We start from the raw sequence: 57,671 nt of genomic DNA on the forward strand, positions 1-57,671 counted from the left end.
TCTGGACGAAATAGCTGGCATCGACCAGCGAAGCATGCGTGCCGGTGTCGAGCCAGGCAAAGCCGCGGCCGAGCACCTCGACATAGAGGTCGCCGCGCGCGAGATAGGCGTTGTTGACGTCGGTGATCTCGATTTCGCCGCGCGCCGATGGCCTGACCTTGGCCGCGATGTCGACGACGTCGTTGTCGTAGAAATAGAGCCCGGTGACGGCGACGTTGGACTTCGGTTGTTTCGGCTTCTCCTCGATCGAGAGTGCACGGCCGGTATGGTCGAGCTCAATCACGCCATACTGCTCGGGCGTCTTGACGACATAGCCGAACACCGTCGCGCCCGTCTTGCGTCCCGAGGCCGCCGACAGCATCTCCGGCAGGCCGTGCCCGTAGAAGATGTTGTCGCCCAGTATCAATGCGACGGGGTCGGTGCCGATAAATTCGCGGCCAACGATGAAGGCGTCTGCGAGTCCGCGCGGTGTTTCCTGCGTGGCATAGGAGAAACGCACGCCGATCTCGCTGCCGTCGCCGAGCAGCCGCTGAAATAGCGGCTTGTCCTGCGGCGTCGAGATGATCAGGATGTCGCGGATGCCGCCCAGCATCAGCGTCGACAGCGGATAATAGATCATCGGCTTGTCGAAGACGGGCAAGAGCTGCTTTGAGACCACCGTCGTCGCCGGGTAGAGGCGCGACCCCGTCCCGCCGGCGAGGATAATGCCCTTCATGATCAATCTCGATTTAATAAAAGCGGGTTATAAATAATCCGATTTCATTATAAAAATAAAGCTGCATATAATATTAATATTTATTGCCATGATAATGTGGCTGTATTATTTTGCGGGTGCCCTCAAGACCGAGAGTCCCGCCACGCCAGACGCGGCATTGCGGGCGTTCAGGTGTGTCCCGATCGAACTTGTGATGTCGCGCCATCGACCGCTGGAGAAGCGAGCCGACCAGTGGAGCGCGGCTGCGCGTGCACACCATCGTACCAATCCGCACGAGCGAGTTCTTGGCCAGGGTGAGGTGACCGGGAAATTCGCAGCCGGACCCGGCGTGTTTGCCTGGTGATTTCGGAGTTGATATGCCACGCATGAAAGTGGCGCTGGACCAGGAACTCGAAGCGCTGACCATTAACCAGATTTCAACCGGGTCCCGGATCGGTAAGACACGTGGGTTGCGCTATGATGGCCAGGGCCAATCTCGCCGGCTTGATCACTGCTTTTGTTGTCTTGTGCGCATGCAATACCCAGGCGCACGCGATCTCCGTCGAGGTTGCGCGGGCCTGCGACGCGCTGGTGGCCAAGACGTTTCCTCCGCGCCAGATCGGCAACCCGGCCTCCGGCAGCGCCAAGGGGACGGCCAGGGATCAGCGGGAATTCTTCAATAAGTGCGTCGCGAACGGCGGCAAGATGGATGCCGAGCCGGCCAAGGACGCGAAGTAACTCAGCGCCTCGGGCAGGGCGAATAGAAGGCGCCGTTCGCAGCGTTGACGCGTTCGACGCATTGATTGGGATCCGTCACCTGTCCCGAGACGGAAAAGTCATATCCGATCCCCTTGACGACCAGGACGTATCGGCCGGGTGACAGCACCAGACTATCGTTTTCCGGCTGTATCAGCAGCATCTTGGGCTGGTCTTCGACGGGACCGATCTTGAACGGAAAGGATGCGCTGCGAATAACCCAGGAGTCGCCGCCCGGCGTCATCTTCGCCTTGCCGGTGCTGTCGACGCCCATCGTGCGCGAGACTTTGGCGACGACGCGAACTTCGACCGGACCGGCGGAATCCGGGCCCAGCTCCGGCCTGAACGTGATGAATTTGACATCTCCGCTCGGGACGCTGGTCTGGGGCGGCGTCGGAATCGCAGCCGAAATGGCGACCCGGCGATCCGGGACCTTGCCCGGCAGCACTTTCAACTCCTGCAACTGTCCGTCGCTCAAGACAAAAACGCCGAATGTGCTGGGAAGCGGAAACCTGGGCTCAGCTGTGAGGGCAGGGGGAGCGACCGGTGCGTCAGCCACCGCCTGCGGACGCTCGATCGGTGCGCCTTCGCGCGGCGCGGGAAGGGCGCTCGGTGCCGGCGGGGGCGGCGGGCGCAGAAGCGCGGTGATGCCGGGTCGCGCCGATGGCCAAGAGAAGACGGCCGCGCCAACGATCGCGAGAACGAGGAATACCGCTGCCAGCCGGATGAAGACGCCTGTTCGTCTTGATTGGTTGAAAGGGGAAGGCAGCGCAATCGCGCGCAGTGATCTTGCTGCGCGCGCCAGGAACGGTGGAGCGGGCGCGCTTGAGGGCGCGGCTTGCGGGAATTCTGGCTTGGCCGCGCCTGGGCCGGCGGGCAATGCAGACGGTACGATGTCCTGGCTTTGCTCGGCGAAGATGCGTTCAACCTCGCGGATCGCGCTTTCGAGCACCTCCATGGTCTGCCGCGAATGTCTGACGTCGCCATGTCCGAATTGTTCGAGCAGCCTGATGCGGGCCAGTTCATAGACCAGCTCGCGCATTTGCGTCGGATCAGTGGAGACTGACTGCACCCGTGCGGAGAGGATGCGAATGAACTGCGCCCTCATCGCCGAATTTTGTGAAGTGTCAGACGGGTCGCCGGAAGCAGTCATTGCAATCGATCAAACATCTTTCCCCTGCCTAGCAGCAAGAGCGCGGGCATCAAAGTCCGATGCATGATCTGTGGATGCCGCCACCCATGGCCCGCGGACCGGTGTACATATGGCGCTTGCTTTTGCCCGAAAACCTGCAACATTCTGGGAAGTCATTGTTTAGTCGGTACTTGAAATGCGGGGCGTCCTGCCAATTCTGGTTCTTTCAGCAGCTTTGATGCAGCCCGCATTGGCGCAAGGTGTCAAGGATCCACCGAACTATCCAATGTCGGCTTCTCAGCGTGCGCAGAAGGCGCAGGCCGTCCAGAGCGCGTCACGGCCTACGACGATTCGCAACGTTGCAACCGGCAGCCTGCCCGCGGGCATGGCCGTGCAGCGGGTGTATCGGGACGGCAAACTTGTCGCACTCCCGCGATATTAGCTTCGGGAACCGCAGGCGGGCTTAGGCGTTTCTCGTCGCTCAGGAGACAAGGCGATGAAGGGCGTAGTGTTGTTTGCGGCTATCCTGACTATCCCATGCGCCGCCGCAGCGCAGGGGGTCAGAGATCCGTCGACCCCAAGTTCGAACCAAGTATTCACGGTGAATCCGCCGGCGCAGCCCTCGCGTCCGACCGCGACGCCCAATGTACCGACGCAGATACCTTCTCCTCCGCTTGGGGTACGGCGTGCGATTCCTTCTCGAAGCGGCGTGCGGGGGAGCGGCAGCCGATATTAAAACGTGCACCGATCTCCCAGTCCCGCGGTGGCAGCAAGATGAGCGGATTGAAGGCGGCGGCCACCCTTGTTCTTGTGCTCGGCATTCTTGATTGCGCAAGCCTCTCCCAGGCTCAGGAAGATGCAGCGGCCAGCGCCACGGACGATGGTCCGCTGCAGCCAGAGATATCCCGCAACGCGTGGCGGCAGAGGATCGAGGACGCGAAAAGAAGGGCGAGGGAAGTCGCGCGAGAGCGGAGGGAGCACCCCGAGCTCTACATGCCGATTCCCGAAGATCCCGATCTCGTCGCCACCGAGCGCGTCCTCAGCGACGAAAGCTTGCAGACCGGCGACGTCGTCTCAACCAACAAGGGGTTGTTTGTCTTCCGCGGCCGTATCGACCAGCCGCGGCGCCAGGAAGATTTTGTCCCTTTGTCCAGCCGGTGAACCCGGCTGCAGGAAGCCGTCGATAGCTAGACAATAGCTTCGATGAGGAAAGGTCCCTTTACCTTCATCGCTGACTTGAACGCGGCGCCGAAGCTTCTGCAGGTGTCTACTCGGACGGCCTCCACGCCCATGCCTCGAGCAAGATGGACCCAGTCCAACGACGGATTGTGCAAGTCGAGCATCGAGAATGCTCTGGCGCCTTCTTCCGCCCCAACCTTCTCCAGCTCTTCGTGGAGCACGGCATAGGACTGATTGGCGTAGATGATCGTGGTCACATCGAGCCTCTCCCGCGCCTGCGTCCACAGCGCTTGCAGCGTGTACATGGCACTGCCGTCTCCTTGCAGCGAGATGACCTTCCGATCGGGACACGCGACGGCCGCCCCGGTGGCGACGGGGATGCCGTCCCCGATAGAACCTCCCGTCAGTTGCAGGTAGTCGCAGGGGGCCGCGGTGTCGAGGAGTCCGTAGTATGGGAAGCCAGCGGTCAGGCTCTCGTCGCTGATGATCGCATGATCCGGCATGAAGCGGCCGACGATGCGCATGACCGCCTCGTTCGAAAGCGCGCGCTCGTCCTCCGGCGCATCGGGGATTTGATAGCGTGCGACAACCGGAGCTGCCTTCGCGCCGAGGACCTCTGCGAGCGCTTCGAGCGCCGCCGGTCCGTCCTCGTGCGGCTGAGCCAATACAAGCGGGCTGCAGCCCGGCGGCGTCAACTCGCTCGGCAGGCCGGGGTAAGCGAAGAAGGCCACGGGCGCCTGGGTGCCGACCAGAATCAGCGTTTCGATCCCGGAGAGGAATTCGATCGCTGGCAGCGGGCGGTACGGCAACCGCTCGACGATCACGCGGCCCGCGCCGCGCTCGATGCGCGGAGCGAAGGTGTCGCAGATGAGGCGGGCGCCTGTTGCTGCGGCGATACGTCCGGCTGCCTGTAATCCTCGGCCGCGCAAGGATTCGCCGCGGAGCAGAAAGGCCGTTTTGCCTTTGCGCAGCGCGGCGACCGACTGCAGGATGGCGGCATGACTGACTGGCGCCGGACCATTCACCGGGAGTGCCGGGTAGGGGCGTTCGGCAGCGTTCCAGGCGGTGTCCGCAGGCAAGATCAGGCTCGCAATCTGACCCGGCGCCGCGCGCGCCGCTTGAACGGCGCGCGCCACATCTGCCGCGACGTCGCGCGCGTTCCGGGATGCATGGACCCAGTGTGAAACCGTCCGAGCGGTAGTTTCGACATCCGAGGTCAACGGCGCATCGAACCGCTGGTGGCTCGTCGCGTGATTGCCGATGATGTTGACGACAGGCGTACCGGCCTTTCTGGCATTGTGCAGGTTGGCGAGGCCGTTACCGAGTCCCGGGCCCAGATGCAGCAAGGTTGCCGCGGGCTTGCCGGCCATGCGGGCATACCCATCCGCAGCCCCCGTCACGACGCCCTCGAACAAACCCAGGATTGGGCGCATGCCCGGTGCGCGGTCCAGGGCACTGACGAAGTGCATTTCCGACGTGCCCGGGTTTGCGAAACACACATCCACCCCGTTGCTGACGAGGGTGTGCACAAGGCTTTCTGCGCCATTCATTGGCGCCTGCTGCGCCGGTGTCGTGGCTTTGGAGAAACCCTCCATCTGTTCGAATGCGTTCACTTGTACCTCGCATGGCCATTGGGACGTGCGGGCACATTATCTCTAACTGTTGAGTGAATCTGAGCGATCTTATGAATTGATCTGAAATATTTGAGTGCTTAACTCTACAGTCGATCAATTTGGTGGTGAATTATGCCTCAGCTTGACGGGTTCGATCGAAAAATTCTGGATGCTCTGCAGGAGAATGGCAGGATAACCACGCAGGAACTCGCCGAACGTGTGGGGTTGTCCGCAACTCCTTGCGCGCGTCGGATCAAGCGCATGGAAGACGACGGCGTGATCGATCGTTACGTCACGCTTCTCAACCCCGAGCGTTTGGGTCTTGGCCTGACCGTATTCGTCAATGTCCGCTTGAACACGCAGTCCGCGGGGGCGTTCGACGCGTTCGAAGAAGCGGTCAGGAAACTGCCCGAGGTTGTCGGTTGCTATTTGCTGGCCGGCAACTACGACTACCTTATTCAGGTTCGCGTTGCCGACGTCGAAGCTTTCAGGAGCTTCATTCGTGATCGACTCGTGACCATCGAGGGTATTGGGGAAACTCAATCGAATGTCGTTCTTGAGGAGACGAAACACACGACGGCGCTTCCACTAAATCTCTGAGCAGTTACCCCGCGCCAAGCCGGCCAGGAGTTACGGCAACGTTATAGGAAAGTGGTAGGCGTCTGGAACGCTGAGGTGAGTTGCGCAAGAAGCGAACCAAGCGAGGTGCTTGACGCCGGGCTGCACAACTCGCACATCCAGGCGAACCGTCCAACGAACGCCATCAATGCCCGCGATTTTGTACTGAAAATCGATCAGATAGTCATGGCCTCACGTCCGAGCATCCGCATCGCCCGAAAAGCCCGCTCCAAAGCCGAGGCGGATTTTGCCACGTGGCTTATGATGGCCAAGCTCGGCAGCTTCGATGACTTGCCTCCAAATGCGCAGGCGTTCCTGCTTGATTATCGAGCCAGGCTTGAGCGGATGAGCGAGGCCGAGTCGAAAGGGGTGGCAGTTCGCGAGATCTACGTCAGCTATTATCGCGAGATGGGAGGCCTTGGCGCGGCGCCAGAACTGGAAGCCCTCGCTACGTCAGTGGATAACGGCAACGTGCAGTCTCAGAGACCGCGTAAGCCTCCGCCCGCTCGGCTGGCCGCGACCTCTTCCGACAGGCCGGCCATCCGAAAGTCCATGCCGGCCCTGCTGATTTTCGCAACCATGGTGGCTCTGATCGCCGCCTACAAGTTGCTGATGAATTGAGCGGTCGACGAGGTGGTCATCAACTGTCCCACCGACGAAGGAGCCAATCCAGTCCGTTCGTCACGACAGGGATTGCCCGACGCCGGTCGGGCGGCCAAGCCGGGACACTTCGACTGGCGTGATTTCTCCATCGAGCCACTTCTGCTCTCGCGCCAGAGCCCTCCAAGCATCTTCCATGCGCTTGAAGTGAGCTTTCGCCTGTTTGTCGGTTGTCCGCTTTGCAAGCTTGGAACAGGTCACCGCGTTATCCAACAGATGCTGCGATTGCTTCATGGAAAGTCCTCCTGTGTCAGAAAAATGTAAGCGATCGACAAGGCCGTTCAACGAAACTTCCGTGACCATTTCGTCACGCTCATGAACACCTGTTCATCGTCAAATTGACGCGTCTTGGTAAGGGACGAGCAGCGTGTCGCTTTCGCTCCACTTGTGTCGACCTCAAGCGGATCGACCGACGCGCAACTTGACATGCAGTAAAATTACTGCATATTGATTTGCGTGGATGACGACCAGCTAGACAATGTCTTCAAGGCGCTCGGCGATCCGCTGCGCCGCCGCATCCTGGATCGCTTGGCGAAGCGTCCCGGGCAGTCCTTGTTTGAGATCTGCGCTTCGTCGGTTGCAGAGGATGGCACAAGCCTGTCGCGACAAACGATCTCGCAGCACCTCGACATGCTGGAGAGGGCTGGGCTGGTCCGGACGCATTGGAGCGGGCGCACCAAAATGCATACTTTCGACAATGCACCTCTGCGGAAGGCAGCCGATGCCTGGCTCAACAAGCACCTGAGAAAAGGGAGTGCGACATGAGGATCTATGTGATGAGCGTTCTCGTTGACGATCAGGCCAAAGCCTTGAGTTTCTACACGGAGAAGCTCGGGTTCATCGTCAAGCACGATATCCCACTTGGCGCTCATCGTTGGTTGACTGTTGTGTCGAAGGAGGCCCCGGAAGGAACCGAACTCCTCCTCGAGCCGAGTGAGCACCCTGCCGCCGGGCCATACAAATCATCGCTTGTGAACGATGGAATTCCTGCAGCGTCCTTCAAAGTGGACGATCTCGACGGCGAATTCGAGAGATTGCGCAACCTTGGTGTCGATTTCACAGTAGAGCCGATGGATGCAGGCACTGTCAGAATGGCTGTCTTTGATGATACATGCGGCAATCTCATTCAGCTCGTCGAGATGATCGAAGGAAGGTGAAAGCTCCGGTATCAACCGCGCTGCCTCGCACGTCCGCTACGGGGCACAACTGGCCGTCGAGGCAAGCGCTTAGCGATGGGGAATGGCGCGGACCATGGCCCGGCCACATGTTGCTCGACGGCCTTTGCCTGCATGGCCTGGAGCGGCGTCTCAGAGTTTGACGTAGCTCCAACCCTGCTCCTGCAGCTCCATGACGCGGACGACGCCGGATTTCACGATCGTCGCCTGTGGAATGAGGTTGATATCCTTGTTCTCCGCCTTACGCATGTTCTCTCGCGTATTGCCGCAGGCCCTGAAGGAGATTTCCGGGTTGCTCATCGCGAGCGTCTCGATGCGCGCCTTCACCGGAGAGGTGTCATCGCGCAGCATGTGAAGGCCAGGGCCAAAAGTGACAACTTCGATCGACACGTCTTCACCGACATCGCGGTAGTATTGCGCGACGTTGGTCGCATTGTTGAGCGCAAGATTCATCATCGCGGGTTCGTTGGAATTGACCTGCAGGAGCAATTGATGCGGCTTCCCGGCGGCGATCTCAGCCGGTTTTGTCACCAGCACCAGTTTCTGCTTGCTCGCCTGGTCCTGCTTGCTCGTCTGATCGTCCTTCTGCTTGCTCGCCTGCTTCTGCCTGCTCGGCTGCTTCTGCTTGGTTACCCGGTACTGCTTACTCGCTTGCGGCCTCACCTGATCGTCCATCTGAGCTTGCGCAGTCGGCGCAATCAGGAGCGACATCGCTAAGCTGGCAATGGCGGCTATTGCCAGATTTCCAATTCTGACCATCTTGCTTCTCCCTGTCCCATGACCATCAGTCTCCCGGTCTGGCGACGGCATGTGGCCATTTGCACGCCGCCGCCAGTTTTTCGCGCACGGTCTTCAATCCACCGAGCAGGAAATGCCCCTCCTGAGCCGCGCCGGTGCGGGTGGAAAGACGGACAGCGATGCCGCCCTCTTCGGGTAACGATTGCAGCAAGCGCACGACGTCGCCCCGGAAGGCGGCGCCGGACCCGAATGACGGCGAGGCGGCCGCAAGCTGCACCGGCGGATCCGCATTGACGCGGTAGGAGATGGCGTATTCCTCGGCACGGCGTGACACCGCCGGTCCCGCGAGCACGAGTTCGGTGCGGCCCTTGCGGCAGTGGATCGCGAGTTGCATCGCCCCGCCATCCGAGCCGCCGCGAGCAAATGTGGTGGCGGTGACGATCGGCGAGTAATCCACCGGCGAGGTGGTCTCGCTGAGCAGCCAGTTGTCGTACGGCGCCGCGCGACCAGGCGGCGCAATCTTACGTGATAGATTCTCCAGACATTCCAGCCGGGCTGGTCCCTCCATCGCAGAGCAGGCCCGAAGATTTGCCATCGGATCGTTCGTGCCTTGCGCATAGGCGCAGCCGCAAACGATCTTGAACGTGACAGCGAGGGGAAAAGCAGCGGTCTTCATTGCGGCGCCTGCGCGCTGCGCGCCTTGCGATCCAACCATTCCTGCGCGGCCTGGAATCGGGTTAGTCCGGGGACGGTCGCTGCGAGATTGATCGACTTCCATTTCGGGTCAAAGCCCGGCGCCTGCAGGCGATCGATTCGCGAGAACAGATAGTCGACAAAACGCGCGACGCGTTGATAACGGTTCGACCGCGGCGGCCAATTGAACGCGACAAGCGCTGTCGGCACCGCAATGGTCGAGACCCGCTCGCCCTGCTTGATCAGATTGGGATACTCGTTTGTCTCCAGCGTCGCGGGCAGGTAATAGTCCTCGAACTTGCTGTCGTAATGGACCGGGAGAAACTTGAATCCCGCCTCCCAGCGGCCGCGCACGAAGGCGTCGACCGGTTTCGACGTGATAAACACCACGGCCGCCATCTCACCTTTGCGCATCTGTTCCAGGGCGAGCTGATGCGGAATGAACGTCTTCTCGACCTCGATGCCAAGACGGCTGAAGATCAGCGGTCCTGAATAGGCGGCTGCGGTGCCCTGCGTGTTGAAGTTCACTTTCTTGCCGCCGAGATCCTGCAGGCTCGTAATTTCCGGTCGCACGAAAATATGCAGCTCGGACGGGAAGAGATTGAGCAGGTAGGTGATGCGGCTTCGGATCTGCGGCACTTGAATCCTGTACTCTTCGAGCGCGTCGGAATTGATGATCGCCGTATCGACGCCGCGCAGATAGAGCAGTGAGTTCAGATTCTCGGTGGCGCCCCGGGTGACGATCGGTAGCAGATGCAGGTTTGCTCCGTCATCGACGACGCGGGCCATTTCCGCGGCCAGTCGTATCGGCGCTCCCTCCAGCAAGCCGCCGGCGAGTCCGACGGTCCAGGCGTTCATCCGGTCTTTTTCGGCTTCCTGCGGGAAGGGCCGTCGAACCACTTGCGCATTGCCCTTGGAGGGTTGTGCGGTCTGTGCGTCCAGGTCAGCCGGCTGGAGCATCATGGCGACCGGTACCAGCGCGGCAAGCAGGAGCAACGAGCGTGGTCTTCGCAGCGTGTTCATGTCAGCCCCCTCTTTATCACCAAGTGCAGCATCAGGCGTCGCCGTGTGTGAACGCAAACAACCTCATCGTCTCACCGCGGCAACGCGTCGAGCCGGTCCTTGGCCGCGCGAATGCCGCCACGGTGTGCCTTCGCGTAGAGCTCTCGCGCCTTACCCGCGTCGCCGCGCGTTCCGAAGGTGCCCCAGGCGGACAAAATGACGGGATCATATGTCTCCGCGAGCATGAAACTTGCCCGCGCATCGTCGTTCTCGGCGGCACGCTCGAGCACGATCCGCGCCGCGCCGATATTGCCCTGGCCGAGCAGCGCGCTGGCGCGCGCGATCAATCGCGCCGCCTCTGCCTTGTCCTGGTCTGCGGCCGTTGGCGGCTCCGATACGGCCGCTGCCACGGTCTGTGTCGCCGGCACAATCGGGCCTTCAATCGTGCGCCCTGTGGTCACGCGCTCATCGATGGGGCGCCGCGCCGATGCAAGGTCCCTTGCCATCGCTTCGGTTCTGCTCCGCTCCTGCTGCAGCGACTGCCGCAGTTCGGAGATCTCTCGCTCCGCCGCCTGTCTCTGCTGCGCGGCCGCATCGCTCGCCTTGCGCAACTCTGCGTCCCGGGCCTCGATCTCGCGGCGCGTCCCGGTCAGTTCGTTTGTGAGCGCCGCCGCGCGGGCCTGCGCCTCTTCGAGCGCGCGACGTTGTTGCTCGGAGCTTGCCGTTGCCGCGTGCGCGGTCTTGGCCTCATTCACGAGCGCAACGGCCTTTTCCCGCTCCTGCTGTAGCGACTGCCGCAGTTCCGCGATGGTGGCCTCCGTGTGCTTCTGCTCGACGGCTTCATCAACTGCCTTCTGCGACTGCGCGGCCTGGGCCTCGATTTCGCTGCGTGCTCCGGCAAGTTCACTCGCGAGTGCCGCGGCACGCATCTTTGCCTCGTCGAGCGCGCGGCGCTGTTGCTCGGCACTGGCTGTCATTGCCTGGCGCGCCGCGCCGACCTCCTGGGCGAGGGCGGCGGTCTTTTCCCGCTCCTGCTGCAGCGACTGCCGCAGTTCCGCGATCTCTCGCTCCGTCGTCTGTCTCCGTTGCGCGGCCGCGTCGTCCGCCTCGCGCGACTGGACGTCCCGGGTCTCGATCTCGCGCCGCGTTCCGGTAAGCTCATTCGCGAGCGCCGCGGCGTGGGCCTGTTCCTGTTGAAGGGACTGCCGCAGCTCCTCCGCTGCAATTTCGGCTGCCTCCCAGCGCTGTATCGCGTCGTCCTGGAACTTGTTCGACAGTCCCAGCATCGTCTCCAGGTCGCCGCGGACTTTTGCGAGTTCGGCCGTCAGTGCGGCGGATCTTTCGCGTTCTTGGTGAAGCGAGTGCTGCAGTTCCGCGGACGTGGCCGCCGGCGGCTCGCCCGCCAGCGCGTCCCTGTGAGAAGTCTCTTCTTCGAGCGCTTGGCGACGCTGCACCGTGCCCGCCAACAACACCTGTCGCGAAGCGTCGGTGTCCTGCATGAGGATTGCTGTGGTCTTGCGCTGAACAAGCGCTTGCCACCCGGCGACCTCAGGCTTCAGGTTGAGCCCGACGGCGCGCCCGGCTTCGCTCGTTTCCGAAGCCTCGTGTTCACCGAATTGGTCGAACACACCGATCAGCGCGGCCGCAACGAGGATTACAGCGATCAAGGACACCATTAACTTTCGGCGCGGACTCGATTGCTCGTCTTCTTGAAACACATCCTCGGTTATCGGATACCAATGCGTCGGCGCGATATTGATTGGATACCCATTTTTCCAAACCCATTTGCCCGCCTGAGACGACCAGTGAGCGATATCAAAGGCGCCGGCCGCATCCTCGACCCAGATATCTTTTCCGTCCCTCGGTGCAGTATCAATTGGCTGGCGCATGTATGACGCCTTCGCGTGTCTTCGTATTCAATCAGACCACGTGCAATCGGAATGGCGCCGCGGCAATTCGGGAGGTCGCGGTGCGCATATGTCGCAAGAAAAATATAAACATCATTTAAATATAAATTAAAGTCAAATTAAATCATTTATATCGTGGTGCAGGGCGTTGAGTCGTCCTCAGAAGAGCACAGGCACCGCCTGCAGTAACGATAGGCCGGAGTTCCCAAGGGGCAGATATGCCCGGGGGCCGTCTCAGTTCCCAGAACGCCCGTCACTCTCGGATCGCGCAAATGGTTGCTGCAAGCGCCCGACAGCCGACATCTCAGCGTTAGTGAGTACGCGCCCAAGGACTAGTAACGCCGCAGCAGATTGCCGAACATCGGGTCCTGGGCCTGCGCGGATTCCATCAGCAGGGTTTTGCCGGCCGCAGTCGCCTGCACATAGGCTGCGATGAGCGGAGCTTCGAAGCGGGATCGGTTCGAGAGCACGGAGCGAATATCCGACAAGGCGAGCAGGCGGATTTCTTCATCCGCGGCGGCCGAAGTCGATGTGACGGCCTGAAGCCTCATGAATGCTACGTCGGATGACACCGGCCCCGTCAGATACGAGGCCTTCAGGGCGGGAAGGACTGGACCGTTGGTCCGGGCCTTCAACGTTGCGAGGGTCAACCAAAGCACTGGCCTTATCGGCGAAACTCTCAGTGCGGCCACGACGGCGTCCTGAGCGACCTGATTGTCCTCCGCCCGGGTGGAAGGATCGAGGGCGGGCTGATTCAGAACCTGCGCGGTCTTCGCGACGGCATGATCAGCGAGAAAATCCCCATCGTAGGGAAACAGTGCGGCGAGGAGGGTCGAGGCAAAACCTGTCGTCCCGGCCTCCGGCTGAAATCGGCCTGTGAACAAGTCATCTGCACGAAGCCTGGACCGGCTCAGGTCCGCGAACAGGCTGAAGCCGGCATAGGCGATCAATACCACCGCCATGCACGTCCCCGTCGCGCGGAGCCAGGTCATTTGATTCATCGGCTGAATGTGTGGATGAGCACCGTCTGTTGGGCGGTGCCGGATAAAGCCCAATTGAAATTTCAAATCGCGAGCAGACTATCACCCTGTATCGTCAGCAGCGTCAAGTTGCCGGTCGCATAGGCACCGGTATCGATGTTGATGCGGTTCGGCCGAACATCCGGCGCGCTGACGGGCGTGTGTCCGTGAACGATGTATTTGCCGAATCGTTCTTCGGAGTTGAGGAATTCATCCCTGATCCAGAGCAGATCCTGCTCGTTCTGCTTGTCGAGCGAAACGCCCGGACGAACGCCGGCGTGGACGAAGAAGAAATCGCCGCAGGTGAACGATGTCGGCAACTGCTCGATGAACGCAAGATGCTCGGGCGGCAAGGCACGCTTCAATCCCTCGATGAGCTCGATCTGCTGTTCCGCGGTCGGGTTCATGGTCGGGGTCACGCCATAGGACATCAGCGTCAACAGGCCGCCGTAGTGGCGCCAATCCTGGAGCTTGGCGGGGTCCTTCAGCGCGTCGAGCAGGAAGACCTCGTGGTTCCCCTTGAGGCAGACTGTCTCGTGACTTTGGCTGCGCCGGATCAGGAGATCGAGCACGGCCCGCGATTGCGGACCGCGATCGATGTAATCGCCGAGAAAGACCTGGATGGCGCGCTCCGGCGCCGAACGCTCGAGATCAACGTCAATTACGGTTAAGAGCGATTGAAGAAGGTCGGCGCGTCCATGGACATCTCCGATCGCATAGACGCGGACGCCATCGGGCAGCCGGGGCTTGATCTTGGTGCGAAAGCGTCGGGTCAGACCCATCCTCAAGCCAACTTGCGTGCCTTAGAGCTGCGGGTCCGATTGAAGCAGAACCGAAGCTCCAGGTCCTTGTTTTGACGCGTTTTCTTCACGCGAACCGGCGTCCACTTCGTTCGAAAACGCTCTGGAGCCGATCAGTGCTGCCACGGCTCTTAGCAGAGCCCATTCCGCACTGATATTGTTAATTGTTTCCGAAAAAGTTCCGGCCGTTTTGCTTAAATGGCCGCGCAGCCAATGAGCCGTATCTCAAGAGCTCTCTTGTAGCTTGCCCGCAACAAGAACGGGGGAGCGCAAAATGCGCGGAGTTGCAAAGGTCTTGGCGGTCGCCGCCGCCATCTTCACGATCGGGCTGCAGCACGGTGCGAAGGCCGGCTTTGTCGGCACGCCAATGGCGCTTCGCGGCGCGATCCAATACATCAAGTTCGATGCGCCGACGTTGCCGCCGATGGCGTTCACGATGTTTTGCCTCAAATATGCGGAGGAGTGCAAACCGCGCCGCATGGCGTTCAGAGGCGGGCGGCTGAAGCTCACCGCCGAGCGGTGGGCCGATCTCAAGGAGGTCAACCATTCGGTGAATGCCGGGATCCGGCCCGAGGCCAATCTCGAGGGGCTTGCCGGGGAAAAGTGGCTGCTGCATCCTGCAAGCGGGGACTGCAACGACTATGCGGTGACCAAGCGCCATGAACTGATCGCAAGGGGATGGCCGGCCCGTGCCGTCCTGCTCAGCGAAGTCGTGACGAGCTGGGGCGAGCATCATCTGGTCGTCGTCGTGCGCACGTCCAGCGGCGACCTCGTCCTCGACAATCTGACGCAGAACATCATGCCCTGGTCGCGCAAGCCCTATCGCTGGGTGCGGATCCAGATGCCGAAGAATCCCAACTATTGGGCATCCTTGGGCGATCGCAACGCCTGATCCAAGCTCATCGTGCGGCTTGGCTGACGCTTTGCGAGAGGCCAAGCCCCACAATCGCCGCAAGGCAGATGATGGCCCCGGCGCGTAGCAGGCCGGGACCTGCAAACCCCTGGACAAGGCCGAAGCAAAGGCAGGCGGCAGCCGCCGCCGGGAAGAAGGAATCGCGGCCACGCCGCAGTGCGCCCGAGACCAGGCGCGTGAGGAGAGAGAGCGCGATCGCCATCGCGAGCGCCAACCCGATCCAGCCCGTTTCCACGAATATCGCGATTGCCGCGGACGGCGCGGCGAGCGGTCCCGTTGCATCGCCGGATTGATAGATCTGGCCGACGGACTGGAACGCCCCGGCGCCGGCACCGAACCAGCGCGTGTCGGCGAACAGGCGGTCGAGCACCGCGCGTGTCTCATCCGGCTGGCTCGGCAGAAGCCGCAACAGCGGCGATCCGGAGCCCTTTTCGAAGATCCAGGTCAGAACAAGGACCGCGCCAACGGCCGCGACCACGGAAATCGCGGTAGCAGCCAGCACCGAAAGGTCCAGCCTGCGGATGGCCAGGATGAGCAGAAACAACGCGATGCCGAGCGCGCAGGCAACCGCGCTGCTCGTGTTGGAGTATCCGATGACGACAGTGCCGTTGCTCAGCAGACCGGCAAGCCCCAGCACGCCGACGGCCACTGAACGGATGATAGCGTGCCGCGTTTCGGCTCGCTCTGTGGCCAATTGAATGACGGCGAGATTGAGTGCCACGCCAAGGCCACTCAAGCTGGTCGCGAAACCGGAGAGATTCGATGCGACGCTCGTTCCGTGCAGGAGGTCTGGGACGATTTTGAAAACGGCCACGAGTGTTGTCAGCCCGCTCAACGCGAACAGGATGACTTCGGCCCGGCGACGATCCCTGCTAAGGACGATCGTCACCCCGAGCAACGCGACAGATGCGAGCGCCAGAAAGAACGCGCCAAAGGTTTGGCCGAAATCGGCCGTGACGTATCCGAAGGGGATTCCCTGCAGGGCGTCATATGTGGTGGTCCAGATCGGATGGGCCAGCGACAGCCCGATCGGAATCAATTGCGCGCCGATGCAGAGCGGAATGGCTATCAACACCCAGCGCAGGTCTGTCGTCGTCCGCAGGAAGTGCTCCCGATCGGCCTTGCTCGCGCCCATCGATGCCGCCAGCAGGCACACGCCTGCAGCGGCCAATCCGAGCCCGGTGGCGAGGTCGGAACTGGAAGGCTCAAGGATGGTGGTGGAAACAAGCGCGAAGAGGAGGGCGAAATAGGCGGCGGACAATCGGACTGCTCAAAAAAATGCCTGAACCGAGTCGGCACCATAGCTCTCGTTGGCTTCTTTTCAAAGAAGCGGACGTGACCGTCGAACCCGCAAGTGCGCCGTAAGGTCAGCGTGCCGTCTTGAGCGGACGAGCCACAACGCGTGTCGCCCGCGCCGCCGCGATGGCAAAGCGCGTGAATGATCCGAACAGATATCCGCCGTGGAGGGCAAGCGTACCGATCGCAAAGCCGGTGAGGCTTTCGACCAGTGTCAAGGAAAGGATCGGGGCGATCAGGAGTGCAATTGCGCCGGTCGCAAGCGTCAGCGGCAGAAGCACCAGCACCTTGAAGCGCAACCCGAAGACGGCGCCAAAGAGAAAGCTGATTATTGCGACCTGAGCCATACGCCACACTCCTGGTTCGGAGTGTCGGCTCCAGACCTTAAAACGCGCTTAAGTCGGTCAGACAGATTGCAGCTTACTGGCCACAGCTCGCAAGCAATGTGCCGTAGGCTTCGCGGAGCCCGTTAAGAGCCACGATACCTTTGATTTCAGTGGTGTTTTCCTTGACGGTCACCGTCAGCGACGGCGTGTTCTGCCATTTGCCGCCGGCGAGGACGCCTGCTTCCTCGGGGAGCAGCACCGCAGCCCCTGCGGCGACCATGGTGGCCTCGAAATTCTGAGAGAAGCCCGCTGAGGCAAGGGTCACCTGGGGACGACTGCGCGGCGGAAATGGCCGGATCAGCGCCACCAGCACCTCGATCCTCCCCTTCGGCGCGCAGCGGATGATCAGGCCGGCAAAGTCGGGATCCGATTGCAGTGCGTCGGCCGTCTTCATGATGGCGACGAAGTTCTCATCCGCCTTGGCTCCCTGGGTTCGGATGAACTTCCAGTTCGACATATTGGCCACAGGTATCGGGGTCGCCCCGCAAACCTGCGCTGAGCCCGCGGCCGGGCAGACTGCGTTCTCATAAGTTAATTGGCTAGCCGGATCTGCGGGAACTTGTCCGAGCGCCAGCAGCAATCCCAGGGCTGGAAGCATATGAAAGGGTCGCTCCGACGCAATAATTCGCCTCTGACTTAGCAAACCCCCAGGGATCGGGAAACTCGTACGATCGATCGTCGGCCTTGCTCTCGGCGGAATGTGCCTAGCTAAAGGGCAGGTTGGCTGTCACAAATGTTGCATATTTGATCAGAAATACCGTCGAACTGCATTGATAGTTGCGCTTCAGCAACACTGACGGTTCCAAATCGCCATTAACTATCTATTCGGGGCTGGAACGTCTTGTCGCAGTGCAAATGGCACCGTACGACTTTCGCCATTGGGGAAGTTGGGGCGGATTCGTGTATTCGTTTGCGAAGAGCAAGCTTTTCAGCACGGCTATATTATTGGTTGCATTAGCTCTCGGGGGGTGTTCGACCAATCCGGGGTCTGGGCCGCTTACGGACGATGTTCTGTCCCAAACGACCCAGAATGGGCCGCAATACGAGCTCATTCCGATCAATGTGACCACCGTAAAGATTCTTCACACCCACGAGCCGAAGGGCCTCGCGGGCGCCTTCACCGATCAACGGCCGCCGGCGAGCATCGTGTTCGGTATCGGCGACGTCGTCAGCGTCACGATCTTCGAAGCCGCCGCGGGCGGTCTGTTCATCCCGGCGGAAGCAGGCGTGCGCCCGGGCAACTTCGTGACCATTCCCGACCAGTCTGTGGATAATGACGGCTTCATCACCGTGCCCTATGCCGGTCAGATCAGGGCTGCCGGCCGGACCGCCGTCGAGATTCAGCGGGCAATTATCGAGCGGATAGGCAATCGTGCGATCGAGCCGCAGGCCGTCGTTGCGATGGCGAGCCAGCGTACGCAGCTCATCAGCGTGCTCGGCGAGGTCAACACGCCGGCGCGCTATCCGGCGAGCGCCGCCGGTGCCAAAGACAAGGTGCTCGATGCGATCACCCGTGCGGGCGGCATCAAGGGCCAGGGCTTCGAGACCTGGGTGATGCTGGAGCGCAACGGCAAGCGCGCTACGGTGCCGTTCGAGAATCTCGTGATGGCGCCGGAAAACAATATCTACGTGCGTCCCGACGACAGCATCTATGTTTACCGCGAGCAGCAGAAATTCCTGGCGTTCGGCGCGAGCGGTCAGAGCGGCGAGTTCAATTTCGACGCCTGGCGCATCAATCTCGGGGAAGCGGTTGGCAAGGCGGGCGGGCTGCTCGACTCCCAGGCCGACCCGGCGGCGGTGTTCCTGTATCGTCGCGAGCCGCGCGAAGTGGCGGCTCAGCTCGGCATCGACACCAGCAAGTACACCTCGGACACGATCCCGGTCATCTTCAGCGTGAACTTCCGCGATCCCGGTGGCTTCTTCCTCGCGACCAAAGTGATGATGAAGAACCAGGACATCCTCTATGTCTCGAACTCGCGTCAGGTCGAAGTTCAGAAGTTCCTGACCTTCCTGCGGGTGGTCATGGCGACCGGCGGCGATGCGGTTAACCTCGCGAACGACTCGCTGATCTTCCGCAACAACATCAAGCTCGCGCCGTAACGTCAGCTCGACGCAAACAAAATGGCACCGTGACTTTGTCTCGGTGCCATTTTGCGTTTATGAGCGAAGTTCGTGTTGCTCACATCTGAAGGGGCCAGATGCTGTTGGTTGGGCTCGGACGGGGTAGCCTTGTTGCTGCGGCGTGCGCGCTGATCGGCGTGCTGGTGAGCGAAGGTCGGGCCCGCTCTGAAACGCTGGGCGTTCGTCACCGGATCGATGCCGTCGTCTCCGCCGAGCCCAATGCTCCCCTGATCGAGCGCCTGCGCGGCGCCAAGGGGTCGCTTTCCTTCACGGTGCGTTTGTCTGCGAACTCGCAGGAATCGCGCTATTTTGGCATGCTCTCACCGTCCTTTTCCGATATTGCCGTGCCAGAAAGTGCAAGCATGCCGTTCGTTGCGCAAACCAAGATCTGGGAGGAGGCGACCTGTCATCAGCGACGGGGTTTGCCGAAAGTCACGGTCACGGAGATCAAGGCGAATTTCGGCGACGGCAAGAACGGCGTCGAGGTGTCGTCCGTCAATCGTCACATCGGGCTCCGGGTGCCCGCCGACGAACTCACGCCGGGCATCAAGCTGGGGCAGGGCAGCGACGAGGGCGGCTCCTTCTACGCAGTGCGCGCACAAACGAGGGACAGCCGGCTGAATATCGACCTGAAGATCTATCCGATCGACTGCTTCTTCTGAGAAGCTTGAAAGAATGAGATTGGCGCGTAGAGGCCCATGCGGCTAGGCAGGTTCAATATCCATTGGTCGAGCAACCTGCTTTCCACCGGCATCCTCGTTTTTGTCGTTGCCGGCGCGCCGTTTCCGTTCGGCTCCACCAACGATCTCTCGATTGCGTTTTGGTGCCTTTGCCTTGGCCTTGCGCTGGCGCTCGCCTCGACCCGCGCGCTGCGAAGCGAGCATGCATGGATCATTGCCGGTATCGGGGTGATCATTGCGGGTTATGCGTTCGTGCTGCACGAGCAGCTTTCCGATCACCCCTGGCTTGCCCCGTTTCACCCGATCTGGAAGCAGGCCTCCGACCTGCTCGGCACGCCGATCGCGCCATCGGCTTCCATCGTCAAGAACGAGGCGTTCTTTGCGCTCGGCGCGCCGCTCGCGAACATCCTGGCGCTGCTGCTTGGCTCGATCATCGGGGCGGAGCGTGAGCGGGCGCGGCTGATCCTGTGGGTGATCGCAGCCTCGGGTGCGATTTACGCGCTCTACGGCGTCTTGTCGTTCCTGATCGAGCCCACCATGATCCTGTGGCGCGACAAGACAGCCTATCTCGGCAGCGTCACCGGGACCTTCATCAACCGCAACACTGCGGCGGCCTATTTCGGCTCCTGCGCCGTGATCTGGATGCTGGTGATCCTTGAGAAGATCCGGCGGAGGATGCCGGAGCGGCGCCTGATCTGGCGGCATCTTTCAAGGGACCTGGCCGACATCTCGCCCCGCGCGATCATCCCGCAGACGCTGGCGCTCCTGATCTGCCTGATGGCGATGTTCATGACCACCTCGCGCGCCGGCGTCGGCCTGTCGCTGCTCGCGATGATCGTCTCGTTCACCGTATTCTTGCGAAAGGATCTGCCAGCGCGGACCGGCATATGGATATCGCTCGGCTCCGGTGTCGTCGTCGCACTGGGCCTCCTGCAACTGCTCGGCGGGCGCGTCTCCAGCCGGTTTGACTCGCAGGGGCTGGTGGACGAGGGACGGGTGGAAGCGTGGAGGTCGACGTCGCGCATCATCGCCGACAATCCGTGGTTCGGGACCGGCATGGGCACATTTCAATGGGCTTTCCCGCCGTATCGCAGCCCGAACATCTCGATTCGCGGCGTCTGGGATGCCGCGCATTCGACGCCGCTCGAACTGGCCTCCGAGGTCGGGATTCCGCTGGCGCTGCTGGTTGCGGTTGGCTGGATCGTCATGTTCGTCGTTCTCGCAAGGGGTGTTTTCGGGCGGCGGCGGGACGTCATCATTCCGCTCGCGGCAGCAGCCACCGCCTGCCTTTCGCTGCTGCATTCGATGCTCGACTTCACCCTTCAAGTCCCCGGATACAGCATTCCATTCTTTGCGCTTTTTGGCGCTGGGCTAGCGCAATCGTTTCGCTCGAGCGCTGCCGGGATCAAGATCGGGGTGAAGCAGGACGGCGGGGCCGACATGACCGGGCAGGTCGAGCCTCGTCAGGATGCCGGCCGCGCCCGCGAGCTTCATAAAACTGTCGATTTTTGAAGCAGTTGGAGCTTAACGAAGTTTTTAGATTAAGTGGACATCCGGCGGCGGTTCCGTTACGTTGCGCGCTGCACAGTCTTTGATTTTATTTTCGCGCTTTGGGCGGCTGATTTCTGGGGGAATTGCATGAGCGTCAAGTTTGCGCTTCGGATCGCCGCGGTCGTGGCGATCGCGGCGACGGTATCGTCGACAGCCATTGCGGCCGTTTACGCGCCGAACCGGCAATTGCCGGCGCAAGTCATCACGGATTTCAAGGGCGCGCCCACGAGCCTCCTGCAGCAATTTCCGACGGGCGGAGCGCAGATGATCTCGCGCGTGCGGGATCTCGGTGCCTCCGATCCCTCGACGCTCCCCGGCCTCATTGCCTTGCTTAAAGACTCCGCGACCACCAAGGACCAGATGAATGCCATCGTGGCAGGCCTGGCCCAGGTGGCACGTATGGCCGCGCAGACCGATCAGGCGTTCGCCAACGAAATCCAGACCGCGATCGCAGGGACAAACAACCCGGATGTCATCGCCGCCTATCAGGCCGCGACCGGCGACGTTGCAATTGCTGCGACCGGCGGCGGTGGTGCTGGCGGCGGCGGCACAGGGTCCGGCGGATCGACCGGTACGAGCGGATTCGCGTTTGGTGGCACCAATGTGGGCGCGAACCCGTTCGGCGGTTTGCACTATGCGAATTCCGTTACGAGCTACAGCGGCTCGGTTGGTGGGGCATCGGTGAGCGTCAGCCCGCGCTGATCGCCAGATCGGATATCGCATTGATGGATTGATGAGCGGCCCTGGCGTGTCGCTCATCAAGCTCACAGGGGCCGTGATGCTCTGCGCGTGGCCTTCGCTCCGTTAAGGTTCACGCGAGTCTCATGCTACTGCGCCGCATCAATTAAGTTCATCATCACGTTGCGCCGTGCTATTCTGCCGCACAGCACTGGGTGTTAGGACCGCTATTTGACTCGCTTGCGGCCGCGGGTGACCAGACATTAAAAATCCAGATCCGATATCCATCGATACTTGAACGCTGGTTGATTTCAGGAATTGCAGATGCTGCAAGTGAATAAGCCGACCTCGGAAATCAACCGCGAATATGTCGAGGCAGAGAGTCCTCCTTCGCAGACATTGACGTCCTACCTCGAGATCGTCCGCCGGCAGTTTCCGACGATGATAGCGATCGTCGCGGCCTGTCTGATCCTTGCGCTGCTCTATCTGTTCACCGCCGCACCACAATTCACCTCGACCGCGTCGATGGTGATCGACACACGCAAGGTGCAGCTATTCCAGCAGCAGTCGATGCTCGGTGACGTGACAATCGACTCTGCGACCGTGGAGACTCAGGTCGAGATCCTGAAATCCGAGAACATAAGCCTCGCCGTGATCCGCGACCTGCGTCTGATCGACGATCCCGAATTCACTGGCAGCGGCGGCGGCCTGCTCGGAACAGTGATCGGCGCGGTCGCCGATCTGTTTTCGAGTGGTAGCGCACCGTCCGAGTTCGAGCTGACGCGAAAGGCGCTGGAGCGGTTCGAGAAGAACCGTACCATCAAGCGCCTCGGCCTCACCTATGTCATGGAGATTGGCTTCACTTCGCTCGACCCGGGAAAGGCGGCGAAGATCGCCAACGCGATTGCGGACGCTTACATCGTCGACCAGCTCGAGGCGAAGTACCAGGCAACGCGACGCGCCAGTGTCTGGCTGCAGGACCGCATCAAGGAATTGCGCACGCAGGCCTCCGCCGCGCAGCGGGCCGTGGTCGATTTCAAGACCGCCAACAACATCGTCGATACCGGCGGGCGGCTGATGAACGAGCAGCAGCTCGCCGAGGTCAACAGCCAGCTGATCCTGGCGCACGCGGCGACCGCCGAGGCCAAGGCGCGGCTCGACCGCATGAACGACATCGTCAAGCAGGAGATCCCGGACGCTTCAGTCGCCGACGCGCTGAAGAACGACACCATCGTCAAGCTGCGCGGCCAATATGTTGATATGGCCTCGAAGGAGTCGATCTGGTCGGCCAAATACGGCCGCGAGCATCTGGCCGCGGTCAACCTGCGCACGCAGATGGCCGAGGTCAAGAAGAACATTCAGGACGAGCTCAAGCGCATCCAGGAATCCTACAAGAGCGACTACGACATCGCCGTGACCCGCGAGGACGCCATCAAGACGAGCCTCGCCAATGTCGTCTCCGAATCCCAGCTCACCAACCAGGCGCAGATCCAGCTCCGCGAGCTCGAGAGCAATGCTCAATCCTACCAGGCGATGTATGACAATTTCCTGCAGCGCTATATGGAATCGGTGCAGCAGCAGTCCTTCCCGATCACTGAGGCTCGTGTCATCAGTGCAGCAACCTCGCCCTTGAAGAAGAGCTATCCGAAGACGCTGATCGTACTCGCCGTCGCACTGATGGGCGGGTTGATCCTGAGCTTCGGAGCGGCGATGGCGCGCGAGCTTACTGACAAGGTGTTCCGCACGACCGGCCAGGTGGAGGATGTGCTAGGAACGAATTGCATCACGATTCTGCCTTCGCTGTCGGCACCGGCGGACCTGCCGTCGAAGTTTGGCGGCAAGATCGCAAAGCCTAAGGACACCCCGCAGCCTGACCTGTTGCGCTATGTCGTGGAGAACCCACTGTCGCGTTTCGCCGAGGCCATCCGCTCGCTGAAGGTGGCGGTGGATCTCAATTCGATCGTGCGCGAGAATCGCGTGCTGGCGGTCACTTCGACGCTGCCGAACGAAGGCAAGAGCACACTTTCGACCAACCTCGCGCATCTGATGGCACACGGCGGGGCGCGGGTGCTTCTGGTCGACGCGGACCTGCGCAACCCCTCGCTGTCCCGCGAACTGATGCCGGACATGCAGGTCGGGCTGGTTGATCTCATTGCGCAGAGGGTGCGGCTGGAGGATGCGTTGGTTGTCGATGCCGAGACAAGGTTGTCGATCTTGCCCGCCGGCATGACCTCGAAACTCCTGCATACCAACGAGATCTTGGCTTCCAAGGCCATGCACGCATTGATCACGCAATTGCGTGCGAAGTTCGATTACGTGGTGCTCGACATGCCGCCAATGGCTCCAGTGGTCGACGTGCGTGTGACCTCATCCTTTGTCGATTCCTATGTCTACGTCGTAGAGTGGGGAGAAACCAAGATGGACGTGGCGAGTCACAATTTGCGCGGTGCGCCGGAGATCCAGGACAAGTTGCTTGGCGTAGTTTTGAATAAGGCAGATACCAAGTTGCTTGCGCGCTACGAATCGTATCAGAGCCGCTACTACTATCAGAAATATTACGCTCGCTACGGGTACGTGGAATAACCGCCGCTTGGTATGACAGGCGTGGGTGCTCGGATTGTTGCCAATGTGTTTGGCCTTCTCGGCATACTTTGGTCGTCCGCCACTCTCCCATCATTTTGGTTAGCGAGGCCAGCGCGCAATATCTCAGAACGCATTCTGATGGATGACCGGCTGAGGCCAGGTGCGCCGAGTGACATCTTGGTGCGTATCGAACAGCAGCCCCAACCGATTCTCCTGCAGCCTGAGCTTGGACAAGCCGAGGCGCTCATTCGGCTTCGTGCCGCCGAGGAGGCCATCGAACAAAAGGCTACAGATGAATCTGATCGGGCCGTGGCAATCGCCGCGAACAAATTGAGATTTGCTCTTTCCATGAATCCGGCGAATGGATTTCTTTGGCTGTTGCTCTATTCGGTCGAGACCGCCAGCAACGGCTTTGATCCTGGTAACATCAGGTACCTTGACCAGTCGTATGTGACTGCGCCCCTCGATGGGTGGATCGCACTTCGGCGTAACAGGTTGGGGCTCGCCGTATTTCCGATGTTAAGCGGAGCGATGCAGCAAAACGCGGTTTCGGAGTTCGCCTCCCTCGTCGACAGCGGGTTCATTGAGGATGCAGCGATCAGCCTGACGAGCGTAGGTTGGGCCCAGCGAGAGCGACTGCTGGCATCTCTGGAAAGAGTGAACATCATGCAGCGGGAGGCCTTCGTGAAGAGATTGCTTCGCGATGGCGTGAAGGCGGCAGTCCCGGGGGTTGAGACTGATGAGAGACCGTGGCGACGACCTTGAGGGGGCGCGTGCGCCCAAAGTGCACTTTTCGGGAAGGATTCAGGGCGCAAATGTCTATCGGAACAATCAGTCTCCTCGTACTTCGGTGATGCGCTTAACCTTTAGCGGTGGTGCCTGCAGGACTATGGCGAGCTACAGTAAACCTGATTGCAGCCTAAGCTAAGGAACGACTGCGTCGCTAAAATCTGAAAACAAAGCGAGGGAGGGCCTTCGAGAATCGAAGGTTAGGCGCCATTCGGTATCAAGGAGGTATGAATACGATGCAAAACCAAGCGCGTGCACCGTTCACTCAATCAATAGGCTGACCGTTGCGCAAACGCGACCAGTATCGTGCGTAGCAGAACGAAGAAGTCTAACAGCAACGTCCAATTATTAATATACCACAGATCATGCTCGACACGCTTTTCCATTAGTTCGAGCGTGCGGGTTTCTCCGCGGTAACCATTGACTTGCGCCCAGCCAGTGATGCCGGGTTTGACATGATGGCGGAAGGCGTAGTGGCCTATGATCTGCTCGTATTCGGAATTGTGTGCCGCGGCGTGCGGGCGGGGGCCGACCAGCGACATGTCTCCGTTGAGCACGTTAAAAAGTTGCGGCAACTCGTCAATCGAAGTCTTGCGCAGCCATTTGCCGATCCAGGTTACGCGCGGGTCATTCTTCGTCGCTTGCACGATGGCCGGACCGTCCTCGAGTACGCGCATTGTGCGGAATTTGTAGATGCGGAAGGCGCGGCCACCAAAACCATTGCGCGTCTGGCGGAAGAAGACCGGCCCATGGGAGCTGATCTTGATCAGGATGGCCACAAGCACCATGGTGGGTGCAAACATGATTAGTGCCAGGGAGCCGCCGACGAGGTCGAGCGTGCGCTTTGAGGCACGCTCTTTCCAGCTTAGGGGCGCGCGCCGCAGTTCTGCCGTCCAAGCGCTGCCCGCGTTGACCACCGGGTAACGCAGGAAGCGCGAGACATTCGCATCGGGCACGAGATGTACCGGAATGGGCAGGATTTTCAATCCGTCCAGAATGCTGTCGATCGCATGCTGGCGGCTCCAGTTCAACAGCAGAAACACGTGTTCGATTTGATTTTCCCGAGCATAACTGATCAGTTCTTCGAAGCGGGGGCTGATCTGTGACATTAGGAGTGGCGAGGCGAGCTCCCCGGCACGGATTTCGAGCGTTCGCATCACGCGGTAACCGTGCTGACAAAGCTCCATCATCGCAGCGGAGGAGGCCGGCAGGCCGAACTCGGCAATGACTACTACGCGGCTGTTGGCAAAGGCGCCGGTGCGTAAAGCGCGCCCTGTCCAGCGCGACGCAGCCGCCTTCCACACAAGTAGTACGGCAAGACCGACCAGATAGAACGAGATTATCGTACCGCGAGAAAACTCGTCGCTCACCTTCATGGTGAACGCGATGGCAAGCAGCGCCGCAAATACGCCCGTCCAGGTCGTGATCGTAATCCGCCACTGCAGCGGCAGGTTGGCGATGTTGTTCAGACGATAGCCATGCTGAACCGTAACCAGGAGCCCATAGTTGATCGCAACGAGCAGGCTTGCGGCGGCGTGAACGTCGGCCTTGCCGAGAAAAGATTGCGCATACAGGTGATATATTACCGCGCAGCCGATGCCGCATATAACGATGAGCGAGCCGTCGGCGATCATAATTAGCCGCTCGACGAATGCTGGCCGCAGCCAGCTAGGCCCTATCTGCGCCGCGCTGGTAGGCGGACCGTTCGAAATCGCGACGTCTGGTCCTTGATCAGCAATAGGCTGGGGATCGGCAACAGGCCGGGAAGTAAAGGAAGCAATCGTCATTCTAGAGTCGCGACCCCTGAAAATGCTACCAGTATCCGCCGTGCGTTCGCATAAAAATCGCAGTTAAGATAATGATCAGAAAAATGTAACTTTATCTTATTCACTCTAGCGCGACACATTCGCTACCTCAACCGACACGTGGAAAGTGCGCGCGTATCGCAGGAATTCCTCAGGTGCCTCGAAGACGGTTGCGGCGAAAAGCGAGACGCGGGTCCCGGCGGTTCATATTGGTCGTTCCTGTCGCTACGCTCGTGGCGGCAGCGATATTCTTGACGCTCTGGCCAGGGTCGCGGCGGCCGGTGAAGACGCGGCTCGAGCCAGTCGCGCAGTTGAACCTGCTGCTGGACGGCTCATTCGGCGCCCGGTTCGCCGGAGAAATGGTGGCCCAGCGGCAACGATTCTTCGCCTCCAACATCACGCTGCGCGCCGATCCCAACGATGCCGATTTTGTTGCCACGGTCGCACGTGAACATGCCATTGGCGTGACCAGCGGCCAGAAGTTTCTTCTTGCAGCCTGGCGTGGCGTGCCTGTGACCGCTTTCGGGGCAAGCTTGCTGGATACGTCCACCGCGATTTTCACCGTGGAGAGTTCTGGGCTGCGTCGCCCGGTCGATCTGGTTGGCAAGCGGCTTGGCTATCGGAAGGGAAGCGAGGGCGAGGTGGTTTTCGATGCGATGATGGCTCAGCTCGGTCTGCCTCGCAGCCGGATCATCAAGATACCGGACCGAGACACCTTCGATGCTTTGCGTGCCGGTGAGGTGGACGCGATTATCGCTGCGATGGGGCAGGAGCCGCGACCTTCGGAGCCCAGCTATGTCCCACTGAACGTGATCAAGCCGCAGGAATACGCCATTCACTTGCCCGGCTTGGTCTATTTCGGCAGCAATGACCTCGTTCGCGATCGCCCGTCCGTCATTGCTCACGTGCTCCAGGGGGTGATCAAGGGGTGGCAGTTTACCTACAGCGACTACGCACGCAGCGCGTCTCTTATCGTCGGGTTCGATCCCGCCACGCTCGATCCGGAGCGAGTCAAGTTCGAACTGCAACAACAGCGCGCTTTGGTGCTGCCAACTGGTACGCGCATTGCCGATTACGATGAGAGCCGATGGCGAACGCTACGGGATGTCCTGATCTTTTCGAAGCTCGGGAAGGAGGACGTGCCGCTTTCACAGGCAGTCGACTACCAATTTTTGCGCGACGTCTACCGCCGCTCGCCCGATTTGGACGCGCCCGGCGCGTGGACGGGCGAGAACTAGGTCCTGAGGCTGACAGTCCCTCGTTTTCCAGCACCCGCGCGAGTTTCTTTTGCCACCCTGGTTGATAATCTGCTAATCATCTGTCTGGTGGACTCATTTCCTGGGATGTTCACCGATCTCGCTGGCGGTTTCCCTGGGGCGCCATTTTGGCCTCTGGCGCTTGGCGGATCAGGTGAGGGGCGAGGGGCTTTTCTGATGTTTAAGATAATTGCGCGGGCTTGGCTTTTGGCCTTGGCTGTATCTGTGGCAGGAGCAAGCGGAGCAAAGGCTGCGGTGCAAGCACCTGTGACCGCGGCCTTGCTCGCGGGCGCTGGGGTGGTGACGCCGGCTACGTTCTGGGCGCAACCTTATCCTTATAAATATGTGCCGTGGCGCCGATGCCCGCGTGTCCGCGTCGAGACACCATATGGCTGGTACTGGGATCGTGTTTGCGGCGCGCCCGTTCTACGCCGCTCCTATTGATCGATCGGCTCACTCTTCTTGATGCTGAGACCGTATCGGCCCGGCGTCGGTGCATCTTGGTGCCATCGCTGCCCTCATTCTATGTACCCTGGATGTTCGGCACGAGGATCGTGGCCGCCGGGCAGAGGTATATCATTGCCGGCTAACTTGTCGCGCCTGCTCGCTAGGGCGTCACGTGAGTGTCACACGAGGCTGTGGAGTGTTCGTGCGACTGCAGAGCATAGGACTATGTGAATTGATCAGGATCTTTATTCTCAGCGTTGCGACAATATTCGCTATTGATAGCTGCCAAGCGCAAACTGCTACTCCTAGCTATTTTATCCAAGGTGCACCTGAGCAATCGCGATCAACGGTAGTGCGCGATGGGCTTGGTCGCCCTTGCATCGATGTCGAGGCCATGGCGAAAGCCCGTACGGTCGATCCAAGGATGATCGACCATATCGTGAGCTTGAAAAGCAACTGCGCGCGTCAGATTAGAGCGACAGTGTGCTATCTCGGCTCTGACAGATGCAACGAAGTCGATCTTGCCCCGTACAAGCGGGTCGATACCATCTTGGGAACGATGAGGGGCATCAATTACTTCAAGTACGTGGTCAGGCAACGGTAAATCTCTGGGCAGGTGAATTGAGGTAGCCCAGTGCTTCGCAGGTGGCATGTTCAATCATCCGATAATATTGGGAGACGGTAGTAGGCATTTGCCTATCGATTGATCTCGTTAGACACTCTCGTGCTGTCCTGAATTCCAAAGGAGCTAGAACGCGCCAGGATTAAGGTTAGCTCTGTTTTTCCACTTGTCGGGGCTATGCTGCTTGATTAGACAGTATGCATCAGATCATCTAGATGGATGATCGTCGGATTTGTTGTGTCACGCTTGGTTTCTTGAAAGCTTTTTCGTGCTCGCAGGGGTTATATATGTTTGTTGAATAGTGAATTTCATCCGACAAACGGTCGGACGTGACAAGCAAATGGCGCAGGTTCAGGATTTTCGTCGCGCGTTGGTACATTGTTTGCAAGCCAATTAATAACAGTAATTGCCGGTGACGAACTTTTTGTTCTGTGTCGCAACACTCAGCCAGATGTGAAGTGGGTGGACGAAGTCATGAAATTCATGACGCGCTGAGCAATGGGCTATAGCTTTTCTAATGTGCGGGACCGACGAGGTCTCGACGGCAAGTGGGTGAGAAGCACTTATCGCCGCGCATGGCGGTGATCAGTTGCGGGCTGGTTGGAATATCAGGGGGCTGAGAATATGAAACGAGCACTTGTGTGCGGAGCTGGCGGATTCATCGGCAGTCATATTGTAAAACGTCTTAAGAGGGAGGGGTTCTGGGTCCGTGGAGTGGATCTTAAATTTCCTGAATTCTCCGAGACGGCCGCCGACGACTTTGTTGTAGGGGATTTGCGAGATCAAGCGCTGTGCGCCTCTGTAATCGATCGCAAGTTCGACGAAGTCTATCAGTTGGCAGCCGACATGGGCGGGGCGGGTTACATTTTCACCGGTGATCATGATGCCGATGTGATGCACAATTCAGCCACCATCAATTTGAACGTGGCTGATGCTTGTCGCCGCCGAAATGTTAAGCGAATCTTCTATTCGTCTTCTGCGTGCATGTATCCAGCGTACAATCAAGTAGACCCGCTAAATCCCAACTGCGCCGAGAGTTCAGCGTACCCCGCTGCTCCCGACAGTGAGTATGGTTGGGAAAAACTGTTCAGCGAGCGCCTCTACCTGGCCTTCAATCGCAACTATGGGATGGAATGCAGGGTTGCTCGCTATCACAACATATTTGGACCAGAGGGCACCTGGACTGGCGGTAAGGAAAAAGCTCCGGCTGCTATTTGCCGCAAAGTTGCGGAAGCTCCCAACGGAGGAAGTATCGAGATCTGGGGAGATGGTACTCAGACACGCTCATTCCTGTATATCGAAGAATGTGTAGAAGGCACATTGCGCTTAACTAGATCGGGACATGCCGGTCCATTCAACGTTGGCTCTGAGGAGATGGTTACGATCAACCAACTCGCTCAAATGGCAATGGAAATCGCTGGAAAGAAACTTCGAATAGACCACATTCCTGGTCCGCTTGGCGTACGAGGACGCAATTCTGACAATAGATTGATAAGTGAGACGCTTGGTTGGGCACCCAGTCAATCGCTGCGCGCTGGACTCGAGAAGACCTACGCATGGATAGAAGGTCAGGTTCAGCGAAATACGAGGAAGTCCGCAGCCTGAGCATATTCATCTCCTATTTTGACTTGGTGCTGGGAAGTTTAAGATGATGCGGATAGCCGTGGCCGATTATTCGGGCCACCCATTTCAAGTTCAATTGAGCCGTCAATTGGCTGCTCGTGGGCACACTGTTCTTCACCTGCATTTTGGTGAGTTCTTGACGCCCAAGGGTAAGCTCGGTGAGGACGCGGACGATCCAGAGAATTTCTCTTCGGAACCCGTCTCACTAGGTCGGCCGTTTGCGAAGTATCAGTTTCTTCTGCGGCGTAAGCAGGAAATCGAAGTTGGAAGGAGATTTGTATCGCGTATTGGGCGATTTGCGCCCGATTTGGTTATCGCGTCCAATATGCCTTTAGACGCGTTGCGTCAGATTGTTCGCTATCGGCGCAAACTTGGTTATGGCCTGATCTTCTGGCAGCAGGACATCTATTCGATCGCTATAACGCGCATCCTGATGCAGAAGTTTGGTATGCTCGGAAGTCTCGTAGGCGCTTACTACAAGGCAATCGAGAGGCAGGCTCTGCAGCAGAGTGATGCAATCGTCGCCATTTCCAGTGACTTTATGGGGCCGCTCAAGGAGCAATTCGGGCTCCCGGGCGAAAAGGTCCATGTGATCGAAAACTGGGCGCCGCTAAATGAGATCACCTGCAGGACGAAGATAAATGCGTGGTCGACGGCTCAAGGTTTGGCCGACAAGGAAGTTATTCTTTATACCGGCACTCTGGGGATGAAGCACAACCCCGCCCTGATCCTGTCGGTTGCCGAGGCTGTTCGAACCCGTCCGAATGCCGTCGTGGTGGTAACATCCGAAGGTGAGGTCGCCGAGGGGCTTGGCCGTCAGGCAGCTGCAGCCGGGCTCAACAACTTACGCGTTCTGCCGTTTCAACCCTACGACGTTTATCCTGACGTGCTTGGAAGCGCTGACGTTCTGATATCCATACTTGAGCCAGACGCGGGTATCTATTCCGTACCCTCCAAGGTGCTGAGCTATCTATGTGCGGGGAGGGCCATCGTCCTATCGGCGCCGCCGGAGAACTTGGCCTCCACCATACTTCAAAAGTCAAAGGCGGGTATCTGTACGAGTGCAGGGTGCGGGTCGAGCTTCGGCGCCGCGGTTGTGAGGCTGCTGGAAGATTCTGAACTCCGACAAGATGCGGCTTCTAACGGCCGCAAATACGCGGAGGTCTACTTCGACATCGAACAGATTACATCGAAGTTCGAGCGCATCTTTAGATCGGCTTTGCCGAGCAAGGCTCGAGCTCAAGGGAGGGAGTCCATATCGGATGCCCCTGTCACCGATCCTTTAGGACAATCTTGAGCCTGTCCTGAATGGTGGTGTGGATGGTGAACGTGTCAGCATACGGGGACTAAGTTCGGGACGTGCGTCGAACGGACCAAGCCAGTGATATCTGTTATCATTTTGACCTACAATGAAGAACGGCATCTGGCGCGAGCTCTGAAGTCAGTTGCCGCGATTGCGCACGAAGTTTTCGTTGTCGACTCGTTTTCATCTGATCGTACCGTGGAGATTGCGCGAGCCCATGGGGCTCAGGTCTACCAGCACAAATTCGTGAATCAGGCGAAGCAATTTCAATGGGCTTTGGAGAATCTGCCGATAGCCGGAAATTGGGTGATGCGGCTTGATGCCGATGAAGTGATCGAAACCGATCTGGCTCACGGAATCAGCTCGCGGCTTCCGTCTCTTTCATCGGACATTACTGGAATAGCGCTCAAGCGGAAGCATATTTTCTTGGGACGCTGGATTCGTCATGGCGGCCGCTATCCCCTGGTCCTGTTGCGAATTTGGCGGAGCGGCTGTGCTCGAGTTGAGGATCGCTGGATGGACGAACATATCGTCCTCACCCGTGGCAGATCACTAACTCTCAATGGCGGATTCGCTGACCACAACCTACTTAGCATCACCGAATTCATAGGGAAGCACAATACCTACGCTACTCGGGAAGCAATCGATATCCTGAACGAACGCCATGAACTGTTTGGCGGCGCTAGTGCTCTAATATCGCCAAATGTATCCTTGCAGATCGCGAGCAAACGCTTCTTGAAGATACACGTCTACAACAAGCTGCCGTTTTGGTTGAGTGCCACCCTGTATTTTCTCTATCGATACATCGTCCGATTGGGTTTTCTTGACGGTACAGAAGGGCTTATCTACCACTTTATTCAAGGATACTGGTACCGAATGCTCGTCGGGGCGAAGGTCTTCGAACTGGAAAGATCACTACGAGGTCTTTCGGGAAGAGATGAAATAATCTCCGCGCTCGAAGCGCTCACTGGACTGAACTTGCAGGAAAGAAAGCAGACGCCGACAGGGCGTTTCGCGTGAGGGCGCGCTTCAAAGAAAGACTGGGGCTGCGGCAGCAGCTTCCGAAACCATCCAAGGTGGGCGACGAGCGCTGGCCGAAGTCTTTAGCTGCAGCGAGCTCTTTGAAGAGGCCACAAATGAAACAAAGGACCTCCCGTCCAGCATCAAGTTCCCGTTTCGGATGCTGGAGCATCGCTGCCGCTCTTGCGCTCGCTGCCGCGCTGCTGTGGCAACAGGCCTCGAGAACAGAAGTCATGGCGCAAACTGCTGCTCAATCGGCGCTGAAGATGCCGATCACCTTTTCCGCAGCGTTTGGCGATGATGCGCAGCTAGCGCAGCACGCTACAGAGTTTTTGGCTGGCACGCCCGCTTTTGATTCTTCATCAGCGGCGTATTTCCGTCGTGGATCGACAATAGTTAAGCAGACCGCCAATAACGTCTATTCCGTTCGATTGGACTTTGGCGACCAGGTTGTTCGTGCAATCGACCGCGACCTTTCTTCTGAGTTCGGGAAATGGGATCGGAAGTGGGATGCTGGTCAAATGATCGATGATCGCATCGTCTTTGACGCAAAGGATCGCGCATACACGATTATTACGCCGCGCTATTCGAACTTGGATCATGCGGTTTTACTTTATTCAACCGATGGAATGCAAACCTGGAGAGCGGTCGCTTTGCGGGGAAGAGCGGCAGTGCTCGAGAGTTGGGACAGCTTCAATTCTCACACAAATCCCCCCGCTATCCTAAGCCATGAGAACTACGGCACGAGGGCTGGGAAGCGCTTGTGGCTTGAGCATTTTTCCTTCGATGCGTCCGGCCGGCTAACTCCCGATTTCCCGGCTCAACTTGTGTCCGACGACAGCTTGCTAGTCATCAACCATTCTGGCGGAGCAAACTCGCTGCTCACGCTCCAGAACAAGGTATTTGTTGTGTATCCGGTCTCCAAGCCAAGCGCACCGGGCGCGCCCGGCACCATGGTCTACATTAGAGAGTTTGATCTGGATAAGAAGCAGTTCACCAGCGAACCAAAGTATCTGGGGCTGTCCGGTGACGTTAGCCCGATCAGACATCTTATCCACGGGCCGGACCCCCACAACATTCCCGCCATCACTGCGGACAAGAGCGGCACTCTATACGTCATCTTCGGCGCACATCAGGGGCTCTTCAAGTTAACCACCTCAAAGCAACCGGCAAGCATCGAGCCGGCGTGGACAGAGCCCGAGACGTTTGGAGAGCCGGAGAGCAACAAGAAGTACGGTAGATACTCCTACGTTTCGGCTCTGATGGACCACGAGCAAACACTTCACGTATTCGCCCGGTCTGAGGGTGATTACTATCACTATCAGTTGGTACAGATGTTGAAGCCCTTTGGTCAGCCGTTCAAGCGATGGCAAAATGGATTGATGCACCGCGTCATCGTGGAGCCGGGCCGGAGCTTCTACGCAGCGTGGAGGCAAAGAGCGGCCATTGATCAGGCCGGGAACCTGTATCTGCACTTCAAATACTGGCCTAACGAATTTACCGACGCGGAGGCCGGCGCGCTGCATCTCAGCGGCGTTGGCCAGAGCTGTAGATCCGGGAGGTGTTTTTACCCACAGGTGCCGTTCCTGTTTCCGACGACTCTGAAATCGGCGGACCACGGAGAGACTTTCTCCCTCTATGAACACGGGCGCTCGGAGGAAGCCGGATCTGCCCAGCAATCAAGCGAGGGGGCAAGCGTGCACTGACAAGGCGCGTTTGGACAGAGGGTGGCCGTGACTGTTTGGGATCAATGAAGGATGAGGAGTGTTGTGCCAAGCGGGGCATCGCGACGAGTGCTTATGGGCGCCGTCGCGAACGCTGTTGGGAAGCTCTGGGTCACGCTCATTCAACTGATCTCTGTCCCCATTCTCGTCACGAAATGGGGAACGTCGGGCTACGGGATCTGGCTCATGCTGACCGTGATCCCGACTTATGTCGCGCTTAGCGATCTTGGCTTTGGTACTGCGGCCGGAGTGAGCATGATTCGCCGGGTCACTATAGGCGATCTCTCCGGGGCGCTTCGCGCGTTTCAAAGTGTTTGGCTGTTTGTAAGCCTTGTGTCGCTTGCGCTTTGGGGACTAGCCGCAGTCATATGGTTGATCGGAAGCGAACTGCCAGGCTGGGCGGAATGGAATCGCGAGCAACTGCCTATCGCAGCGTTGTTGCTGATGACCTATTCTCCAATTGTTCTGCAGATGAACATAGTGAATGTTGGGTTCAGAAGCATTGGCCGATACGCTCAGGGCACATTCCTGCTGGATATAATTTCTCCCCTTGAACAACTCCTTGTCCTGGCGGTCGCGAGCGGTGGCGGGGGTTACGCGGGATGCGCGTTAGCCATGGTGATCATGCGCGCGGTTGGCTTTGCTGTCTATTACTTGGTGCTGCGGAGAACTGCTCCGTGGATTCGTTTCGGCTGGAAAGAGGCTCGCATAGAGGAGGTAAAATCTCTTGTGAGGCCCGCGGTCGCTGCGCTCAGCCTGCCGATATCATCGGCGCTAAGCATTCAAGGCACTGTCTTTGTCTTAGGGCTGGCGATTTCGCCGGCATCGGCGGCGATTCTGGGAACGGTTCGAACTATCGCAAGGGTTCCGCTTCAACTTGTCGGTCTGCTGACGAGGGCGACCTTGCCCGAGATTACGGCGGCTGAAACCAAGAAAGATGCACGGTATTTGGACGAGCTAGTCTATAGCAATCTGGCCGCGGTCTTTATCGTTTCTGTACCCTCTGCGGCTATACTGATTTTTTCGGGGCAATGGCTACTCTCATTGCTCACACGAGACATAATGGAAGCGCCGATCACTCTGTTTGTTGCGCTGACGATCAGCATGGTCCTGAGCGCGCTCTGGAGCACGGTTGGCTCGTTCTTGTTGGCGGTAAATCAGCAGCATCGTTTCGCAGCGATCTATGCGGCGGCATCGGTCATAACGGCGGTCATGGTTTACTTCGTCGCTGCCAGACTTGGAATCGAGGCGGCTGCAATCGCCTTGATCCCGATGGACATCGTCATGGCCTGTACAGTTCTTTACCAGTGGTTTGGAGTGGACCGGAAGTACAGATTGTCGGCGCAAATCGACGTGATTGCTCGCCTGGTTCAGGCTGTTAAGCACAAAGGGAATTGGCGGCGGAATAGCGCTCATGGCTGATGTATTCATTTTCGCCGGTTTCCTCGCCATTTGCGTGCTGACGGTCGTCGAATTGCGGCTGATGCGAGTAGGCAACCTCGGTTTTTCCGATGGCGTTCTAATCGGGGCCGTTTACTACGTCGTTCTGCCACTTCTTGTTCTTCTGATAACCGGCGAATTGGCCGACGTTAACCTTCACGTGCCTCCTTACCGTCCTTACGCCGATGTCAGCACAACGCTTAATCTCTTCCTGGGACTGGTAGTCGTTCTGCTGTTTCACGCAGTCTGTCGGCTTTTTGCAAAAAGGCCGCTGTCATCAGTGCCCGAGCGGATCGAAAAGGTTTCGTTCCGCGTCTTCTTCATGGTGCTCGTTGTGCTGGAGGTTGCAAATTTCTTCGTATCGGGAAAGAGCGCCGGCGGGCACTGGGCGGATAACGCCTCGGCGGCATTTTCGCAGAGCCCAATTGCAATTTTCAGCCTAGGAATTGCGAACTGTTGGCGAACATGCGCGTTCGGCTATCTAGCCTACCGGACAGTTACCGGCCGCATCACCAGGCGAAACGCGACCATCATTGGTGCGCTAGTCGTGGTGCTCGATGTCGCCTTAACCTTCAATCGCATAACCGTGGCGTACTATACAATGATGATTGCGCTGCTCTATCGCGATCGAATAGTCCTCATTGGTGCAGGTTTGGTCATATTGGCGCCGACTGTAACTTTCTTGAGTTCTGTCTGGGCCGTATTTAGAGGGCTCGCTCTTTCCCGGGGAGTCAGCGTCGAGAACATCCTGATGGCTTTGCAGACTGCAAGCACTTCATCTCAGGGTGCGGAAGGAGGTATTTCCAAGACGCTAAATGCGTTCGCCGAAGCGACCAACCTTCTCGTATTCAAGTTTCTGGTTGAAAATGTTCCGGACCATTTTTCCCCGCTATGGGGGAGCACCTTCATTCTCAAGTCGTTCTCGTTCTTCATTCCGTCGACGATCTGGGAAGATAAGCCAAAAACCTTTGGCACCTATCTTGGCTATTACGTCGAGTCGGTCCAGGGATTGTCCTTGAACTCAACTTTGTTCGGAGAGGCGTACGGCAACTTCTACTATTATTGGCCCTTCGCACTGTTCGCGATGCTTTGTCTCATAGAATTCTTGTTCAGGCGCGTAGCCAACCTTGCACCGGTATACGGCTTTTTTGGAGCGTTTGTGGCCATCGCGCTATGGCGCTTCGACATGACATTCGCTTTCATCTCGTTTGTTACCATCGGCGTCGTTCACGCTCTAAGTCGAGCCGGGTTCTGGTTCAGCAGCGTGAGGGTTGGAAATCGACCTTATGTGATTGCTGATCCCCGCGTCAGACGAAACATGAATCGCGTTAGAACTCCGAGATGAAATGAACCATCCCGCCACCAGTGGAGGAAGATTCGTGTCGACGCGCGTCGCCTTGATATATGCGTTCTTTCCACACTACCGGGCTCCGGTCATGCGCGAGTTGGCGCGAAGCTCACGGTATAAATTTGAATTCTGGGGCTCCGTCACAGAGGTCGAAGGCATCAAACCGTGTCCCCAAGACGACCTCATTTGCATAAATCCACTATTGTTTAGGAACACGCGTTTCGGTTGGCGGATATCCGGCTATTGGAAGCCGGTGCTAAGCAAGGAGGTGCCGGCCGTCATCGTGTTGGGGAATCCGAATCTGCTCGACACGTGGTTGATTGCGATAGCAGCTCGGCTCCTACGAAAGAGAGTTCTCTTTTGGACTCATGGTTGGGTGCGCCGGGAGGGAAGGATAAAGGGACTCTTGAGGAATCTCTACTTCGGCTTAGCCGACCGAGTCCTCACATACGGCGAGCGGGCAAGAACGATCGCGTCGGAAACAGGTTTCCGAATTGGGAAGATCGTACCGATATACAATTCGTTGGACTGGGATAGGGCGCAGTCTGTCATCTCCCGGCTCGAGCAGGAGGATGCTACGAGAGATAACGGCGCCGGTGCGCGTGAGCCGAGTATCCCAAGATTGATTTGTACCGCCAGGTTAACCAAGCTTTGCCGCTTTGATCTCCTGCTGAATGCGATGAGCTTGCTGTCAGAGCGGGGGATCGGTACGCAGCTAGTGCTTGTGGGCGAAGGCCCCGAGCGAGGCAGGTTGGAAGAACAGGCAAAACGATTGAAGCTGGACGTGACGTTTGTCGGCGCACTGTACGATGAAGAGCGTTTAGGCGCACTGATCTACGCCGCGGACATGGCGGTATCTCCAGGTAAAGTCGGCCTAACTGCAGTTCATAGTCTGATGTATGGGACGCCAGTGCTAACTCACGGAAATCTGGACAATCAGATGCCTGAAGTGGAGGCGGTAGTTCCTGGGTCGACGGGCCTCTTCTTTGAAGAGGGAAATGTCGAGGATCTTGCCGACAAGATCGCGACCTGGCTGGCGTCGAAGCACGATCGAAGCGCGGTGCGAGCTAGATGCCATCACGTCATTGAAGCCAAGTACAATCCGGCCACCCAGAGACGGCTGATCGAAGACGCGTTGGATGACGTCTTTGCCGCAAATAAGAAGCGTATCATGAACCTGTGAGTGTGTCTCGATCGACTCTATGATTGAAGAACTTGATCCAAGATTATCGTTTCGTCGTGTTGATCGGTTTAAGAATGCCAAGAGATGCGTGTACTACAAATTATAGCGTCTTCTGATCCAAAGTCGGGCGGCGTCATCGAAGGAGTATTGCAGACGTCCCGCCTCATGAGGCAGTTCGGGGTCGAGTCGGAGATATTGTGTTTCGATGCACCGGATTCGGATTGGCTTGTGCACCTGGACGTCCGTACTCACGCTCTCGGCCGCATGACAACATTTTACGAATATGCGCCGTCAGCGGTACCGTGGCTGAGGAAGCATGTGCTCGAATATGACGCGATAATAGTAAATGGTCTGTGGAACTATGCGACACGCGCGTCGTCCGTCGTGCTCCGATCGAGAAGGGTTCCTTATTTCGTATTTCCGCACGGTATGATGGATCCATGGTTTCGGCAGCAGTATCCGTTGAAGCACCGCGCGAAGCAGCTCTTGTGGTTCTTCAGTGAAGGGCCGCTTCTGGCGAATGCGAACGCCGTCTTGTTCACGACGGATGAAGAGCGACGATTGGCTCGGGGGGAGTTTTACTTTCAGAGATACTGCGAAAAAGTCGTTGGCTATGGGACCAGCCGTCCTACAGCGATCGATCGATTGGACGGGAGCAACTTTCGTAAGCGACTTCCCGCGCTCGGAATGCGTCCCTTCCTTTTGTTTTTGGGACGCATTCATCCAAAGAAAGGCTGCGACTTGCTGCTTTCAGCCTTTTCGTCTCTCTCGGACAAATACCGGGATATCGACTTGGTCATAGCCGGCCCTGATCAAGTTGGTCTCCAGCGCCAGTTGATGCAGATGGCCCAAGATCTTGGAATTGGTCATAGGATTCATTGGCCAGGAGTGCTTCTGGGAGATGCGAAATGGGAGGCGTATCTCGCCGCCAAGGCCTTCGTACTTCCGTCGCATCAGGAGAATTTCGGGATCGTCGTAGCAGAGGCGCTAGCATGTGGTACGCCGGTTCTCATAACGAATAAGGTCAACATTTGGCGGGAAGTGAGGGACAGCGGTGGTGGCCTCGTTGAAGATGATAGCGTCCCAGGAATAACGAGGTTGTTGCGAAGTTATCTCGACCTGCCGACCGAGCAGGCTCAAGCTATGCGCGTTCTGGCCCGCCAGTGCTTCGACGCCCATTTCGATGCGGTTTCGGTGAGCCGGACCCTGGTTGATACAATCTCCGAAACGGTGGTTGCATGACCAGAGTTCTGAACGCTGCCGAGACCAATCCCCGCGAGGGCGGAGCCACTTTTCCGCTCAAGAACCGGCTCGAACGACTGATGTGGAGCCTTGTGTGGAACGGACTTGGAATTTGGACGCCGGTCCCATTTCATGCATGGCGAAGAGCCTTGGTTCGCCTGTTTGGAGGCAACATTGCTCCCACTGCGAAGATTTACCCAGGGGTGAGCATTTGGTATCCGCGTAATCTCGAGCTCCAGGCGTTTTCCTGTCTCGGCCGGCGGGTGAATTGTTATTCGATGGCCAGCATTGTACTCGGACCGTATGCGCTGGTCTCCCAGGGGGCGCACTTGTGCTGTGGTTCGCACGATGTCGATGATCCCAATTTCCAGTTGTTCACCGCCGGCATTCGAATCGACAGCAACGCATGGATCGCAGCGGACGCGTTCGTTGGGCCGGGAGTCGTCGTCGGAGAGGGCGCGGTATTGGGAGCCCGGGGCGTGACGACCAAGGATTTGCTGCCCTGGACGATCTATGCAGGTAATCCCGCTCGACAATTGAGGGCGCGCCGTCGTTTCACTGACGTTCGATCCCTTGCGGAGGACAATTGATGTACGATCACAAACAGTCGCTGAAGGAGGTCGTGCGGCACGTGATATACCGTTGCGGCCTCATAGAGGCTTGGGACAAGGTAAGAAATCGGCGAGGACGCTATACGGACTATATGCGCGAAGGAGATATCAGGGAGGTCTTCTCCCAGATCTATTCGAAGAATGTCTGGGTAGAATTCAAGGACCAGGAAAGCTTGTCCGGCGCCGGATCGACTCAGTACGCAGCCGACAAGATCGTCCGCAGCCTGTCTGCCTTCCTGCGGGAGGTCGGTTGTCGTCGCCTTGTTGATATTGGGTGCGGCGACTTCAATTGGATGCGGGCCGTGGAGGGTGACTTCGACTATCTTGGAATCGATGTCGTGCCCAGTGTCGTAGAGGAGAATACCGCCAGATTTCAGAACGAGCGGCGGCGCTTCATCTGTCTGGATGCAAGTCGAAATCCAATTGAAACGGGAGACGTCGCCCTTTGTCGGGAGGTGCTATTTCACCTCTCGTTCACTGATGCGAAGCGGCTCATCAGCAACATTAAGGCTGCTGGATTCAAATACATCATTCTTACCTCTGACAAGTCGATCTGGTTCAACTCCGATATCCGGAATGGCGACTTTAGAAGAATAAATCTCCAATTGGCGCCATTTAACTTTCCCGCTCCACATAAGGAGTTGATCGATGACAGGGTTGCTGAGGGAAGGGTGCTGGCCGTTTGGCAGACTGATTCTCTGCTAAGCCAGAACGTTACTATAGCTACCTAGTGGACGCTGCGCGCCGATTTCGCAATCACTGGCTGTCGGGCAGCCAGGAAGTCCCAGTCTCTCTCGATAGCCTTCCCGATCTCAGTTAAGCCTTAAGCAATTTAGGTCCAAATCCAAGATTTTTTGATTGAAATTGCAAAACCCGAATTATAGGTTCCAACTCATTAAAGGAACGTTACTGTTGCTTTAAGAATGCATTCGTATTTTGAGGAGGTACTTGTGACAATAACCCCATTGATTGGCACTAGCGGCGATGACCGGCTCGTTGGCGCCGCGGACCAAAACATCTCTGGTGGTGATGGCAACGATACCATCATCGGTGGCTCTGGCCACAACATCGTTCTTACCGGCGGGGCGGGCAACGACGTCATCGTCGCAGGTAGTGATGGCGATATTATCCGCGATAAGATTGGTAATAATAATATCATCGGCGGTGCCGGAAATGACAATATTTCTCTAGGTGACGGAAATGACACCGTGAGAGCGGGCGCCGGAAATGACTTCATCGAGGGTGGTGGCGGCAACGACAATCTCGGCGGCGGAGCCGGGTCCGATACTTTCTATTACGACTTCTCGAATGGTAAGCAGACCGGCGGCGACAAGATCGGGGACTTCGTCGCTGGCGAGGATAAGATCGTTCTTCACGACTTTAATGGCCAGGATATTACCCTGCACTCGGTCGCCGACTTTCAGAGCTTTATTCACGATCTCCTCAACGATTCGAGCGCCACGACACTGGCGCGCGCTGTCGGCAAAGATCTCGCCATTAATCTGGACGGGCATAGCTCTATTATGCTCGTTGGACATGCTGATTGGCTCACGGGCGTCAGCTAACGACAACCGATTTATTCAATCCGTTCCAGTGGTGCGTGCGAGCAACGCTATGTTCGCACGTACCAGAGGGCCATAAGCAGAATCGCACTCTCGCTTAGTCGGATGCCGTTTCTTAGAAGTTGCGGCATCTTGGGCGAGTTCGAGATTGTGCGCGCTAGCAGATATATTTTTCAGACTCGGGTGAGAGGTTTGCCCGGGCGTCGGGCGTTTTCTTGACTTGGGGCACGACACTACCGCTGGAAGAGGCGCGCGCCGTGACTGCTGTCACAGCGCTCATTGCGTTTTGTGGAATCTATGGAAGCGCGGGGCATGAGTGTTTTTCGTGAAGCGCGGGATGCTCATTTTGCGCTGAGGAAGTCTCCGGCTTTACTTTTTATTCAGCGCAGCCGCATGGCTTTTATCGCGGTTGGACTTTTCAGTTGCTTCATCAATGTCCTGATGCTGACGGGATCGTTCTTTATGCTCCAGGTCTACGATCGCGTTTTGCCTAGCCGGAGTGTATCGACCCTTGTTGCCCTCGGTGTCTTGGTGGCAGTCCTCTATCTTTTCCAGGCAGCTCTTGAAGCAATCCGGGGGCGTATCTTTGTGCGAATCGCGCGCTCATTCGATTCATCCATAAGTCAAATAGTGGTCAGAACGCTTTTCGAGTCATCGCGCTTTGGTCGTTTGAATGGAGACGGACTTCAACCTCTGCGTGACTTGGACCAGGTGAGAGCGTTTCTTTCAAGCGCGGGACCGACGGCATTTTTCGACCTGCCCTGGATCCCTCTCTACCTCGGCCTCTGCTTTGCTTTTCATTTCTGGATTGGGGCTGCCGCACTATCGGGCGCCATGCTGCTAATTCTACTGACGGCGATCAGTGGTGGGCTCACAGATCGACCGACCAAAGCTGCCATCACTGCTGGCACGGCCCGGTTGGGCTTAGCAGCGATGGGGGTGCGTCACGCTGAAACCCTGCACGCGCTCGGGATGACAAATCGCGTTGTTTCAAAGTGGCAGGATCGAAATCTGACGTATCTGAACGCGCATCAGCGCAGTGCCGATGTTCTTGCGGGCTTTGGCGCGGCGAGTCGGGCGTTTCGCATGTTTCTTCAATCAGCGATCTTGGGGCTTGGCGCCTTCCTTGTAATCCATCAGGAAGCAACCGCCGGCATCATTATCGCCAGCTCGATCCTCACTGCGAGGGCATTGGCTCCTGTTGAGCTTACCATAGCTCATTGGAAGAACTTTTTAGCAGCCAAGCAGGGATGGGTAACCTTGAAGGCTATGCTCACGCATGCTGCAGTTACCGTTAGAAAGCCGGTCTTGCTTCCTCCGCCGAGGTCAACTCTATCCATCGAAGGACTGACTGTTCGGACTCCGAATAACCCGAAAGTCGTCGTGTCTGACGTCAGCTTTGTGCTGCACGCAGGTCAAGGGCTTGGTGTGATCGGACCTAGTGGTTCCGGCAAATCATCATTGGCGAGAGCAATTGTCGGTGTATGGCCTTCAATTCGCGGAACTGTTCGATTGGATGGAGCATCGATCGATCAATGGAGCAGTGAGGAGCTTGGAGCGCATATTGGATACGTGCCGCAAACGGTCGACCTTTTAGCCGGTACGATCGCCGAGAACATTGCGAGATGCAGGACTGACGTCGACGACCAAATGATAATTCGGGCCGCAAAGGCCGCGGATGTGCACGAAATGATAGTGCGCCTTCCGGACGGTTATAATACGATTATTGGGGATGGAGGCGTTGGTCTATCGGCGGGTCAGCGGCAGCGCATTGGGCTTGCTCGTGCCTTGTTAGGCGATCCTTGGCTCGTGGTCCTGGATGAGCCGAATTCCAATCTCGACGCGGAAGGCGAACAGGCCCTAACGAAGGCTATTGTTGGCGTGCGCCAGCGAAAGGGCATCGTTATTGTTATTGCGCACCGGCCGTCTGCGTTAGTTGCAGTCGACCAGATCCTTGCACTGTCTGACGGGGTTGTACAAGCATTCGGCCCTAAAGAGACGGTCCTAGCACAAGTCACGCGTTCGGCACCCGCTACTCCTGCTTCACTCAAGATCGTCGATGCAGGCGCCACATCGTGACCGACGTCGATGAGGACGCCCAAACAAGTCTTCGGCAGCACGTGATCTTCGGCTGCGCGCTGCTGGCCGTCCTCGTAGCGGGTTTGGGCGGATGGGCGGCAATCACGGAAGTTTCTGGCGCAGTTGTCGCCTCTGGGTCGCTCGTTGTTGAGAGCAACGTGAAGCGCGTCCAGAATCCAACCGGTGGAATTGTAAGCGAGTTGCGCGTCCGTGATGGTGATCACGTCGCCGCCGGCCAAATCCTCCTTCGTCTCGACGAAACGTTGACGCGAGCCAACTTGGCTGTTGTTACGAAGAGTTTGAGCGAGCTTAAGATACGCGAGTCGCGACTTGAAGCCGAACGACGCGGAGAGGAAGAAATCGAAATTCCCACCGACCTTTCTAAGTCTGCAAACATTGATCTCGCCCGCATGATATCGAGCGAGCGCAAGTTGTTTGAGGTCCGGCGTAGCTCCCGGCTAGGCAAGAAGGCACAGCTTCGCGAACAGATAAGTCAATTGCGCCAGCAAGCGCATGGGTTCGTTGGTCAAGCTGACTCGAAAGGGCAGGAGATCGAGCTCATAGCAAAGGAGCTGACTGGCGTACGCGAGCTTTGGAAACAAAACTTGGTTCCCATCTCACGCGTTACCGCCTTGGAGCGGCAAGCTGTGAGTCTGGAAGGCGAACGTAACCAGCTCCTCACGAGCGCCGCGCAGACGAATGGGAGAATCAACGAAACTGAGTTGCAAATAATTCAGATCGATGAAGATCTTCGTACCGAGGTGGCAAAAGAGCTGCGGGACGTGCAAGCGCAAATCGAGCAGCTTACCGAGCGAGAAGTTGCTGCGAAAGATCAACTTAGTAGGACGGATATTCGCGCACCTCAGGATGGAATTGTCCAGCAGCTCACTGTCCACACCGCTGGCGAGGTCGTCAGCACTGCGGAGCCGATTATGCTGATTGTGCCGCAATCCGACGAACTAAAGGCGGAAGTCAGGGTCGCGCCCCAATACATTGACCAGCTCACGGTCGGCCAGCCTGCATCTATTCGCTTTTCTGCGTTCGATCAAAGGACCACGCCTGAGTTGGACGGGGTGCTAACTCGTATTTCTGCTGATACGATCAATGATCCAAAAACTGGAGCACCGTACTACCTAGCACGTGTGAGCATCTCTGACAAAGAACTGGGGCGGTTGGGGGGACTGAAGCTAGTACCTGGAATGCCGATTGACGTGTTTATACGGACGTCGGAGCGAACAGTGATGTCGTATCTGCTAAAGCCTCTCAGAGACCAGATTGTTCGAGCCTTTCGCGAGAGATGATCCACGCTGGTGGCAGGCACCCGCGTTCACCTCAACGAGGTTCGAAGCGACATTAGTGCGGCGCGAGGACGATTGGCACTGTTCGGTGCAATCCTTTGCGCTCGTTGACGATGGCTAGCGTCGTCGCAGCGGCATCGCCGACGAAAATGGTTGCATATCACCTTGTGCCCGCTTGCTCTGTTGCCAAAGGTGCGAAGGCAGAACGTGTTGCGCGCTGGCAATCGCTATGGCGTCATCAGTTGTATCCGTCGGGATTATTGCTCTGCCACCGCCAATGGTCAGCGCACATCGTCTCAAGCGATCTGGCCGCTTTCCATCCCATCAGCTTCGATGCGGTTTCGGTGGCAGCGTAGTAGGCGTCGATGTCACCCGCCCGGCGCGGTTTGATGTCATACGGGATAGGCCGGCCGCACGCCTTTTCGAAGGCGCGAACGACGTCGAGCACGCTGCTGCCGGTACCGGTTCCGAGATTTACCGAGAAGCATTTCGGGCTGTCCAATGCCTTCAGTGCGGACAGGTGTCCGAGCGCCAGGTCCATGACATGGATATAGTCGCGAACGCCTGTTCCGTCAGGCGTGTCGTAGTCGGCGCCCCATATGTTCAATCGCTCGCGTCGCCCGATGGCGACCTGAGCCACGAAGGGGACCAGGTTGTTGGGGACGCCCCGGGGGTCCTCGCCGATCAAGCCGCTCTCGTGCGCCCCGACCGGATTGAAATAGCGCAAAATGGCGATCCGCCAGCTCGGCTCGCTGACATATTGGTCACGGAGCATGTCCTCGATGATGAGCTTGGTCCGTCCATAGGGGTTCACGGGACTTAAGGGGTGGTCTTCGGTATAGGGCAGAAATTTCGGGGTGCCGTAGACGGTCGCCGATGAACTGAACACGATGGTCTTGACGCCCGACCGTTGCATCGCGCGCAGCAGCCGGTGCGTTCCGATGACGTTCTGATCGTAATATTCGAGCGGCTCCGCGACGGAGTCCTGAACGGATTTCAGCCCGGCAAAATGCATCACCGCCGTGCAGTTGTATTGCGTCAATACCTGCTCGATCGCGCGTTCGTCGCGAATATCGCCTTCCACGGCAATCAGCGACTTGCCGCAAATCTGCTGCACGCGCTGCAGGGCGATCGGACTGCTGTTGGAGAAGTTATCGAATACGACGACATCTTCGCCCGCAGCCAGCAGGGCCACGCAAGCATGCGAGCCGATATAGCCGGCCCCGCCGGTCACAAGGATCATCGTCATTCCCCGCCAGATTGGGTTCTCAAGCAGCAGTCCCGCGGCACAAACTCACTACAATCTAGAGCTGTCGAAAGCAAATATGCGATGCGAGGGTTAGACAGCGGGATAGAGGCTGCCCTGTCAAGATCGATCCGAGAGAATTTGGCGTGGCCCTTAACTCCGGCTCGACCGCGGCCGTTGCCGGCGCCACTCCGAGCCGCAGCGTACTGATACCCCCGTGGGTTATGGCCAGCTCAGCCTTGAAGAGCGCGTTGAGATCTATCGCCTGCATGCAGGCGGTAGATCTCAGAACCAAATTGCGTCTGCGCTTGGCCGGGCGCCGTCGACGGTGACGAGATTGCGGATCGCCTGGCGGCCGCCATCACTGAAATAGAATTGCCGTGGCAAGCGTCTCAGCTAGACCGCCGCGCCCGTTGCGTCGATGCCCAGGCCGACATCGAACAAATCGCGCCGATCGGATAACGCCAGGCTGCGCAATTCGCCGAGCGTGCCGCGCGCGGCTGAACAATGGCTGCATCTGACGATCGCGGAGGGCGGGGCGAGTTCGCCGTGGTCGATCACCACGCCGATACTGTCGCATTCAATGCATACGAGCTGAAAACTCATTTTCGAAATTCTTCAATCCACCGGACGCTTTAAACTGCCGACGAAGCAAGCCTCATGCCACCGATGCATCGCCGTGCGGCCGAGGTTATTCGGACGATGGTGACATTTCAATGTGACGTCTGTTTTAACCCTAAGTGCGGCGACGGCTCCTGCGCACCGTCAGGGCGTATTCCCTTCAGCGCCTATTCCCCTGAGCCGGCTGAGCGGGCCGCGCAGCAGCAATTCCCCGAAATGGCTGAGGGCAATCCCCGAGAGCCCGCCGCCAGCCTTGACCAGCGCGTCGATGAGGCGGCCATGCCTATCCGGCGTCAGCAGTTGCAGCGCTTCCAGCGCGAATGCGCTGCCGATGACAACCGCGACGATCAGGAGCAGCCGGTTGGGATAGCCTCGCGCGAATGCAAATCCCATCAGCGCGAACGCTGCGAAATGCTCGAGCTGGGGACCTGCGACGACAGGGCGGTCTTGAAGCGGGGAAAGCGTCGCGAAGGCGATGAAGGCGAGCACCAGCCAGGCGGCGCCCAGGGACAGTCGTTGGTTCATAGGTTGTTGCTAAGCAAAAACGGGGCCGAGCTCAACCCAGGCAGGATCGCCGCCGCACGCATGGCAGCGCTATCAGCAGATATCGTTAACCCCGGCGGCTGTTCAGCCGGTCCAAATCTGCTATCAAGCCGCGGAAATGAACAAAAAGTAACATGGCACCGTTTATCTCGTTCATAGCCCGTTCACGCCGGTCGGCCTCATCTTAGCGATGTCGCGGCTCGCCATCGGAGGCCAAATTGCGCCTGCTCGTCGTTGAGGATGATCCGGATCTCAATCGCCAGCTTACGACCGCGCTGACGGATGCCGGTTATGTGGTCGATCGCGCGTTCGACGGCGAGGAGGGGCACTATCTCGGCGACAGCGAGCCCTACGACGCCGTCGTCCTCGACATCGGTCTGCCGAAGATGGACGGCATCTCGGTGCTGGAAGCCTGGCGACGCAACGGACGCGCCATGCCGGTCTTGATCCTGACCGCGCGCGACCGCTGGAGCGACAAGGTGCAGGGCTTTGACGCCGGCGCCGACGACTACGTCGCAAAACCGTTCCATATGGAAGAGATCTTGGCGCGGATCCGCGCGCTGCTGCGCCGCTCCACCGGCCACGCCCAGTCCGAATTGACCTGCGGCCCGGTGACGCTGGATACCCGCACCGGCCGCGTCAGCGTCTCCGGCAACCCGGTGAAGATGACATCGCACGAATACCGGCTGCTGGCCTATCTGATGCACCACACCGGGCGCGTGGTGTCGCGCACCGAGTTGGTCGAGCACCTCTACGACCAGGACTTCGATCGCGACTCCAACACCATCGAAGTGTTCGTTGGACGCATCCGCAAGAAACTCGACGTCGACATCATCCAGACCGTGCGCGGCCTCGGCTACCTCCTGACGCCGCCGCCGAACGGCGCGTAGCCGTCCAGGCGCCGCTGGTGGCCGGGCTTACTTTTTGATCGGAGCATGGTCTTATCCGAAAATCGGTACCCACCCCGCACCAAGCGCGGGGCAGGTTTTTTCGGGATCATGCTCTGATGCGTGGAAGCTCGCTCGCCACCCGCCTGTTCCTGTCGGCGACCGCATGGCTGGTGGTGATCCTGGCGATCACCGGCTTCATCCTGTCCTCGGTGTATCGAGATGCGACAGAGCGTGCCTTCGACCGCCGCCTCAACCTCTATCTGCGCACCCTCATCGCCGAGGTCGCCACGCCCGACGAGCCGGCGGACCACCAGTTCCAGCTTGGCGAGCCCCTGTTCGAATTGCCGTTGTCCGGCTGGTATTGGCAGATCCTGCGCACCGACGTGGAAAAGGGCGAAACCCGCGCCTCGCGGTCGCTATGGGACAAGAAGCTGCCGAGACTGGAGGACCAGGGCTTCGAGCTGACCGCCGCCGGCATTCGCATCGGCTATGTCGATGGCCCCGAGGGACAGACGCTGCGCATGGTGGAGCGTCCGGTCGATCTCGGCAGCGACGGCAGGTTCCTGGTCAGCGTTGCCGGTGACGCCAGCGAGATCTTCGACGAGACGCGCAGCTTCGATTACTACCTCGGCGGCACCTTCACATCGCTCGGCATTGTGTTGTTGCTGACGACGATCTTCCAGGTTCGTTTCGGCCTGGCGCCGCTCAAGCGCATTTCGGAGGCGATCGCCGATATCCGCTCCGGCCGCGCCGAGCGGCTCGAAGGCCGGTTTCCGGTCGAGATCGCGCCGCTGGCGCGCGAGACCAATGCGCTGATCGACGCCAACCGCGAGATCGTCGAGCGCGCGCGCACCCATGTCGGCAATCTCGCCCACGCGGTCAAGACGCCGTTGTCGGTGATCTTCAACGAAGCCTCCACGCATGCCGCCGATCCCTTCGCCGCCAAGGTGCTGGAGCAGGCCGAGGTGATGCGAGACCAGGTTGCGCATCATCTGGAGCGCGCCCGTATCGCCGCGCGCGTCACCATCGTCGCCACCGTCACCGAAGTGGCGCCGGTGATCGAAGCGCTGCGGCGGACCATGGAGAAGATCCATCGCGACCGCGGCATCACGATCGAGCTCAAGGCCGACTCATCGGCGAAATTCCGCGGCGAGCGCCAGGACCTCGAAGAGATGGCCGGCAACCTCGTCGATAACGCCTGCAAATGGGCGGCCTCGCAGGTCTTCATCGAAGTCCGGGTCGCGCCGCCGGCAGAGCCGGGCGCCGGTCCGCGGCTGCATATCGTCGTCGACGACGACGGACGCGGATTGTCGGCCGCCGAGCGGGCCCAGGTATCGCGGCGCGGCCAGCGGCTCGATGAATCCAAGCCGGGCTCGGGGCTCGGCCTTTCGATCGTCACCGATCTCGCCGGCCTCTATGGCGGCAGCCTGTCACTCCGCAATGCGCCCATCGGCGGCTTAAGGGCGGAGCTGGAGTTGCCGGGAGTTTGAAAGCCGAGGAGCCGCGGCCTCACTTGATCTTGTTGATCCGTCGCAAATCGGCGTCAATCCGCGACTGCCAGCCCGGGCCCTTGGCCTTGTAGGCCTCGATCACCTGCGGTGAGAGACGGATCGAGACGAGCTTTTTCGTCGGCGCCTTGTTCGGCCCGCGTCCCCTGCGGATCGATGCCGCGAGCTCGGGAAACACTTCCGCAAACGGCCGCGCCTTTGCAAAATCCTCCTTGGTCCATTCCGGATTGTCGCTGACTTCGCGCAAATCGCGCGCGGTGTAACCCTTATGGCTCTTCCTTGCTTTCGGCATAGAGCTTCCTTTCCTGCCTGCTCGCGGGGCGCAGGCTGATCACGCTGATGGCCTCAGCGCCGAGCGCGAAAAAGACGACTGCGATGACGCCATGGGCACTCACGCCAATGCCCCTCCAGCGTCGGCTGTGGGTTGGACGAAGCAGGGCGTTGTCAAAGAAAGTCTCGTCGAGATCGGCGAAATCCAGCCCGTGCTTGACAAGATTGGCCTGCCGTTTCGGCTCATCCCACACGATCACCATCGAATTATATTGTGGATACAATATGTCGTACTGTCAATGTAAATGTAACTGCGCGAACCGATCACCATTGTTGGAGCGGCCAGCGCTCACGCACCATTACTAAACGCCTTCTTAACGCGCGCCCCTCTATCATGCCGAGCGGACGCGTTCCTGCGTCGCCATCACGAGCACTCAATCACCCCAGGCCAATGAGCCAGACATCAACCGAGCGGCTGAGGGAGTATCTCGCGCAGCTTCCGCCGCAATCGCAGGCGCTGCTGATGCGGGAGTTCGAGCGCGCGGTGGAGCGCGGCGAGGATGTCAGCGTCGCCACTCTCGTGCTCGAGCAGTTGCGCAAGATCGTGCGCCGGGCCGAGGAGGAGGAGACGCGTCCCCGCGGCGATGATCCGGCGCGCCTGTTGTACCGTCCGCTTGAGCCGTTCCTGGCCGAAGGCAATTTCCCGATCCGGCCGGGGCAGATCCGCCGCACCTCGCTGCTGCCGATATGGCAGTGGCTCGGCCGCGAGGGCGCGCCTGAAGCGACCCGCGAATTCGAGGCCGCGCTGATGAAGGCGCACGACAGCGGCGCAACTTCGGCGGCCGAGGCTGCGGCCCGCAAATATCAGCTCGCCGCGGCGGAGGCGATCGTCAAGGTCGCGACGCCGGTGCCGGGCGACGACAAGCAGCGGGCGCTATCGCGCGTCGGCCCGCCCAACGTCATCGAGGACCTGCTGTTGATCGGCATGGTATTGCGCGCGCGCGAGGCGCTTGAGACGCTCGGCAGCCGGCTTCCGAGCCAGCTCCGGGTGTTCGGCGACACCCAGATCGGCTCCGTCACCGCCGCGCTCAACGTCCCCTCGCTGCAGACGCCCCAATTGCTTCCCTTCGCGCTGTCCCTGGTGATGCAGCGCCTGGTCGCGCCCTGGCAGATCATCCGCCTTGCGATCAAGATGGCGGCGTCCGACGACGAGATCCGCGTCGCCGCCACGCCCTATGGCGTCGCCGTCACGATCGCCTTGCACGATCTCTCCTATCTCGCGGCCTGTCTGCGCAGCGACATCCGGCGCGGTCATCTCGACAATGTCGGGGAGCAACTGAAGACGCTGCATGACGGCGTGCGCGGCCTGCGCACCGAGCTCGACCTGCGCAACGAATCCACCTGGGGCAAGCAACTGACCTCGATCCGGGCCGACATCTCCAACTCGCTGCAATCGGAGATCGACAGCGTTCCCGGCCGGGTCCGCCGCATCCTGCGCCAGCGCCCGGATAAGGATATCTCCGCCACCGCCCGGATCGACCCCACCGAAGTCGAGGAGGTCGCCGCCCTCATTGATTTCGTTGCGGTGTGCCGCACCTATGCGAGCGAGCTTGCGATCAACGAGGTGACGCTTCGGACCTATTCCGACCTGCAGCAATATGTCGAGCAATCCACGGAGGCGCTGGTGCAGTCCTTGCGCGCCGGCGACCACAGGGTACGTGCCTATCGGCAGCAGCAGGCCAGCGCGGCGATCCGGTTCTGCGAGGTCCTGTTCGGCCACGACTACGCTTCGCTGATGAATCGCGCCGCGGAAAACGCTGTCACCGGCGAGCGCAAGTCCTCCCGCGCCGGCTAATTCCTGTTCTGATCCGTAATTCCTCCCTCCGGACGGTTACGTAGGCGGTTCCGATCCAGCAATTGTCAATTGCTCCGCTTCCCGCCGGTAGTGTAAACGGCGCATCAGGTGCCGGCTTTCGGTGCCGTTCGCCCGGGAACTCGTTGATGACACTGTGGTTTGTGTTCGCGCTGATGACGGTCGCGGCGATCTTCGCCGTGCTTTGGCCGCTCGGTCGCGCGACGCCTGCGACATCAGGCGGCAGCGAGTCCAATGTCTACAAGGACCAGCTCGCCGAGATCGAGCGCGATCTCGCTTCGGGCATGATCGGCGCGCCGGAAGCCGAAGCGGCGCGGGTCGAGATCGGCCGACGCTTGCTTGCCGCGGTGGACGGCGAGGCCGCGGCGGCGCCGAAAGCGAACCTGCGGCTGCGACGCTCGGCCGCCGTGGCGGCGCTGGTGGGGTTGCCGGTGATGGCGGCGGCGCTCTATCTCGTACTGGGCTCGCCGCGGCTCGGCGATTTTCCGCTCGCTGCGCGCAGTCGCACGGCTGACGTCAATCAGCCGCTCGCCAACCTGGTGGCGCAGGTGGAAGCGCATCTTGAAAAGAACCCGACCGACGGCCGCGGCTGGAACGTGCTGGCGCCGGTGCTCTCTCGGCTCGGCCGTTACGATGACGCCGTGCGGGCCTATCGCAATTCGATCACCTATAACGGCGACAGTTCGGAGCGCCGCGCCGATCTCGGCGAAGCGCTGACCGGTGCGGCCGGTGGTGTCGTCACCGCCGAGGCCAAGGCCGAATTCGAGCGTGCGATTTCGCAAAACGCCGACGATCCCAAGGCCAACTATTTCCTCGGGCTCGCCGCCGAGCAGGACGGCCGCAAGGCCGATGCAGCCTCGATCTGGCGCGCGATGCTGGCCAAGGCACCGGCGGATGCGCCGTGGCGATCGCTGGTGCAGGCCGCGCTGGTGCGCGTTGGCGCCGCTCCTGCCGCGCCCGCGCTTTCGGATGAAACCATGGCCGCGGCCAAGGACATGAGCGCGGGCGACCGCTCTGCGATGATCCGCGGCATGGTCGACCGGCTCGCCACGCGGTTGAAGCAGGACGGCAACGATGTCGAGGGATGGCTGCGGCTGGTGCGGGCCTATATGGTGATGGGCGAGCGCGACAAGGCGGTTGCCGCGCTCACCGATGCCCGCCAGGCGGTTGCCAATGATGCGGAGCGCTTGCGCCAGCTCAATGAAGGCCTGAAGAATCTCGGGCTGGATGGCTAACATGCGCACAGACAGGACCATAGGGAACCATGACGCGTAAGCAGCGGCGTTTGGTGATGATCGGCGGCTCGCTCGCGGTGCTCGCGGTGGCGGCTGTGCTGGTGCTCAGCGCTTTGCGCGATTCCATCGTGTTCTTCTCCACGCCTTCGATGGTTGCCGAGAAGCATATCGCCGCCGGGAAGCGGTTCCGCCTCGGCGGCCTGGTGCAGCCGGGCTCACTCAAGCGCGGCGACAGCCTCGCGGTGACGTTTGCGGTCGCCGACGGCAGCGCCACGCTGCCGGTCGCCTACAAGGGAATTCTGCCGGACCTGTTCCGCGAAGGGCAGGGCGTCGTCGCCGAGGGCGCGCTGGATCAGTCCGGCGTGTTCCGCGCTGACACCGTGCTCGCCAAGCATGACGAGACCTATATGCCCAAGGACGTCGCCGATGCCCTGAAGAAGCAGGGCCACTGGAAGGACGATTACGGCAAGCCCAGCGCCTCCGCTGAGCCGCCGCAGCCGGTGCAGGGGGCGATGCGTTGATCGCGGAGGCCGGACATTACGCGCTGGTGCTGGCGCTTGGGCTGGCGCTGATCCAGTCGGTCGTGCCGATGCTTGGGGCGCGCTGGCGCGATGTCGCGCTGATGAACGTCGCACGCTCCACCGCGCTCGCTCAGCTCTTGTTTGTCGGCGTTTCGTTCACCGCGCTGGTGACGCTGCACGTGACCTCGGATTTCTCCGTCGTCAACGTGTTCGAGAACTCGCACTCGATGAAGCCGCTGATCTACAAGATCACCGGCGTCTGGGGCAATCACGAGGGATCGATGCTGCTCTGGGTGTCGATCCTGGCGCTGTTCGGCGGCCTCGTCGCCGCCTTCGGCAACAATCTGCCGCTGACGCTGCGCGCGCATGTGCTCGCGGTGCAGGCCTGGATCGCGAGCGCCTTCTATCTCTTCATCCTGCTCACCTCGAATCCGTTCCTGCGCATCGCCAATCCGCCGATCGAGGGCAGGGATCTGAACCCGGTGCTGCAGGACATCGGCCTCGCCGTGCATCCGCCGATGCTCTATCTCGGCTATGTCGGCTTCTCGATTTCGTTCTCCTTCGCGGTCGCCGCCCTGATCGAGGGCCGCATCGACGCCGCCTGGGCGCGCTGGGTGCGGCCGTGGACGCTGCTGGCCTGGATCTTCCTCACGCTCGGCATCGCGATGGGATCGTACTGGGCCTATTACGAGCTCGGCTGGGGCGGCTGGTGGTTCTGGGACCCGGTCGAGAACGCCTCGCTGATGCCCTGGCTCGCCGGCACCGCATTGCTCCATTCGGCGCTCGTGATGGAGAAACGCAATGCGTTAAAAGTCTGGACCATCCTGTTGTCGATCCTGACTTTTTCGCTGTCACTGCTCGGCACGTTCCTGGTCCGCTCGGGCGTCCTGACCTCGGTGCATGCCTTCGCGACCGATCCGGCCCGTGGCGTGTTCATCCTGCTGATCCTCTGCGTCTTCATCGGCGGCAGCCTGTCGCTCTATGCGGCCCGGGCATCGTCCTTGAAGCAGGGCGGCCTGTTCGCGCCGATCTCGCGCGAGGGCGCACTGGTGCTCAATAATCTCTTCCTGACCACGGCCTGCGCCACCGTGTTCATCGGCACGCTCTATCCGCTGGCGCTCGAGGTCGTGACCGGCGACAAGATCTCGGTCGGCGCGCCGTTCTTCAACCTGACCTTTGGGCCGCTGTTCGTGCCGTTGATGATCGCGGTGCCGTTCGGCCCCATGCTGGCCTGGAAGCGCGGCGACTCTGCTTGGCGCAGCCCAGCGCCTGACCGCGGCCGGCATCGCCGCGCTGGTCGCGATCGCGGTGCTGTGGGCCTGGACGCGTGGCGGCGCCAGCTTTGCGCCGCTTGCGATCGGGCTTGCGGTATTCGTCGTCGCCGGCGCGCTCACCGACCTCGCCGAGCGCATCGGGCTGTTCCGGCTTCCGTTCGGCACGTCCGTGCAGCGGGCGCGCGGCCTGCCGCGTGCAGCCTGGGGCACGGCCTTCGCCCATGCCGGCGTCGGCATCGCCCTGATCGGGATCGTCTGCGAGACCACGTGGAACAGCGAATATATCGGCACCATGAAGCCGGGCGACGTCGCCAAAGTCGCGGGTTACGAACTGAAGCTCGACGATGTCGGCCAGCGCCAGGGCCCGAATTTCCGCGAGATGGTGGCGAGGTTCACCGTCGGCCTCGACGGAAATACGCTTAGCGTCATGACCCCGTCGAAGCGCAATTTCACCACGCGCGGCGCGTCCACCACGGAGGCCGCGCTGCTGACCCGCGGTGCGAGCCAGCTCTATATCTCGCTCGGCGATATCGCCGCAGAGGGCGGCATTGCGGTGCGCATCTACCACAAGCCGATGGTGCTCCTGATCTGGTTCGGCCCGGTGCTGATGGCCTTTGGCGGCCTGTTGTCGCTGTCGGACCGGCGCCTGCGCGTCGGCGCGCCCAAGCCGGCCAAGGCGGCGCGCGCATTGCAGGCGGCGGAGTGATGCGGAAGCTGCTTGCCGTCTGTGCGCTCGCACTGGCCGTGTCCGCCGGCGCACCGGCCTTCGCCGTGCAGCCCGACGAGATCATGGCTGATCCCGCCAAGGAAGCGCGGGCGCGGGAGCTCTCGCGCGAATTGCGCTGCATGGTGTGCCAGAATCAGTCGATCGACGATTCCGAGGCGCCGCTGGCGCGCGACCTGCGCATCCTGGTCCGCGAGCGGATCGCGGCCGGCGACAGCGACCGGCAGGTGATCGATTTCCTGGTGGCGCGCTATGGCGAATTCGTCCTGCTGAAGCCGCGCTTCAATCCGCACACGCTGCTGCTTTGGCTGGTGCCCCCGCTGGTGCTGGTCGGAGGCGCCGCAGCGCTTTGGCGGTTCGGCCGCCGCCGGGCAGCCACCTCGGCGGCGGCCGCCACCGGCACCCATCTCACCCCTGAGGAGGAGAGCCGGTTGGCTGCGCTGATGTCGGAGGAAGCGCCGGAGGAAAGGCGCGGCTAAAGCGCGATGAGATGAGGATGAATCATCATCGCGCTTTAGGTTATTGTTTGAGCATGATCTTTTCGGAAAACCGCTTCACACTTTTCCGGATCATGCTCTAGAGCATTTTCGGTTCTGATTGAATCAGAACCGAAGCTGTCGATCCTTGTTTTGACGCGTTTTCTTCACGCGAACCGATACCCACTTCGCTCGAAAACGCTCTGACCTACGTACTGTTGCGTAGGTCCATACGCGTCGGCGTCTGCCGCGGCATTCATCTAATCTTGACCTTTTGTGCGGAACTTTGCCTCGCCCTTCCTCCAGAGCATGATCCGGAAAAGTGGGTACCGGTTGTCCGAGAGGATCACGTTCACAAAATGATAGAGCGTGATGATGCTTCGCCGTAACGCTCTTGAGCAAGCCGATGTTTTCCAACAGCAATCTGACTATCCGCTTCCTCGTCGCATCCGTCGTCATCGCGCTTCTGGTGCTGCTTGGGATCGGCGGCGGCACGGGCTTCATCGCCGTGCTCTACCTCAACAACGAGATCACGGCGCTTGCCGCGGAGTTCAAATCGCTGAGCGGGCCGGGCCGCGAGCATGCCATGCAGATCTATCAGGAGGCGCAGACCGCGTTCTCCTACTTCCTGATCGCCTGCGGTGCGATCGCCGCGATCGCGATTGCGGTCTGCCTGACGACCTATTTCGCGGTTCGGGACGGCGTCATGCGGCCGCTGGCCGCCATCGTGCATGCGATGCGCGAGGTGGCCGAGCAGAAATACGAGACGCCGATCCCGGGTCTCGGCAGGGGCAATGAGATCGGACTGCTCGCCGGCGCGCTCGAAGTGTTCAAGACCAACGGGATCGAACGCCAGCGGCTGACCGAGCAGGAACTGCGCGACGCCCACAACCAGCGCGAGCGCACCCGCTACCTCGACGAGAAGATCCGCGACTTCAACGGCC

General features: G+C 59.5%; 53 protein-coding genes and 2 pseudogenes (1 of these 55 running past the window's edge). 36 read left to right on the forward strand and 19 right to left on the reverse strand.

The genetic code is table 11. The annotated features are described in order from the left end of the window. A partial coding sequence (rfbA, locus tag ACVJGD_RS02015; RefSeq protein ID WP_456632785.1) for a glucose-1-phosphate thymidylyltransferase RfbA occupies positions 1–715 on the reverse strand: 715 nt, incomplete at its 3' end. Positions 716–1,171: 456 nt separating this feature from the next. On the opposite strand from rfbA, the gene ACVJGD_RS02020 reads away from it, so the two are divergent. After that, positions 1,172–1,432 (forward strand): hypothetical protein, encoded by a 261-nt coding sequence (locus ACVJGD_RS02020; protein ID WP_456632786.1) that lies wholly within the window; start codon positions 1,172–1,174, stop codon positions 1,430–1,432. A gap of 1 nt (position 1,433) precedes the next feature. Here the strand turns inward: ACVJGD_RS02020 and ACVJGD_RS02025 are convergent, their stop codons facing one another. Continuing rightward, positions 1,434–2,558 carry a hypothetical protein gene (locus tag ACVJGD_RS02025; protein WP_456632787.1) on the reverse strand — a complete coding sequence of 375 codons (1,125 nt, stop codon included), beginning with the start codon at positions 2,556–2,558 and terminating at the stop codon, positions 1,434–1,436. Between the two features lie 798 nt (positions 2,559–3,356). On the opposite strand from ACVJGD_RS02025, the gene ACVJGD_RS02030 reads away from it, so the two are divergent. Next, positions 3,357–3,743 (forward strand): hypothetical protein, encoded by a 387-nt coding sequence (locus ACVJGD_RS02030; protein WP_456632788.1) that lies wholly within the window; start codon positions 3,357–3,359, stop codon positions 3,741–3,743. 26 nt (positions 3,744–3,769) lie between these two features. On the opposite strand, the gene ACVJGD_RS02035 is transcribed toward ACVJGD_RS02030, so the two are convergent. Further along, positions 3,770–5,374 carry an acetolactate synthase large subunit gene (locus ACVJGD_RS02035; RefSeq protein WP_456632789.1) on the reverse strand — a complete coding sequence of 535 codons (1,605 nt, stop codon included), beginning with the start codon at positions 5,372–5,374 and terminating at the stop codon, positions 3,770–3,772. Between the two features lie 132 nt (positions 5,375–5,506). On the opposite strand from ACVJGD_RS02035, the gene ACVJGD_RS02040 reads away from it, so the two are divergent. Both ACVJGD_RS02040 and ACVJGD_RS02045 read left to right on the forward strand, forming a co-directional pair. After that, positions 5,507–5,974, forward strand: a complete 468-nt coding sequence (locus ACVJGD_RS02040; RefSeq protein ID WP_456632790.1) for an Lrp/AsnC family transcriptional regulator — start codon at positions 5,507–5,509, stop codon at positions 5,972–5,974. Between the two features lie 204 nt (positions 5,975–6,178). Beyond that, positions 6,179–6,613 (forward strand): hypothetical protein, encoded by a 435-nt coding sequence (locus tag ACVJGD_RS02045; protein ID WP_456640139.1) that lies wholly within the window; start codon positions 6,179–6,181, stop codon positions 6,611–6,613. Between the two features lie 60 nt (positions 6,614–6,673). Here ACVJGD_RS02045 and ACVJGD_RS02050 read toward each other — a convergent pair whose 3' ends face one another. Next, positions 6,674–6,886, reverse strand: a complete 213-nt coding sequence (locus ACVJGD_RS02050) for a hypothetical protein (protein ID WP_456632791.1) — start codon at positions 6,884–6,886, stop codon at positions 6,674–6,676. 222 nt (positions 6,887–7,108) lie between these two features. Between ACVJGD_RS02050 and ACVJGD_RS02055 the strand changes: the two genes are divergently transcribed. Both ACVJGD_RS02055 and ACVJGD_RS02060 read left to right on the forward strand, forming a co-directional pair. Next, complete coding sequence (locus ACVJGD_RS02055) at positions 7,109–7,417, forward strand: ArsR/SmtB family transcription factor (RefSeq protein ID WP_456632792.1); 309 nt, start codon at positions 7,109–7,111, stop codon at positions 7,415–7,417. After that, positions 7,414–7,809: a VOC family protein gene (locus ACVJGD_RS02060; RefSeq protein ID WP_456632793.1), complete on the forward strand. Its 396-nt coding sequence runs from the start codon at positions 7,414–7,416 to the stop codon at positions 7,807–7,809. Before ACVJGD_RS02055 ends, ACVJGD_RS02060 begins: the two co-directional genes overlap by 4 nt. A 150-nt stretch (positions 7,810–7,959) precedes the next feature. On the opposite strand, the gene ACVJGD_RS02065 is transcribed toward ACVJGD_RS02060, so the two are convergent. The 6 genes from ACVJGD_RS02065 to ACVJGD_RS02090 all read right to left on the reverse strand — a co-directional run bounded on the left by ACVJGD_RS02065 (position 7,960) and on the right by ACVJGD_RS02090 (position 13,968). After that, a complete protein-coding gene (locus tag ACVJGD_RS02065) occupies positions 7,960–8,586 on the reverse strand; it encodes a DsrE family protein (RefSeq protein ID WP_456632794.1) in 627 nt (208 codons plus the stop codon). A gap of 25 nt (positions 8,587–8,611) precedes the next feature. Then, on the reverse strand, positions 8,612–9,241 hold the full coding sequence (locus ACVJGD_RS02070; RefSeq protein ID WP_456632795.1) for a hypothetical protein: 630 nt from the start codon (positions 9,239–9,241) through the stop codon (positions 8,612–8,614). Next, the gene (locus ACVJGD_RS02075; protein ID WP_456632796.1) at positions 9,238–10,281 is read right to left on the reverse strand and encodes a TAXI family TRAP transporter solute-binding subunit; all 1,044 of its coding nucleotides are present in this window, start codon (positions 10,279–10,281) and stop codon (positions 9,238–9,240) included. Before ACVJGD_RS02075 ends, ACVJGD_RS02070 begins: the two co-directional genes overlap by 4 nt. 71 nt (positions 10,282–10,352) lie before the next feature. Beyond that, on the reverse strand, positions 10,353–12,149 hold the full coding sequence (locus tag ACVJGD_RS02080; RefSeq protein WP_456632797.1) for a hypothetical protein: 1,797 nt from the start codon (positions 12,147–12,149) through the stop codon (positions 10,353–10,355). A 350-nt stretch (positions 12,150–12,499) separates the two neighbouring features. Beyond that, complete coding sequence (locus ACVJGD_RS02085; protein ID WP_456632798.1) at positions 12,500–13,129, reverse strand: hypothetical protein; 630 nt, start codon at positions 13,127–13,129, stop codon at positions 12,500–12,502. Positions 13,130–13,230: 101 nt separating this feature from the next. Beyond that, on the reverse strand, positions 13,231–13,968 hold the full coding sequence (locus tag ACVJGD_RS02090; protein ID WP_456632799.1) for a metallophosphoesterase family protein: 738 nt from the start codon (positions 13,966–13,968) through the stop codon (positions 13,231–13,233). A 292-nt stretch (positions 13,969–14,260) separates the two neighbouring features. On the opposite strand from ACVJGD_RS02090, the gene ACVJGD_RS02095 reads away from it, so the two are divergent. Next, a complete protein-coding gene (locus ACVJGD_RS02095; protein ID WP_456632800.1) occupies positions 14,261–14,878 on the forward strand; it encodes a transglutaminase-like cysteine peptidase in 618 nt (205 codons plus the stop codon). A gap of 7 nt (positions 14,879–14,885) precedes the next feature. Here the strand turns inward: ACVJGD_RS02095 and ACVJGD_RS02100 are convergent, their stop codons facing one another. From ACVJGD_RS02100 to ACVJGD_RS02110, 3 genes are all read right to left on the reverse strand, one after another. Next, entirely contained in the window at positions 14,886–16,160 is a 1,275-nt protein-coding gene (locus ACVJGD_RS02100; RefSeq protein WP_456632801.1) for a hypothetical protein, read from the reverse strand. Positions 16,161–16,266: 106 nt separating this feature from the next. Next, positions 16,267–16,542, reverse strand: coding sequence for a hypothetical protein (locus ACVJGD_RS02105; protein WP_456632802.1), 276 nt, complete (start codon positions 16,540–16,542; stop codon positions 16,267–16,269). Positions 16,543–16,615: 73 nt separating this feature from the next. After that, positions 16,616–17,161 (reverse strand): hypothetical protein, encoded by a 546-nt coding sequence (locus tag ACVJGD_RS02110; protein ID WP_456632803.1) that lies wholly within the window; start codon positions 17,159–17,161, stop codon positions 16,616–16,618. Positions 17,162–17,481: 320 nt separating this feature from the next. Between ACVJGD_RS02110 and ACVJGD_RS02115 the strand changes: the two genes are divergently transcribed. The 6 genes from ACVJGD_RS02115 to ACVJGD_RS02140 all read left to right on the forward strand — a co-directional run bounded on the left by ACVJGD_RS02115 (position 17,482) and on the right by ACVJGD_RS02140 (position 24,959). Then, a complete protein-coding gene (locus tag ACVJGD_RS02115; protein ID WP_456632804.1) occupies positions 17,482–18,681 on the forward strand; it encodes a polysaccharide biosynthesis/export family protein in 1,200 nt (399 codons plus the stop codon). Positions 18,682–18,779: 98 nt separating this feature from the next. After that, complete coding sequence (locus ACVJGD_RS02120) at positions 18,780–19,364, forward strand: hypothetical protein (protein WP_456632805.1); 585 nt, start codon at positions 18,780–18,782, stop codon at positions 19,362–19,364. A gap of 36 nt (positions 19,365–19,400) precedes the next feature. Continuing rightward, the gene (locus ACVJGD_RS02125; RefSeq protein ID WP_456632806.1) at positions 19,401–20,894 is read left to right on the forward strand and encodes an O-antigen ligase family protein; all 1,494 of its coding nucleotides are present in this window, start codon (positions 19,401–19,403) and stop codon (positions 20,892–20,894) included. Between the two features lie 33 nt (positions 20,895–20,927). Then, entirely contained in the window at positions 20,928–21,635 is a 708-nt protein-coding gene (locus tag ACVJGD_RS02130) for a hypothetical protein (protein ID WP_456632807.1), read from the forward strand. Between the two features lie 300 nt (positions 21,636–21,935). Beyond that, on the forward strand, positions 21,936–24,194 hold the full coding sequence (locus ACVJGD_RS02135; protein ID WP_456632808.1) for a polysaccharide biosynthesis tyrosine autokinase: 2,259 nt from the start codon (positions 21,936–21,938) through the stop codon (positions 24,192–24,194). 177 nt (positions 24,195–24,371) lie between these two features. Beyond that, positions 24,372–24,959 (forward strand): hypothetical protein, encoded by a 588-nt coding sequence (locus ACVJGD_RS02140; RefSeq protein ID WP_456632809.1) that lies wholly within the window; start codon positions 24,372–24,374, stop codon positions 24,957–24,959. A 293-nt stretch (positions 24,960–25,252) separates the two neighbouring features. Here the strand turns inward: ACVJGD_RS02140 and ACVJGD_RS02145 are convergent, their stop codons facing one another. Next, entirely contained in the window at positions 25,253–26,770 is a 1,518-nt protein-coding gene (locus ACVJGD_RS02145) for an undecaprenyl-phosphate glucose phosphotransferase (protein WP_456632810.1), read from the reverse strand. A 299-nt stretch (positions 26,771–27,069) separates the two neighbouring features. On the opposite strand from ACVJGD_RS02145, the gene ACVJGD_RS02150 reads away from it, so the two are divergent. The 14 genes from ACVJGD_RS02150 (at position 27,070) to ACVJGD_RS02215 (ending at position 45,549) form a co-directional block, all read left to right on the forward strand. Beyond that, the gene (locus ACVJGD_RS02150; protein ID WP_456632811.1) at positions 27,070–28,026 is read left to right on the forward strand and encodes an ABC transporter substrate-binding protein; all 957 of its coding nucleotides are present in this window, start codon (positions 27,070–27,072) and stop codon (positions 28,024–28,026) included. Positions 28,027–29,737: 1,711 nt separating this feature from the next. Further along, the gene (locus ACVJGD_RS02155) at positions 29,738–30,718 is read left to right on the forward strand and encodes an NAD-dependent epimerase/dehydratase family protein (RefSeq protein ID WP_456632812.1); all 981 of its coding nucleotides are present in this window, start codon (positions 29,738–29,740) and stop codon (positions 30,716–30,718) included. A gap of 43 nt (positions 30,719–30,761) precedes the next feature. Further along, complete coding sequence (locus ACVJGD_RS02160) at positions 30,762–32,033, forward strand: glycosyltransferase family 4 protein (protein ID WP_456632813.1); 1,272 nt, start codon at positions 30,762–30,764, stop codon at positions 32,031–32,033. Between the two features lie 84 nt (positions 32,034–32,117). Continuing rightward, entirely contained in the window at positions 32,118–33,059 is a 942-nt protein-coding gene (locus ACVJGD_RS02165) for a glycosyltransferase family 2 protein (RefSeq protein ID WP_456632814.1), read from the forward strand. A gap of 116 nt (positions 33,060–33,175) precedes the next feature. Further along, on the forward strand, positions 33,176–34,765 hold the full coding sequence (locus tag ACVJGD_RS02170; RefSeq protein WP_456632815.1) for a hypothetical protein: 1,590 nt from the start codon (positions 33,176–33,178) through the stop codon (positions 34,763–34,765). 93 nt (positions 34,766–34,858) lie between these two features. Then, positions 34,859–36,205, forward strand: a complete 1,347-nt coding sequence (locus ACVJGD_RS02175) for a lipopolysaccharide biosynthesis protein (protein WP_456632816.1) — start codon at positions 34,859–34,861, stop codon at positions 36,203–36,205. Then, entirely contained in the window at positions 36,198–37,568 is a 1,371-nt protein-coding gene (locus ACVJGD_RS02180; RefSeq protein WP_456632817.1) for a hypothetical protein, read from the forward strand. Before ACVJGD_RS02175 ends, ACVJGD_RS02180 begins: the two co-directional genes overlap by 8 nt. A 34-nt stretch (positions 37,569–37,602) precedes the next feature. Then, positions 37,603–38,754, forward strand: coding sequence for a glycosyltransferase family 4 protein (locus tag ACVJGD_RS02185; RefSeq protein ID WP_456632818.1), 1,152 nt, complete (start codon positions 37,603–37,605; stop codon positions 38,752–38,754). Positions 38,755–38,838: 84 nt separating this feature from the next. Then, a complete protein-coding gene (locus tag ACVJGD_RS02190; RefSeq protein ID WP_456632819.1) occupies positions 38,839–39,996 on the forward strand; it encodes a glycosyltransferase in 1,158 nt (385 codons plus the stop codon). Then, complete coding sequence (locus tag ACVJGD_RS02195) at positions 39,993–40,586, forward strand: putative colanic acid biosynthesis acetyltransferase (protein WP_456632820.1); 594 nt, start codon at positions 39,993–39,995, stop codon at positions 40,584–40,586. Before ACVJGD_RS02190 ends, ACVJGD_RS02195 begins: the two co-directional genes overlap by 4 nt. Next, positions 40,586–41,338 (forward strand): class I SAM-dependent methyltransferase, encoded by a 753-nt coding sequence (locus tag ACVJGD_RS02200; RefSeq protein WP_456632821.1) that lies wholly within the window; start codon positions 40,586–40,588, stop codon positions 41,336–41,338. The genes ACVJGD_RS02195 and ACVJGD_RS02200 overlap by 1 nt, the downstream gene beginning before the upstream one ends. 219 nt (positions 41,339–41,557) lie before the next feature. Continuing rightward, positions 41,558–42,172, forward strand: a complete 615-nt coding sequence (locus ACVJGD_RS02205) for a calcium-binding protein (RefSeq protein WP_456632822.1) — start codon at positions 41,558–41,560, stop codon at positions 42,170–42,172. Positions 42,173–42,481: 309 nt separating this feature from the next. Continuing rightward, positions 42,482–44,248: a type I secretion system permease/ATPase gene (locus ACVJGD_RS02210; RefSeq protein WP_456632823.1), complete on the forward strand. Its 1,767-nt coding sequence runs from the start codon at positions 42,482–42,484 to the stop codon at positions 44,246–44,248. Next, entirely contained in the window at positions 44,245–45,549 is a 1,305-nt protein-coding gene (locus ACVJGD_RS02215; RefSeq protein ID WP_456632824.1) for an HlyD family type I secretion periplasmic adaptor subunit, read from the forward strand. Before ACVJGD_RS02210 ends, ACVJGD_RS02215 begins: the two co-directional genes overlap by 4 nt. A gap of 235 nt (positions 45,550–45,784) precedes the next feature. On the opposite strand, the gene galE is transcribed toward ACVJGD_RS02215, so the two are convergent. Continuing rightward, positions 45,785–46,789 carry a UDP-glucose 4-epimerase GalE gene (galE, locus tag ACVJGD_RS02220; RefSeq protein WP_456632825.1) on the reverse strand — a complete coding sequence of 335 codons (1,005 nt, stop codon included), beginning with the start codon at positions 46,787–46,789 and terminating at the stop codon, positions 45,785–45,787. A gap of 220 nt (positions 46,790–47,009) precedes the next feature. Here galE and ACVJGD_RS02225 point away from each other — a divergent pair. Continuing rightward, positions 47,010–47,129, forward strand: a pseudogene (locus ACVJGD_RS02225) (helix-turn-helix domain-containing protein); the annotation flags it as partial. 59 nt (positions 47,130–47,188) lie between these two features. Here ACVJGD_RS02225 and ACVJGD_RS02230 read toward each other — a convergent pair. Both ACVJGD_RS02230 and ACVJGD_RS02235 read right to left on the reverse strand, forming a co-directional pair. Next, positions 47,189–47,398, reverse strand: a complete 210-nt coding sequence (locus tag ACVJGD_RS02230; RefSeq protein ID WP_456632826.1) for a hypothetical protein — start codon at positions 47,396–47,398, stop codon at positions 47,189–47,191. Positions 47,399–47,557: 159 nt separating this feature from the next. Further along, positions 47,558–47,938 (reverse strand): VanZ family protein, encoded by a 381-nt coding sequence (locus ACVJGD_RS02235; RefSeq protein ID WP_456632827.1) that lies wholly within the window; start codon positions 47,936–47,938, stop codon positions 47,558–47,560. A gap of 236 nt (positions 47,939–48,174) precedes the next feature. Between ACVJGD_RS02235 and ACVJGD_RS02240 the strand changes: the two genes are divergently transcribed. After that, positions 48,175–48,846 (forward strand): response regulator transcription factor, encoded by a 672-nt coding sequence (locus ACVJGD_RS02240; protein ID WP_028167982.1) that lies wholly within the window; start codon positions 48,175–48,177, stop codon positions 48,844–48,846. 116 nt (positions 48,847–48,962) lie between these two features. Continuing rightward, on the forward strand, positions 48,963–50,336 hold the full coding sequence (locus ACVJGD_RS02245) for an ATP-binding protein (RefSeq protein ID WP_456632828.1): 1,374 nt from the start codon (positions 48,963–48,965) through the stop codon (positions 50,334–50,336). Between the two features lie 19 nt (positions 50,337–50,355). Here the strand turns inward: ACVJGD_RS02245 and ACVJGD_RS02250 are convergent, their stop codons facing one another. Then, on the reverse strand, positions 50,356–50,646 hold the full coding sequence (locus ACVJGD_RS02250) for a BrnA antitoxin family protein (RefSeq protein ID WP_456632829.1): 291 nt from the start codon (positions 50,644–50,646) through the stop codon (positions 50,356–50,358). After that, a complete protein-coding gene (locus tag ACVJGD_RS02255; RefSeq protein WP_456632830.1) occupies positions 50,621–50,887 on the reverse strand; it encodes a BrnT family toxin in 267 nt (88 codons plus the stop codon). The genes ACVJGD_RS02250 and ACVJGD_RS02255 overlap by 26 nt, the downstream gene beginning before the upstream one ends. Before the next feature lie 188 nt (positions 50,888–51,075). Here ACVJGD_RS02255 and ACVJGD_RS02260 point away from each other — a divergent pair, with 188 nt between their 5' ends. The 6 genes and pseudogenes from ACVJGD_RS02260 to ACVJGD_RS02285 form a co-directional block, all read left to right on the forward strand. Continuing rightward, the gene (locus ACVJGD_RS02260) at positions 51,076–52,479 is read left to right on the forward strand and encodes a hypothetical protein (protein WP_456632831.1); all 1,404 of its coding nucleotides are present in this window, start codon (positions 51,076–51,078) and stop codon (positions 52,477–52,479) included. A 146-nt stretch (positions 52,480–52,625) separates the two neighbouring features. Then, positions 52,626–53,732, forward strand: coding sequence for a c-type cytochrome biogenesis protein CcmI (gene ccmI, locus ACVJGD_RS02265; RefSeq protein WP_456632832.1), 1,107 nt, complete (start codon positions 52,626–52,628; stop codon positions 53,730–53,732). A 29-nt stretch (positions 53,733–53,761) separates the two neighbouring features. After that, positions 53,762–54,253 (forward strand): cytochrome c maturation protein CcmE, encoded by a 492-nt coding sequence (gene ccmE, locus ACVJGD_RS02270; protein ID WP_456632833.1) that lies wholly within the window; start codon positions 53,762–53,764, stop codon positions 54,251–54,253. Beyond that, positions 54,250–56,233 (forward strand): annotated as a pseudogene (locus ACVJGD_RS02275) (heme lyase CcmF/NrfE family subunit). Before ccmE ends, ACVJGD_RS02275 begins: the two are co-directional and overlap by 4 nt. Further along, positions 56,233–56,730 carry a cytochrome c-type biogenesis protein gene (locus ACVJGD_RS02280; protein ID WP_456632834.1) on the forward strand — a complete coding sequence of 166 codons (498 nt, stop codon included), beginning with the start codon at positions 56,233–56,235 and terminating at the stop codon, positions 56,728–56,730. The pseudogene ACVJGD_RS02275 and the gene ACVJGD_RS02280 overlap by 1 nt, the downstream one beginning before the upstream one ends. Positions 56,731–57,133: 403 nt before the next feature. Beyond that, positions 57,134–57,671, forward strand: partial view of a methyl-accepting chemotaxis protein gene (locus ACVJGD_RS02285; RefSeq protein ID WP_456632835.1) — the 5' end (the start) only. It continues 806 nt past the right edge of the window; 538 of the gene's 1,344 nt are visible here — the first part of the coding sequence; its start codon is at positions 57,134–57,136; its stop codon lies beyond the right edge, outside the window.

It is taken from the genome of Bradyrhizobium sp. USDA 10063 (assembly GCF_054063735.1).

Coding starts and splice junctions, on each gene's coding strand:
- ccmI (WP_456632832.1), top strand. CDS start 52,626: ATGACACTGTGGTTTGTGTTCGCGCTGATGACGGTCGCGGCGATCTTC.
- ACVJGD_RS02065 (WP_456632794.1), bottom strand. CDS start 8,586: ATGGTCAGAATTGGAAATCTGGCAATAGCCGCCATTGCCAGCTTAGCG.
- ACVJGD_RS02230 (WP_456632826.1), bottom strand. CDS start 47,398: ATGAGTTTTCAGCTCGTATGCATTGAATGCGACAGTATCGGCGTGGTG.
- ACVJGD_RS02160 (WP_456632813.1), top strand. CDS start 30,762: ATGATGCGGATAGCCGTGGCCGATTATTCGGGCCACCCATTTCAAGTT.
- ACVJGD_RS02200 (WP_456632821.1), top strand. CDS start 40,586: ATGTACGATCACAAACAGTCGCTGAAGGAGGTCGTGCGGCACGTGATA.
- ACVJGD_RS02155 (WP_456632812.1), top strand. CDS start 29,738: ATGAAACGAGCACTTGTGTGCGGAGCTGGCGGATTCATCGGCAGTCAT.
- ACVJGD_RS02170 (WP_456632815.1), top strand. CDS start 33,176: ATGAAACAAAGGACCTCCCGTCCAGCATCAAGTTCCCGTTTCGGATGC.
- ACVJGD_RS02050 (WP_456632791.1), bottom strand. CDS start 6,886: ATGAAGCAATCGCAGCATCTGTTGGATAACGCGGTGACCTGTTCCAAG.
- ACVJGD_RS02090 (WP_456632799.1), bottom strand. CDS start 13,968: ATGGGTCTGACCCGACGCTTTCGCACCAAGATCAAGCCCCGGCTGCCC.
- ACVJGD_RS02070 (WP_456632795.1), bottom strand. CDS start 9,241: ATGAAGACCGCTGCTTTTCCCCTCGCTGTCACGTTCAAGATCGTTTGC.
- ACVJGD_RS02125 (WP_456632806.1), top strand. CDS start 19,401: ATGCGGCTAGGCAGGTTCAATATCCATTGGTCGAGCAACCTGCTTTCC.
- ACVJGD_RS02105 (WP_456632802.1), bottom strand. CDS start 16,542: ATGGCTCAGGTCGCAATAATCAGCTTTCTCTTTGGCGCCGTCTTCGGG.
- ACVJGD_RS02075 (WP_456632796.1), bottom strand. CDS start 10,281: ATGAACACGCTGCGAAGACCACGCTCGTTGCTCCTGCTTGCCGCGCTG.
- ACVJGD_RS02260 (WP_456632831.1), top strand. CDS start 51,076: ATGAGCCAGACATCAACCGAGCGGCTGAGGGAGTATCTCGCGCAGCTT.
- ACVJGD_RS02025 (WP_456632787.1), bottom strand. CDS start 2,558: ATGAGGGCGCAGTTCATTCGCATCCTCTCCGCACGGGTGCAGTCAGTC.
- ACVJGD_RS02180 (WP_456632817.1), top strand. CDS start 36,198: ATGGCTGATGTATTCATTTTCGCCGGTTTCCTCGCCATTTGCGTGCTG.
- ACVJGD_RS02120 (WP_456632805.1), top strand. CDS start 18,780: ATGCTGTTGGTTGGGCTCGGACGGGGTAGCCTTGTTGCTGCGGCGTGC.
- ACVJGD_RS02045 (WP_456640139.1), top strand. CDS start 6,179: ATGGCCTCACGTCCGAGCATCCGCATCGCCCGAAAAGCCCGCTCCAAA.
- ACVJGD_RS02135 (WP_456632808.1), top strand. CDS start 21,936: ATGCTGCAAGTGAATAAGCCGACCTCGGAAATCAACCGCGAATATGTC.
- ACVJGD_RS02210 (WP_456632823.1), top strand. CDS start 42,482: ATGAGTGTTTTTCGTGAAGCGCGGGATGCTCATTTTGCGCTGAGGAAG.
- ACVJGD_RS02175 (WP_456632816.1), top strand. CDS start 34,859: ATGGGCGCCGTCGCGAACGCTGTTGGGAAGCTCTGGGTCACGCTCATT.
- ACVJGD_RS02255 (WP_456632830.1), bottom strand. CDS start 50,887: ATGGTGATCGTGTGGGATGAGCCGAAACGGCAGGCCAATCTTGTCAAG.
- ACVJGD_RS02245 (WP_456632828.1), top strand. CDS start 48,963: ATGCGTGGAAGCTCGCTCGCCACCCGCCTGTTCCTGTCGGCGACCGCA.
- ACVJGD_RS02190 (WP_456632819.1), top strand. CDS start 38,839: ATGCGTGTACTACAAATTATAGCGTCTTCTGATCCAAAGTCGGGCGGC.
- ACVJGD_RS02020 (WP_456632786.1), top strand. CDS start 1,172: ATGATGGCCAGGGCCAATCTCGCCGGCTTGATCACTGCTTTTGTTGTC.
- galE (WP_456632825.1), bottom strand. CDS start 46,789: ATGATCCTTGTGACCGGCGGGGCCGGCTATATCGGCTCGCATGCTTGC.
- ACVJGD_RS02195 (WP_456632820.1), top strand. CDS start 39,993: ATGACCAGAGTTCTGAACGCTGCCGAGACCAATCCCCGCGAGGGCGGA.
- ACVJGD_RS02145 (WP_456632810.1), bottom strand. CDS start 26,770: ATGACGATTGCTTCCTTTACTTCCCGGCCTGTTGCCGATCCCCAGCCT.
- ACVJGD_RS02095 (WP_456632800.1), top strand. CDS start 14,261: ATGCGCGGAGTTGCAAAGGTCTTGGCGGTCGCCGCCGCCATCTTCACG.
- ACVJGD_RS02235 (WP_456632827.1), bottom strand. CDS start 47,938: ATGAACCAACGACTGTCCCTGGGCGCCGCCTGGCTGGTGCTCGCCTTC.
- ACVJGD_RS02080 (WP_456632797.1), bottom strand. CDS start 12,149: ATGCGCCAGCCAATTGATACTGCACCGAGGGACGGAAAAGATATCTGG.
- ACVJGD_RS02280 (WP_456632834.1), top strand. CDS start 56,233: ATGCGGAAGCTGCTTGCCGTCTGTGCGCTCGCACTGGCCGTGTCCGCC.
- ACVJGD_RS02030 (WP_456632788.1), top strand. CDS start 3,357: ATGAGCGGATTGAAGGCGGCGGCCACCCTTGTTCTTGTGCTCGGCATT.
- ACVJGD_RS02060 (WP_456632793.1), top strand. CDS start 7,414: ATGAGGATCTATGTGATGAGCGTTCTCGTTGACGATCAGGCCAAAGCC.
- ACVJGD_RS02085 (WP_456632798.1), bottom strand. CDS start 13,129: ATGGCGGTGGTATTGATCGCCTATGCCGGCTTCAGCCTGTTCGCGGAC.
- ccmE (WP_456632833.1), top strand. CDS start 53,762: ATGACGCGTAAGCAGCGGCGTTTGGTGATGATCGGCGGCTCGCTCGCG.
- ACVJGD_RS02040 (WP_456632790.1), top strand. CDS start 5,507: ATGCCTCAGCTTGACGGGTTCGATCGAAAAATTCTGGATGCTCTGCAG.
- ACVJGD_RS02250 (WP_456632829.1), bottom strand. CDS start 50,646: ATGCCGAAAGCAAGGAAGAGCCATAAGGGTTACACCGCGCGCGATTTG.